Raw genomic sequence first — 57,671 nt, forward strand, 5'->3', positions numbered from 1 at the left:
GGACGCGGATGCGCGGCAAAGGCAGCAGGCCGCGCCAGCCCGAGCGGTCCTGGGGCCAGAACCAATAGACGGACAGGTCCTGCATGGCCACGGGCCGATGCAGCAAGTCGCTGAGCCGCCGATCCAGCGGATCGCGTATCAGATTCCAGTTGAAGGCCCAGATGACGGCCACGCACAGCACCAGGGCAACCAGCGGGGCCGCCACCACCCATAATCCGATTTTTGCGTATCTGCGCATCCTCGCTTCCATGCGTCGCGGACGGCTAAGGCCATCCGATCCCTTGAATGCTACGTGCGATGGGCAATGATCGTCCGCTTACAAGGTAACACAATGTGAAGCCATCGCCGCTGCAGGCGGCCTACGCTGGCCGGAATTCGGGGCGCCGTCCGGCTGCCCGGTCCGTGAAATGCGCGCTGGCCTGCGCGCGGGCGGCCCAGGAGGTAAAATGGCGGGCTCCCCGCCGCGCAGGCGGGCCGGGCCTGCGCCCGGCGCCACGCCTCGAACCCGCACGGATATGTCGATCCGGGCGGCGATCGGCCATCGAAACACATACCGGAATTTGCAAACCATGGAAGCAGAACGTCAAAATCAACTGGCCGCCCGCCTGCAAGACTACCAAGACAGGCAGTTGGCGCTACGGAGGTATCTTTGACTTCGATGCCAAATCGGAGCGCCTGCAAGTCGTCAACGCCGAACTGGAAAGCGCCAGCGTGTGGGACAACCCCACGCATGCCCAAGAGCTGGGGCGCGAAAAAAAGAACCTGGACACGGTCGTCGAGACCTTGTCCGAGCTGGGCACCGGCCTGAGCGACGCGCAGGAACTGTTCGAGCTGGCCGACGGCGACGACGCCACGCTCGAAGCCCTGGAACACGATTGCGACGGCTACCAGCAGCGGCTCGAAGCCCTGGAATTCCGCCGCATGTTCTCCAATCCGGCCGATCCGCTGAACTGCTTCCTGGACATCCAGGCCGGCGCCGGCGGCACCGAGGCCCAGGACTGGGCCTCCATGCTGCTGCGCCAGTACCTGAAATACTGTGAACGCAAGGACTTCAAGGCCGAAGTGCTGGAAGAATCCGAAGGCGAAGTGGCCGGCATCAAGTCGGCCACCATCAAGATCGAGGGCGAATACGCCTTCGGCTTCCTGCGCACCGAAACCGGGGTGCACAGGCTGGTGCGCAAGAGCCCCTTCGACTCCGCCAACGGGCGGCACACTTCGTTTGCCAGCGTCTTCGTCTATCCCGAGGTCGACGACTCCATCGAGATCGAGATTAACCCGGCCGACCTGCGCATCGACACTTATCGCGCCAGCGGCGCCGGCGGCCAGCACATCAACAAGACCGACTCGGCGGTGCGCATCACGCACATGCCCACCGGCATTGTGGTGCAGTGCCAGAACGACCGCTCGCAGCACCGCAACCGGGCCGAGGCGATGCAAATGCTCAAGTCGCGCCTGTACGAACGCGAACTGCGCGAGCGCATGGCCGAACAGCAGAAGATGGAAGACGCCAAGACCGACGTGGCCTGGGGCCACCAGATACGCTCGTATGTGCTGGACCAGAGCCGCATCAAGGACCTGCGCACCAACGTGGAAATCTCCAATACCCAGAAAGTGCTGGACGGCGACCTCGATCCGTTCATCGAGGCCAGCCTGAAACAAGGCGTCTGAGCCCGGCGCCGCCCGCGCGGCGGCGCCCGATACCCCGGGCAGCCCCACCAGGGGCCGGCCCGTAACCCGCATCCAGGAGCACACGCTGTGAGCCTCTCTACTTACGCTATCGTCACCGGCGCATCGCGCGGCCTCGGCCTTGCGCTGGCCCAGGGCCTGCTGCAGGCCGGCGCCCGGGTCCTGACCCTGTCGCGCGGCCACAATGCCGAGCTCCAGGCCCAGGCCGAGCAAGCCGGCTGGTCCCTGCAGCAAATCCAGGTCGACCTGGCGGACGCGGCAGCCGCCCAGCGCTGCGCCGCGCAACTGGCCGACAGCCTGCCACGCGACGCGCAGCGCTACCTGCTCATCAATAATGCCGGCACCGTCGACCCCGTGCGCGCCGCCGCGGGCCTGGACGACGCCGCGGCGATCGGCGCGGCCTTCGGCCTGAACGTGGGCAGCGTCATGCTATTGAGCGCCGCATTCCTGCGCGCCACCAGCGGCCTGGAAGCCGAACGCCGCGTGGTGAATATTTCGTCGGGCGCGGGCCGCAATCCGGTCCCCGGCTGGGCGGTGTATTGCGCCGCCAAGGCCGCAGTGGACCGCTACACCCAGGTTGCCGCGGCCGAAAACCCGGACGTCCGCTTCGCTTCCCTGGCGCCGGGCGTGATCGACACCGCCATGCAAGTCCATATACGCGACAGCGACCCCACCGATTTCCCGGGGCTGGCGCGCTTTGTCGACATGCATTCCAGCGGCCAGCTGGCCGCGCCGGCAGCGGTCGCCGCAAAAATCCTGCGCTATGTGGGCCGCGACGATTTCGGCACGACAATCATCGACGACATACGCAATTACGACTGACACCTTCCCTTCCATGACCGACTCCACACCTTCGACCTCCGCTTCCGACGAGAACCACCTGATCGCCGAACGGCGCGCCAAACTGGCGCGGCTGCGCGACCGCGGCCCGGCCTATCCCAACGATTTCAAGCCCGACAGCAACGCGGCCGAGCTGCGCGAGGCCTACGCCGAACTCGACAAAGAGGCGCTGGACGCCGCCGACAGGCACGTCGCGGTGGCCGGGCGCATGATGCTCAAGCGCGTCATGGGCAAGGCCAGCTTCGCCACGCTGCAGGACGCTACCGGGCGCATCCAGATCTACCTGGAACGCGGCGCGCTGGGCGAGGATGCCTACGCCGAATTCAAGACCTGGGACATCGGCGACATCATCGCCGTGCAGGGCAAGGTGTTCAAGACCAACAAGGGCGAGCTGTCGATACACGCCGACAGCGCCCGCCTGCTCGCCAAGTCGCTGCGGCCGCTGCCGGACAAGTTCCACGGCGTGGCCGACCAGGAACTGCGCTACCGCCAGCGCTACGTCGACCTCATCATGACCGAGGAGACGCGGCGCACGTTCACCGCGCGCAGCAAGGCCGTGGGCAGCATCCGCCAGTTCATGCTGGAGCACGGCTTCCTGGAAGTCGAGACGCCCATGCTGCACCCGATACCGGGCGGCGCGAGCGCCAAGCCCTTCGAGACGCACCACAACGCGCTGGACATGGACATGTACCTGCGCATCGCCCCCGAGCTGTACCTGAAGCGCCTGGTCGTCGGCGGCTTCGAGCGGGTCTTCGAGATCAATCGCAATTTCCGCAATGAAGGCGTGAGCCCGCGCCACAATCCGGAATTCACGATGATGGAGTTCTACGCGGCCTATACCGACTACCGCTGGCTGATGGACTATACCGAGGAACTGATCCGTGCCGCGGCCATTGCGGCCTGCGGCACCGCCGTACTCACCTACCAGGGCCGCGAACTGGACCTGAGCCGCCCCTTCGACCGCCTGACCATCGAAGAGGCCATACTCAAGTACGCGCCCACCTACCGGGCCGAGCAGTTGCGCGACGAGGCGTTCCTGCGTGCGGAACTCGGCAAGCTCGGCGCCGACATCCAGGGGCCGGTGCTGGCGCGCGCCGGCCTGGGCGCGCTGCAGCTTGCCTTGTTCGAGGAAACTGCAGAAGCGCTGCTGTGGAACCCCACCTACATCATCGACTACCCCGTGGAAGTCTCGCCGCTGGCGCGCGCCTCCGATGCGCAGGCCGGCATCACGGAACGCTTCGAGCTGTTCGCCACCGGGCGCGAAATCGCCAACGGCTTCTCGGAACTGAACGATCCCGAGGACCAGGCCGCGCGCTTCCAGGCGCAGGTGCAGGCCAAGGACGCCGGCGACGAAGAGGCCATGTACTACGACGCCGACTACATCCGGGCGCTGGAATACGGCATGCCTCCCACGGGCGGCTGCGGCATCGGCATCGACCGCCTGGTGATGATGCTGACCGACAGCCCCAGCATCCGCGACGTCATCCTGTTTCCTCACCTGCGGCGCGAAGACTAGGGCCCGCCTCGAAGAGACCGCCCCGGCGCGGCCGCCGCCCTGCCGAGGCTTGCGACTCAGGCCAGCAATTCCACGGCCCGCGCCCACTTGTGGGCGACGGCCGGCGAGGTCGCGCAAGTGGCCGTGGCGGTAACCACCCGCACGGCCCGCTCCAGCAACTGGATGTCGGCCTCGTGCTGGCGCGCCACATGCGGGTCTTCGAAGAAGATGACGCGCTGGCAGCGGCCCTCGAGCACCAGCTCGGCGATCTGGGCATCGCCGCCCAGCGGCCCGCTCAGATAGGGCCGCACCCAGGGCCGTTCACGCGGCCAGCCGCGCGCCCAGGCCATAGCATTGAGCCGGCCGCTGGTGGTGCCGGTGCCGACACGCGAGGCAAAGCGCGACAGCAGCTCGAAATGGCTGTCGGCGAAATCCACCATCTGGTCCTTGAGAGCGTCGTGCGCGATCAGCGCCACGGTCTGCGCGGAAAAATCGAAAACCCCGCGCGCGGCGGCGCTCGGCCCCAGGCCGGCATGCAGCCGCTCGACCTCGACCCATTCCACCGCGCCGGCCAGCGTCGAAATAAAGGGCTTGCCGTGCGTGACGCACTGGCGCTTGAGCGCCAGCGCCTCGGGGAAAATCGAGGACGGGTCGACCGGGTCGATGAGATAGATGGCCCCGTCCAGCGCCGGCTCGCCGTCGGGCCGCTGCGGGATGTGCGCCACCAGCTTCATCAGGCCGCCGTCGCGCCCATAGGGATAGCGCAGCAGGCCGCGATAGCCGGCCAGCAGGCCAGAATGCTCGATCGCGTGATAGGTACGGCCGACCGCGCGCAATTCCATGCCCAGTTCGCGTACGCCGGGCCCCGAGCGTTCGAGCCACTTGAACAGCGCGGCGTCGGGGGATTCGTGATGCAGGCGGTTGGCGGCCAGGCCGAAGCGCAGGCGGGGAAAGGTCATGGCGATGGGTCCGTATGGGTCGGGGACCGCGGGCGGAAAGCCGCGGGCCGGAACAGACAGCGACTATACCGGAGCCGCCAGCGCCAAGCCAGGGCCGCAGATGCCGGGCACAGAGGCCCGGCGCCTGGGCCTGGTGTGTGGCCTCAGAAGTTCGAGGAAGTATCCGCTATCCGCATTACACCGTGAAAGACTCGCCGCAGCCGCAGGTCGCCTTTTCGTTGGGATTGGAAAACTTGAAACTTTCGTTCAGGCCGTCGCGCGCATAGTCGAGCTGCGTGCCGTCGAGATAAGTCAGGCTCTGGGGATCGACATACACCTTGATGCCGTGGGACTCGAACACGATATCGTCGGCCTGCGGCTGGTCGACATATTCCAGCTTGTAGGCCATGCCCGAGCAGCCCGAGGTGCGCACGCCCAGCCTCAGGCCGACGCCCGAGCCGCGTTTCTCGAGGTAGCGCCCGATATGATCGGCCGCGTTTTGTGTCAACGTGATTGCCATGGAATGCTACTCCTGGTGTTTCTCTCTGTAGTTGCGTACCGCCGCCTTGATGGCGTCTTCGGCCAGGATCGAACAGTGTACCTTGACCGGAGGCAGCGCCAGTTCTTCGGCGATCTGCGTGCTGCGTATGCCGAGCGCCTCGTCCAGCGTCTTGCCCTTGAGCCATACGGTCACCAGCGAACTGGAAGCGATGGCCGAACCGCAGCCATAGGTCTTGAAGCGGGCATCCTCTATGATACCCGAGGCGTCAACCTTGATCTGCAGCTTCATGACATCGCCGCCGGCGGGCGTGCCGACCATGGCGGTACCCACGCTGCGGTCGGACTTGTCGAAGGCGCCGACATTGCGCGGGTTCTCGTAGTGATCGAGCACTTTGTCGCTATAAGCCATGCGTGCCCCCGATCAGCGCTCGGCCCATTGGACCGTATTCAAATCTATGCCTTCCTGGGCCATTTCCCACAAGGGCGACATGTCGCGCAGCTTGCCCACGCGCTGGGTAATGAGTTCGACGGCGTAGTCGATTTCCTGCCGCGTGGTGAAACGCCCCAGGGTGAAGCGTATCGAGCTGTGCGCCAGTTCGTCGCTGCGGCCCAGCGCCCGCAGCACGTAGGAAGGCTCGAGGCTCGCCGAGGTACAGGCCGAGCCGCTGGACACCGCCAGCTCTTTGATGGACATGATCAGCGACTCGCCCTCGACATAATTGACGCTGATGTTCAGGTTGTGCGGCACGCGCCGGCGCATGTCGCCATTGAGATAGACTTCGGGAATGCGCGACAGCCCCGCCCACAGGCGGTCGCGCAAGTCGCGCACGCGTTCGTTTTCGGCGGCCATTTCCTCGCGCGCCAGGCGGTAGGCTTCGCCCATGCCCACGATCTGGTGGGTCGGCAGCGTGCCCGACCGAAAGCCGCGTTCATGGCCGCCGCCGTGCATCTGCGCCTCGATGCGCACGCGCGGCTTGCGCCGTATGTACAGGGCGCCTATGCCCTTGGGACCGTAGGTCTTGTGGGCCGAGAACGACATCAAGTCGACCTTCAGTTGCTGCAGGTCTATATCGACCTTGCCCGTGGCCTGGGCCGCGTCCACATGGAAGACTATGCCCTTGTCGCGGCAGATTTCGCCGAGCGTGGCGATGTCCTGCACCACGCCGATCTCGTTGTTGACGAACATGACCGAGGCCAGGATGGTGTCGGGCCGCAGCGCCGCCGTGAAGGCGTCGAGATCGAGCAGGCCGTCTTCGCGCACGTCGAGATAGGTGAGCTCGAAGCCCTGGCGCTCGAGTTCGCGGCAGGTATCCAGGACGGCCTTGTGTTCGGTGCGCACCGTGACGATGTGCTTGCCGCGCCCGGAATGGAAGCCGGCGGCGCCCTTCAGCGCCAGGTTGTCGGACTCGGTGGCGCCTGAAGTCCAGATGATCTCGCGCGGGTCGGCATTGACCAGGGCGGCCACTTCGGCGCGGGCCTGTTCCACGGCCTCTTCGGCGTCCCAGCCGTAGGCGTGGCTGCTGGAGGCGGGATTGCCGTAGCGCTCGTACAGCCAGGGCACCATTTTCTCGACCACGCGCGGATCTACCGGAGTGGTGGCGGAATAATCGAGATAAATGGGACGCGAGGGTTTCGACATCAATGCAGCTCCTGGCATTGTTTACGCCGGCGCTTTCAGGCCGGCACCGACGATATAGGCACCCGGTTCAGGCGGATCTCGGCCTGGGCCTGCGAGGCCTCCTGCAATAGCCGCATGCGCTGCTGGTCGACCAGGTCTTGCAGGGAAACAGAATCGAGATAATCGATCATTTTACGATTTAGCGTGGACCACAGTTCGTGGGTCATGCATTTGCCCGAACTGCCGATGCGCCCCACGGTGCAGTCTTCTTTGCCGCCACAGCTGGTGGCGTCCAGCGGTTCGTCGACCGCGAAAATAATGTCGGCCACCGTGATGTTGCGCGCCAGCCTGGCCAGCGAATAGCCGCCGCCCGGGCCGCGCACGCTTTCGACCAGTTCGTGGCGGCGCAGCTTGCCGAACAGTTGCTCGAGGTAGGACAGCGATATGTTTTCGCGCTGGCTGATGGCGGCCAGCGTCACCGGGCCGCTCTGCTGGCGCAAAGCCAGATCTATCATTGCCGTTACCGCAAAACGCCCTTTAGTCGTCAAACGCATGATGGTTTCCTTGATCTAGCCCGAAGTTTGCCCGCCTTGTGCGGCTGCAAAAAAGATATATCCGAGTAATTGACTCAAGTATAGCAAATTCCCGACTAAATTGCTGGGGATTTATTCGCCGAGGCTTCCTCGAAACAGCGATTGGACCAGCGTTTGCGAGGCCTGTTCCGGCGGCTGTGCCGCCAGTACGCCCCAAGGGCTCCGGGTTCACCCCTGTCGATCTCCTGGCGCCGCAGCAATGCTGCGTCCCGCTAGAGCAGTTACGGCGCGCTCATCCCATCAGCCGTCACTTTCCGGACGGGCTGCCCTCGAGAGGCTGCCCTTCCCGGCCGCCGTCTACGGCGCACTGGCGATGACGTGTCATCAGGGAAGTACCACCAAGAGTGGTGCCATCAAAGGAAGTGCCCTCAAGGAGTTGCCATCAAAGAAGCGCCGTCAAAGAAGCGCCACCAACAAAAAACCGCGCCGTAGCGCGGTTTTTTGTCGTAGAGGCAAGCCTGCTTCAGGCTGCCTGGTATTGGGTGGCGCGCTTGCGGACCAGTTCGAGCACGCCCTGACAGGCGTCTTCGAGGTAGTCGAGTACTTTGTTGAAGCCTTCGGGGCCGCCGTAGTAGGGGTCGGGAACCGTGGCTTCTTCGAATTCGTTGGCGAAGCGCATGAGCAGCATGAGCTTGTGCTGGTAGACCTTGGGGCACTGCTGCTGCAGGGCCGACAGGTTTTCCCAGTCCATGGCCAGGATAAGATCGAATTCGCGGAAGTCTTCGGGGGTCACCAGGCGGGCGGTGCTGCCGGAGATTTCGTAACCGCGCTTGCGGGCCGCAGCCTGCGCGCGTGCATCGGGGGGTTCGCCGATATGGAAGCTATGGGTGCCGGCCGAGTCCACGCCAACCACATCGGCCAGGCCCGCTTCGGCGACCATGTGGCGGAACACGCCTTCTGCGCTCGGCGAGCGGCAGATATTACCCATGCAAACGAAAAGTACCTTAGTCATCATAGGTGAAAGTGTGAGGGAAAACCCCAGATAAGGCAAGGATTTTTTGCAATGTCACATACACCTGCATGGTCATTGTTGACAAACTGAAAAACTTAATGACATTAAGGTGTTATCAGGCCTTTCAGGCAAAATGACAGCCCTCTTCAGCCCCCTTTCCAGGGGCTGGCCGCAAAGCGGTTGCGGCGGTGCAGCAAAAGGCCTTGCGAGGCCACCGGCAAACGCGCGCCTAACACCGCACTGAACATATCGGAGCCCCCGCGCGGGACACGCATCCGGCGCCGCGGCCTAAAAGCACTGCTCTGCTTTATCGATACGCATGTTGGTATTTGACAACAAATACATACAGAAAGCGGAATATTGCAATATAAGCCAGGCCACACCGGCGGACGAGCCGCCCCGAACCCGGCATCCGCCCCCGAGAGGCCTCGTTGCGTGGGCTGCGATCCGCAAATCGCTCTGCGCGGGGCCGCCCAGGGAGGCCCTCTCGCACTGCCCTGCTCTTCGGCACGCCTCGGGTCGGCAGCCCGACTGGACGGCCCGGCCCGGACTCTTCCCATGTGGGACACCTCGCGCAAACCGCCCGGCCACGGGCCGCCGCGTGGGTCGCTCTACACGGGCCGCCCTGTGCGGGTCGCCCTACGTGGGCCGCTAATTCATCAATGCCTGTTCTTTGAGGCGGTTCAGGGCATCGCGGGCGGTGGCCGCCTGTTCGAATTCCAGGTTGCGGGCGTGGTCCATCATGAGCTTTTCCAGGCGGCGGATTTCCTTGGCCAGGGATTTCTCGTCGCGCAGGACCTCGGCGGGAATGTCGTCCAGGGCGCTGGCGGGCGCGGGAGCGGCCATCACGCCGTCTATCAGTTCGCGCACCGCCTTGCTCACGCCACGCGCCGTGATGCCGTGCTGCTCGTTGAATTCGAGCTGCTTGTGGCGCCGCCTGGCGGTTTCGTCCAGGGCGCGCCGCATGGAATCGGTGACTCGGTCGGCATACAGGATGGCCCGGCCGTTGAGATTGCGCGCAGCCCGCCCTATGGTCTGGATCAGGCTGCGCTCGGAACGCAGGAAACCTTCTTTGTCGGCGTCCAGGATGGCCACCAGCGACACTTCGGGGATATCCAGGCCCTCGCGCAGCAGGTTGATGCCCACCAGCACGTCGAACACCCCGAGGCGCAGGTCGCGGATGATCTCCACCCGCTCGACCGTGTCGATGTCCGAGTGCAGGTAGCGCACCTTGATACCGCTCTCGGCCAGATAATCGGTGAGGTCTTCGGCCATGCGCTTGGTCAGGGTGGTGACCAGCACCCGCTCGCCGGCCTGCACGCGCAGCTTGATCTCGCCCAGCAGGTCGTCGACCTGGGTGAGCGCGGGGCGCACCTCGACTTCGGGGTCGACCAGGCCGGTGGGCCTGACCACCTGCTCGACGACATTGTCGGCATGATCGTGCTCGTAGGCGGCGGGGGTGGCCGAAACGAAGATGCACTGGCGCATGCGCCGCTCGAACTCTTCCAATTTGAGGGGACGGTTGTCCAGCGCGGAAGGCAGGCGAAACCCGTACTGCACCAGGGTTTCCTTGCGCGAGCGGTCGCCGCGGTACATGCCGCCGAGCTGGCCCATGGTCACGTGGCTTTCGTCGATGAACATCAGCGCGTCGGCCGGCAGGTAGTCGATGAGCGTAGGCGGCGGCTCGCCCGGCGCCGCTCCCGACAAATGCCGCGAGTAATTTTCGATGCCTTTGCAGAAGCCCAGTTCCTGCAGCATTTCCAGGTCGAAGCGGGTGCGCTGCTCGAGCCGCTGCGCCTCGACCAGCTTGCCATCAGCGGTGAGGTGGTCCAGGCGCTCGCGCAATTCCAGCTTGATGGTGTCGATGGCGCGCAGCACGGTCTCGCGCGGCGTGACGTAATGGGAACTCGGGAATACCGTGAAGCGCAGCACCTTCTGGCGGATCTTGCCGGTAAGCGGGTCGAACATTTCCAGCGACTCGATCTCGTCGTCGAACAACGTGATGCGCAGCGCCAGCTCGGCATGTTCCGCGGGGAACACGTCTATGGTCTCGCCGCGCGCCCGGAAATGGCCGCGCGAGAATTCCACGTCGTTGCGCTCGTACTGCATGGCCACGAGCCGCGCCAGCAGTTCCTGGCGCGCGATCGTGTCGCCGGTGCGCAGGGTCAGCACCATGGCGTGGTAGTCGCCAGGGTTGCCAATACCGTAGATGCACGACACCGTCCCCACGATCACCGTGTCGCGGCGTTCCAACAGGCTCTTGGTGGCCGACAGGCGCATCTGCTCGATGTGTTCATTGATGGACGAATCCTTCTCGATGAACAGGTCGCGCGTGGGCACGTAGGCCTCGGGCTGGTAATAGTCGTAATACGAGACGAAATACTCGACAGCATTCTTGGGAAAGAATTCGCGCATCTCGGCGTAGAGCTGGGCGGCCAGCGTCTTGTTGGGCGCGAGAATTATGGCCGGGCGGCCCGTGCGCGCAATGACGTTGGCCATGGTGTAGGTCTTGCCCGAACCCGTCACCCCGAGCAGTGTCTGGAACATGAGACCGTCGGCGATCCCCTCGGTAAGCGCATCGATCGCCGACGGCTGATCGCCGGCCGGCGGATACGGCTGGTAGAGCTGGAAGGGACTGCCGGGAAACTCGACGAAACCAGGAGCTTTCATGGCTGGACACACCTAGGGTAAACCCCTTATTATCACACTATTGCCCGTCAATTCACCACTTCTCATCCTTCCCCCCAAAACATGGACTCTCTCTTCGCCTCCGTCGAGCTCGCGCCGCGCGACCCCATACTCGGCCTCAATGAACAATATGGAGCCGACAAGCGCGGTAACAAGGTCAATCTCGGCGTGGGCGTCTATTACGACGACCAAGGCCGCATTCCCCTGCTCGAAGCCGTGCGCCGCGCCGAAATCAAGCGCGTCGAGGCCGCCGCAGCCCGCGGCTACCTGCCCATCGACGGCATCGCCGGCTACAACAAGGGCGCGCAAACCCTGCTGCTCGGGCAAGACTCGCCCCTGGTGGCCGAAGGCCGCGTGCTTACCGCCCAGGCCCTGGGCGGTACCGGCGCCCTGAAGATCGGCGCCGACTTCCTCAAGCAACTGCTGCCCGATTCCAAGGTCGCCATCAGCGACCCCAGCTGGGAAAACCACCGCGCGTTGTTCGAGCGCGCCGGCTTCGAAGTCGTGGCCTATCCTTATTACGACGCGGCTACGCACGGCGTGAACATCGAGGGCATGCTGGCCTTCCTGCGCCAGTTGCCGGCGCGCACCATCGTCGTCCTGCATGCCTGCTGCCACAACCCCACGGGCGTGGACCCCAGCTTCGAGCAATGGAAGCAGATCGCCCAGGTGTTCCAGGAAAAGCAACTGGTGCCCTTCATGGACATCGCCTACCAGGGCTTCGGCGCCGGGCTGGAAGAAGACGCCGCCGTGGTGCGCCTGTTCGCCGGCCTGGGGCTCGACATGCTGATCAGCTCGTCGTTCTCCAAGTCGTTCTCGCTGTATGGCGAGCGCGTCGGCGCGCTCACCATGATCTCGGGCGACCGCGACGAATCGACGCGCGTGCTCAGCCAGCTCAAGCGCGTGATCCGCACCAACTACTCCAACCCGCCCACCCATGGCGGCACCGTGGTTTCGATGGTGCTGAACACGCCCGAGCTCTACCAGCTCTGGACGCAGGAACTCGCCACCATGCGCGACCGCATCCGCGCCATGCGCGACCAACTCGTCGACAAGCTCAAGGCCCACGGCGTGAAGCAAGACTTCGAATTCGTGCGCAAGCAGCGCGGCATGTTCTCGTACTCGGGCCTCAGTGCGGCCCAGGTCGACCGCCTACGCGAAGAACACGGCGTATACGCGATAGCCAGCGGCCGCATCTGCGTTGCAGCCCTGAACAGCGGCAATATCGACTACGTCGCCGAAGCCATCGCCAAGGTGCTTTGATCGCAAGCCTTGCCGACCCATACGGGCCGGCGCAGGTAATCATGGGGCGGGCCGGAAACGGCCCGCCCTTTGCATTTGCCACGGCCGATGCCACCGCCATGGCATTTTCTTGCGGCTCGGGCGCATGCCGTTTTCGAAGCACTGCGGCCCAGCATGCTGCAAAACTCCGTACGCATTTGCGCCAAACTGGCTTCAGCCCGCGCAATACTTGATTTTTGGCTCGCGATGCGACAGAATTCGGACTGTATAAAAATACAGGCATATGCCGGGGCAACCATGGCCGTCAAGCTCACCGCGCGTCAGCAGCAAATCCTCGATCTCATCCGCAGCGAAATCGTGCGCACGGGCTTTCCGCCCACCCGGGCCGAAATCGCCCAGGCGCTGGGTTTCAAGTCCGCCAATGCCGCCGAAGACCACCTGCGCGCCCTGGCCCGCAAAGGCGCCATCGAGCTCACCGCCGGCGCCTCGCGCGGCATCCGCCTCAAAGACACGGCGAACCCCGCCGGCGCAGCGGGCGCATCCCTGCCGTCCAGCCTGTCTTCTTCTGCATCCGCCGTGGCCGCGACCCTTTCCGAAGGCCTGGCGCAGTTGCTGCTGCCCATCGTCGGCCGCGTCGCCGCCGGCAGCCCGATACTTGCCACCGAACACATAGAACGCGAAATCGGCGTAGAGCCTGCGCTGTTCGACCAGGCGCCCGACTACCTGCTGCGGGTGCGCGGCTCCAGCATGCGCGACGCCGGCATACTCGACGGCGATCTGCTGGCCGTACGCAAGACCCTCGAAGCGCGCAACGGCCAGATCGTCGTGGCCCGCATCGGCGACGACGTCACCGTCAAGCGCCTCGCGCGCAGCGGCGGCCGCATCCAGTTGCTGCCCGAGAATCCCGATTTCAAGCCCATCGTCGTGGGCCCCGAAGACGACTTCTCGCTCGAAGGCATAGCGGTGGGCCTGATACGCACCACGCCGCTGCACTGACTTCGCCGCGCCCCGGGCATCGTCCTCAGGGCTGCGGCCCTATGCCCGTGGCCTGGGCCGCAGACTCCACCCGCCACACGAGCCCTTCCATCTTTCTGCGGCTCATATGCTTCGAAGTCAGGCGGGAATCGACCCGGCTCACGATCACCGACTGCAGCGACGGCACGACGACCGCATACTGGCCCAGGTGCCCGTCCGCCCAGAAGGCCGGCCGCAATAGTTTTGCCCCCCGAGGGCGCTCGCCGCTGGCGGGAACGCTGGTCCACCACATGTATCCATAGCCCCCGGTCGCATTGTTCGAGTCGGGGCGCGTCGATTCGGCCACCCATGCCGCCGGCACGACCTGCCTGCCGCGCCAGCGGCCGTCGTGCAGGTACAGAAGCGCGAAACGGGCAAGGTCCCGGGTACTCATCCTGATCGGATACGCGGGGTAGCGGGTCGAGGGCTCGCCGCTCAAATAGCGCCCGTCCGACGGAAGATAGTCCTGCATGCCGATGGGATCCGCGATTTCCGTCTTCAGCGCCTCGAAAATACGCTTGCCGGTGGCCCTTTCGTAGATGGCGCCGACCGTATTGAAGTCCCAGTTGTTGTAATACCAGAACGTGCCCGGCGCATGGCTGTAGCGCGGCGGCTTGGACGCCTTCATACCGGCCGTCTCATAGACGCTGGCGTGATAGACGCCCGAACGGGCCTCCAGCAACATGCACAAGGTCGCCTCCTTTTCGGCCGGCGACAGCGACGGGGGCTCGTCATCGATGCCAAGTTGCCCCAGGGTGTCGTCCAGGCGCAGGAGGCCCCGCGCGACGGCGATTCCGACCAGGGCGCTCATGAAGCTCTTGCGGACCGAATAAAGATTGGACTTTCTCGAAATATCGCCCCACTGAGCGACGACCCAGCCATTGCGGACGATCATGCCGGCGGTCGAGCCTTCTTGTTTTGCGTACGCAAGCGCGCTTTCGATACCAGTCTGCGAGAACCCCTGCGTCGCCGGGTCAGCACGGGCCCATGCGGCGGTAGGGAACACGGATGTCGCGCCTTGCCCTTGGAACTGCGATGCCGCGGCCGCAGGCGGCGGCTCCGCCGCACACGCGGCCAGCATCGAGGCCGGGGCAATGAAAAGGGCCATGGCAGCGGTGAGGCGCAGGAGATAATTCACGAATCGCCCTCGCTGGCCTTGTGGCGCGGCTCAGTGCGAGGCAGGTGGCTGTATGTCGGCCGCAAGCCGAGCCAGATAGGCCTCGTCCTCGCGCGACAACAGGCCTTGCTCGCGCGCACGACCGATCAGGTCGGGGCGCCGCTGCCAGCTCAGGCGCAGCGATTGCCGGCGGCGCCACAGGGCAATATGGGCGTGATGGCCGGACAGCAGCTCGGGCGGCACGGCCGCGCCCTCGTAGACTTCCGGACGGGTGTAGTGCGGGCTGTCGAGCAGCCCGCTCAAGGCGGGGTTGAAAGAATCCTGCACCGCCGATTCGGCGTCGTTCAGGGCGCCGGGCAGCAGGCGCACCGCCGCGTCGACGATCGCCAGCGCCGGGATCTCGCCGCCCGAGAGCACGAAGTCGCCCATCGATACTTCTTCGGTAACGCAGCGGTCGATGAAGCGCTGGTCCACGCCTTCGTAGCGGCCGCAAACCAGGGTCGCCCCGCCCTCTTGCAGCAGGCGCTGCGCCATGGCCTGGTCGAAGCGCTTGCCGGTCGGGCTCATCAGCATGACGGCCCCAGGCGTCCCGCGCTGCGCCTGCGCGTCTCGCACCGCCTGTTCCAGCGGGCCGGCCATCATCACCATGCCGGGACCGCCGCCATAGGGGCGATCATCCACCGTGCGGTGCACGTCCCGCGCGTATTCGCGCGGGTTCCACAACACCAGCTCCCACAAGCCCTGCTTGTGCGCACGGCCCGTGACGCCCAGGTCGCGCACCGCCTGGAATATGTCGGGAAACAGCGTCACGATGTCAAAGCGCATGGCCCTGCCCCGGATGGATGAATAGAAAAATGATAAAAGGCCGGCTGCGTCAGAAATCGAGCGGCCAATCGCTGTCGATGCGCTTGGCGGCCAGATCCACCGCCCCGATGTGCGCCGCCACGAACGGCACCAATACCTCGAGAGGCCGCCCCTTGGCATCCAGCACGGGCACCGGCGCGCCCTGCGCGTCCAGCCCGGCGCGTTCCACGCGCAGCAAGGCGTGCGCACCGTTGTCGGCGACGTCCTGCACCACGCCGATCAGCGCGCTGGCGCCGTCTTCGGCGACACCGTACAGGCTGCAGCCGATCAGGTCGATCCAGTAGTACTCATCGTCTTCGGGCGCGGGGAACTCGCTGCGCGGCACCCATACCGTATGCCCCTTGAAGGACTCGGCAGCATTGCGGTCGGGAGACAAATCCAGTTGCGCGACAATGGCGGCGCCCTGCGGGCGGCTGGCCTGCACGCGCGCGTGGCGCGCATACGGCAAAGCGCCCGCACCCCCATGGACGGGAACGGGCGCTTTCAACCACCATGACGCGGTGTCGAGCAATACATCGGCCTGGGCCGAATGCGGCTGCACCTTCACCCAGCCCCGGATGCCGTACGCCGCGACAATGCGCCCGAGCTCTATCAGGTCGGGCGGCACGGTGGCGCTATGGCGGTCTTCAGGCATGGGCCGGGCACCGGCAGGCGCCGCAAGCGCTATGCCTGCGAGCGGCGCGAGCCATGCTCAGGCAGCGGCCTTGGCGGAGAATTCCTTGACCAGGCGAGCAACGGCCGGCGAAACCTGGGCGCCTTGGCCGGCCCAGTATTCGACACGGTCAAGCGCGAGACGCAGGTTTTCCTGGCCTTCGCCGCCGACGGGGTTGTAAAAGCCCACGCGCTCGATGAAGCGGCCATCGCGACGGTTACGCGAATCGGCTGCCACGACATTGTAAAACGGACGCTTCTTCGAGCCGCCACGGGCAAGACGAATCACAACCATGGGTAATCCTTTGAAAATTATGCGAAAAACGTGAGATTCTAGCACTTCGAGGGCAGATGAGCAAACATCCGGCCGGCAAAAAAGCGCGCGAGTCGAGAAAAACACAACAGCCGGGCAAGGCCTGCGGCCGCGCGGGCACGGCAACCCATTCTTGCCGCGGCGGTACGCAGCCCGGCGCAAACAAAGCGCGGCACCGCGAACGGCAGGCGCAGTATGTGGCGCCGCAACGCGCGGACCCGGCGGCAGAACAACCGTCTCAGCGGCGCGCCAGGAAATGCACCGAGGTCTCTCCCGACTCGATCTGGCGCAACAGCGGATTGCCGGTCTGCCTGGCAAAGGCCTGGAAATCGCGGACTGCGTGCGGGTCGGTGGTGATCACCTTGAGCACTTGCCCGGTGGTCAATTGCGCCAGGGCCTTCTTGGCGCGCAGGATCGGCAAGGGGCATTTCAGCCCCGTGGCGTCCACCTCGAGATCGGCCGCCGGCGCGGCATTGGTATCGCTAGTGTCGTTCATGATTGCAGGTCGACGCCGCCAGGCCGTCCCGGGCATCCGGCCGGACCCCGGGGCCGCGCAGATGGCGGCTGTAAAGAATAGCGTGGCGCCGCTTCATGTCAGTATCAGGCCAGGCGCTCGCGCACCCAGGGCTCGACGCCCGACATCGCCGCAGGCAGCGCGGCCACATCGGTGCCGCCGCCCATGGCCATGTCCGGCCGCCCGCCGCCCTTGCCGCCCAGGCGCGCGGCGACGCTGCCCACCAGCTCGCCGGCCTTGACCTTGGAAACCAGGTCCGCGGTCACGCCCGCTACCAGGCTGATCTTGCCCTCGGCCTCGGTGGCCAACAGGATCACGCCGGACTTCACGCGCCCTTTCAGGTCGTCGACGATGCCGCGCAAGGCCTTGGGATCGGTGCCCTTCAATTGCGCCACCAGCAGCCTGGCGCCGCCCAGCTCGACGGCCTGGTCCAGCAGGTCGGAACTGGCCAGCGCAGCCAGCTTGCTCTTGGCCTGCTCCAGGTCGTGCTCGGTCGTCTTGAGCTGGCCTTGCAGTTGGCCGATACGTTCGGTCAGCTCGGCCGGCTGCGATTTCAGCATGCCCGCGGCGCGCTGCAAGGTGGCCGAGGTCTGCTGCGCCCAGGCCAGAGCGTTGTCGCCCGTGATCGCCTCGACGCGGCGCACGCCCGCGGCCACGCCGCCCTCGGACAGAATCTTGAACATGCCGATATCGCCCGTGCGCTGCACGTGCGTGCCGCCGCACAGTTCGCGCGAGAAGCCGATATCCAGCACACGCACCGTATCGCCGTACTTTTCGCCGAACAGCGCCATGGCGCCGCCCTTGACCGCGTCGTCGTAGGCCATGATCTGCGTGCCGACCGGCTCGTTCTTCAGCACCTCGGCATTGACGATGCGCTCGACCTCGGCGATCTGCTCGGCCGACATGGGCGCGTCGTGCGCGAAGTCGAAGCGGGTCTTGTCGGGGTCGACCAGCGAGCCACGCTGCTGCACGTGACCGCCCAGCACCTGGCGCAAGGCCTTGTGCATGAGGTGCGTGGCGGAGTGATTGCGCATGGTGCGGGCGCGGCGCTGGCCGTCGACCTGCGCATCCAGCGTGTCGCCCACGGACAGCGTGCCGCTGGCCAGCCGGCCGTGATGGCCGAAGACCCCGCTCTGGATTTTCTGCGTATCGGCCACATCGAAGCGGGCCTGCTCGCCTTCCAGGACGCCGGTGTCGCCCACCTGGCCGCCCGATTCCGCATAGAAAGGCGTGGCGTCCAGCACCACGACAGCCTGCTGCCCGGCCTGCACAGAGTCGACCTCTGAGCCTTCCACATACAGCGCGGTGACCTTGCCCTGGCCGGCCAGATGCTCATAGCCGTCGAAGCGGGTCTGTGCGCCGTGGTAGCTAAGGCCTTCGGCGGCCTTGAACTTGCCGGCCGCGCGCGCCTGGTCGCGCTGGCGCGTCATCGCCTGGTCGAAACCTTCGAGATCGACCTCGACCTCGCGCTCGCGGCAGATGTCGGCCGTCAGGTCGACCGGGAAACCATAAGTGTCGTACAAGGTGAACAGCGTGTGGCCGTCCAGCGTGCCCTGCGCGGGCACATCGGCCAGCGCGGCATCGAGAATGCGCATGCCGTTTTCCAGCGTCTCGCTGAAGCGCTCTTCTTCCTGGCGCAACACCTGCTCGACGCGCTCCTGCTTGGCGGCCAGCTCGGGATAGGCTTGGCCCATCTGCTGCACCAGGTCGCCCACCAGCTTGTGGAAGAAAGGCTGCGTCTGGCCCAGCTTGTAGCCATGGCGCAGCGCGCGGCGCACGATGCGGCGCAAGACATAGCCGCGCCCTTCATTGCTGGGAATCACGCCATCGACCACCAGGAAACTGCAGGCGCGTATATGGTCGGCGATTACCTTGAGCGAATTGTTCTGCAGATCGGCCGTGCCTGTTTCACGCGCAGCCGCCTTGATGAGCGCCTGGAACAGGTCGATCTCGTAATTGGAATGCATATGCTGCAGCACCGCGGCGATGCGTTCCAGGCCCATGCCGGTATCGACACAGGGCTTGGGCAGGCGCGGCATATTCCCCGCGGCGTCGCGCTCGAACTGCATGAACACCAGGTTCCAGATCTCGATGTAGCGGTCGCCGTCTTCTTCGGGAGAGCCCGGGGGCCCGCCCCAGATCTCGGGGCCGTGGTCGTAGAAAATCTCGGAGCATGGCCCGCAAGGGCCCGTGTCGGCCATCTGCCAGAAATTGTCCGACGCGTAGCGGGCGCCCTTGTTGTCGCCGATGCGCACAATGCGCTCGGGCGGCACGCCGATTTCCTTGGCCCAGATGTCGTAGGCCTCGTCGTCTTCCTGGTAGACCGTCACCCACAGCTTCTCGGCCGGCAGCTTGTATACCGCAGTCAGCAATTCCCAGGCATAGCGTATGGCATCCTGCTTGAAATAATCGCCGAAGCTGAAATTACCCAGCATTTCGAAGAAAGTGTGGTGCCGCGCGGTATAGCCTACGTTTTCCAGGTCGTTGTGCTTGCCCCCGGCGCGCACGCAGCGCTGCGAGGTAGTGGCCCGCTTGTAGGGGCGCGTCTCCTTGCCAGTGAACACGTCCTTGAACTGCACCATGCCCGCGTTGGTGAACAACAGGGTCGGGTCATTGGCCGGCACCAGCGGCGAGGACGGCACGATCTGGTGGCCCTTGGATTCGAAGAACGATAGGAACTTCTGGCGGATTTCGGAGGTTTTCATTACAGAAAAACGCTGGCTTGATGGGTAATCGTCGATTATAGAGGGTGTGACAAAAAAAAAGCCAAGGCCACGCCCAAAGCACCCCACACCCCGACGAACCAGGCCCACACCACCCACCAGCCTATAGAACAAGTGGAGAGAATGGGACATCTCCCGCAGGCGAGCGGGTCACCGAGCCGAAGGGAAATACCCCATTCCAGGCCGCACTTGAAGAACCCGCACCCCGCCGAACCAAAACCCACAACCCCCGCCCGTCCGCAGAGCCAGCGGAGAGAACGGGGTGCCTCCTGGAGGCGAGTGGGTCATCGAGCCGGAAGGAGGTACCCCGTTCTAGGCCGCGCCTAAAGAACCCGACAGCTCGACGAACCAAACACATCACATGAGCAAACGCCCTACTCGATGCACAAATAACCCGTAGTGCGACCATCCGGCGCAGGCTGGTTGCCGCTATCTGAAATCTGCACCACAGTGAAACCATTGGGACACGAACAAGCATCGGTCAAGGGATTCGCGGTCGACGCCCCGCTCGAATTGCGGCAGCCATACAGACTATTGATGGAAAAACCGCCGCCCGCCCCGCCGATGCGGCGCCACGAGCCCGACCGGCACATCAGCAGCCCGCCATAATATTCGCGCGCCACCGCCCCCGTCTGCGCGCAAACCGCGCCGGCATTTTCCTGTGCCTCGATCGTCACATAATCCCGCACCTTCAGCGAACCACGCGTCTCCAAATTGCCCGCCACACTCGCCCTGCCCTGGAAATCGGGATCGCGCGCATCCCCCACCCGCAGATAAGCCAGGTGCGCGAGATTGGCTGCAGTCACCGCCATGGCCAGCGTGCCGGCCGGCAAGGCCGGCATATCCGCGGCCGGCGGATTGTCGTAGCCGAAGGCCGGGCCCAATATCTGCGCCGCGTTGCGGGCCTGCACCGCCCCGCCCCAACCCTGGGCGCCCAGCAGCCAGTGCGCCAGCATGTGCTCGTCCACCGCGCCTCGGCGCAACAAAGGACGGCCGCTATAGACCAGGGCCTCGATGCGGCAGTCGCCCGCATCGGGACAAGCGGCGCCGCTGCGCAATATGCGCAACGACACCGGCATGCCCAGCGGCCCCAACTCGGGAAAACCGCGCGACAGCAGACCGTCGGCCCGCAGCTCCGCCAGGCTGGGCGCGGACCAGTCAACATAGCCGCGCCCGGCAAGCGCCTGCGGGTCCGCGGCGCCGGCCAGCTCGCGGTCGTAGCGCTCTATATACGCCTGCGCCGCCTGGCGCACCGTCAGCATCCAACCGGCCAGGCTCCTGGCCGCCGCCGCGTCCAAAGCCAGGGCCAGCGCATGTGCGCCCCAGACCGCCAGCAACACTGCCAGTGCAGCAGCCAGCATCAACTCCAGCAGTACATAGCCGCGCTGGCAACTGCCGGCCGGCCCGCGCGACGTGCTCCTGGCGCGAGTCCCACGCGCAACGCGGGCCGCGAAGGCTTGCGATACAACGAACATGCCGCGCGGCGCCCGCGGCCCCAAAGACATGCCTGGCCGGGCTGGCCGCATCATCCGGCCACGAACACGAAAGTATTGACGTCCCCCTTGGCGCAATGCGATTGCGCTGCCATGGCGCTATAGGCAACGGTATCGTCCTTGATCGTCACGGCCGCCTGTCCTCCCGCGGCCACGCTCATGTTTTCCGAAACGCGCTGCATCACCGAGGCGATGGCAGGGCAAGCGGCATGGCTGACATTGCTGAGCGTGATGGAAAAGGCGGCACCCGCCTCCACCGGCTCGACCGTGACCTGGCCGTCGCTGCCCAGGCCATGCATCACCTTGACGTTGGCGTCCTCGCCGCTGACCGACAGCACGCCCGAATCGCGCAGCAGGCTGGCAAGATTCGAGGTCTGTATAGCCTCATAGGGCAAGGCCGTGCCCGGCGCAGCATTGACCCGGGCTTGCGCGATGAAGCGCGCCAGCTCCTCGCCCACCCTGGGCACCTTGTTCTCCACCACGTAACTGCCTATGGCCGGTATGCCGATGATGGCCAGCAGCAGCACGATGGCGGTGACGATGGAAACCTCGACCAGAGAAAAGCCGCGCTGGCCGTCATAGCAGCGCCACGCGCCGCGGCCCTGTCCATGGTCTTTTCCGTTTCCCTGTCCATGGTCCTGTCCGTTTCCCTGCCCATGGTCCTGCCCCTGCTCCCGTCTCTGTTCCTGTCCGCGTTCTTGGTCCCGTTCCTGCTCCTGGCTCCGCAGCCAGGAAGAATCGACTGCGCCGGCGGCCATGCCGGCTGCCTGCGGTGTCGTGGAAATATTGCGAGTGGACATGGGCTGTCTCCTTGGTGTTGGTCGTCCGGGATTTTCCGGGCGGTGGATGGTTGTCGTGGGTATGAACACAAATGCACAAATGAATTAAGGGCCGTAGGCGGTGAACTATGGGCTGCGGGCTGGACTCGCCAGATCGAACCGGGGTACTCAGGCAAACAGGCTGTCCAAGAAAAAACGCAAGGAATACGCCGCAGACGAAACACGCGGCAACGCCCACGCAAGCGACACGCGCTACTGGCTCGCATAGAAAAACGTCAAGGCGCGGCGCAGCTCGTCGATGACTGCGTAATGCCACAGGCCCAGACCCAGCAGGCCGGCCACGCAGGCCAGCAGCAAGGACCAGCGCAGCATGGCGGCCTGGTGCGCCACCGAGACCAGGATGCGAGTAAGCAGGCGTTCGCGGGCCGCCAGCAGCCCGGGCTCCAGCCCTCGCGCCAATGCCATGTCGGCGAGAAACCAGTACAGTTCGCGATCCAGCAGACCGGTGTCCAGTGTGGCGGCCCCGGTCACGCCGGCGTCGATGCGGCCCAGCATGGCGTCGATATGCCACTCGGCCCAAGGCGCGGCGCAGGCCTTTTGCATCCCGAGCGCGGCGGCCAGACGCATCGATCCGGCCCCAGGCCGCTCGAGGATGGCGCCCAGCACGGCAAGAAAGCGGACGGCGTGGAAATGCCGGTAGAGGCGCCACGGCCCATGGCGATCCAGCACTGCTCGCAAAGCGCCGGTGAGATTCGGCAGCGACCACAACAACAAGCCCAGGCTCGCGGCCAGCCCCGCTACCGCCATCGGCCAATATGCCTGTACCCACGCCGAGAACTCGAACAGACGGCGCGTCAGTATGCCCAGATACTCGTCGGGAACCGCCTGGAAGGTCTGGCGCAGGCGCGGCGCGGTATAGGCCGGTACCGCCAGCACCAGGCCCGACAGCAACAACAGTGCCACCAGCGCCGGCCAGAGCGCCGCAAACAGTAGTTCTCGGGCCCGGCCCACCAATCGCGCCACCTGGCCCAAATCGTGCAGGGTGCGCGCCAGCGCCTCGTTGCCTTGCGACTGGGCGGCCGCGATCAGCCCCAGTTCCATCGCCGGCAGGCTTCCTCCCCAAGTCCGCAGCAAGCTGCCGCCGCTGTCCTGGTAGGTTTGCGCCCAGCGCCGCGCCAGCCGGCCGCGCAAAGTGGCAGAGCCATAGCGCGCGGCATCGGCAAGAAATATGCCGTGCAGAGTGCGCCGCCCCTGCTCGCCCTGCATCAGGGCCGCCAGATATTCGTAATAGTCGGCACGCCGGCTGCCGAACAGCAGGCCGTCGAACGCCTGGGCCAGGCGCGAGACGGCATCGTGCAGCATCCCCGCGGCCCGCACGCGTTTGGCCGGACTGCCGCCCGGGGCGTTCGGGATCGTGGGGCGGGAAGCCCTGGCGCCCGCGGGTTTCATGCCACCACCCTCAGGCTCGCACCGTCGCGCAGTTGCAGCAGACGTTCGCAGGTTTCGAAGGACTGGAACCGGGCCTCGATCTCGCGCGGATCTATCTCGCCCGCCAGAGCTTTGCATACGGCGCTGTCCATGGCGCTATGCCAGGAGCCTGTGTCCATGCCGGGCGCAGGGCGGTGTCCGGCATGCCCGTGCAGGAAACCGTCGCCTGGCGCCGCCGAGCCGCGGCGCACATAATCGAAAAAGCCCGGCGCCAATTGCGGCTCGAGGTATTCGGCCGCCACCGTGCGGCCATTGCAGCCGTCGAGTTCCGGCACCTGCGGGTTGCGGCAGCGGGAACAGCCCTGCGGGTTGCGTATGCGCAGCGCGGCCGGGTCGCAGCCGTACAGGCGCCGCAAACGCTCGAGCCATGAACGCCAGGCCGCGCCGTCGCGCTGCCGGCCGTCCAGCCCCGGCGCACCAGCCAGCAGCCGGCTCGCGGGCCATGCGCAGTGCTCGCACAAACGGGGCAGCAAAGCCTGATACACCACCAGCTTGAGTATGCCCGGCGTGGCCAGGAAGTCGCGCGGTATGCCTATGGCCTCCGAGGCCAGACGTTCGCAGGCCAGCCAGGCCGAGGGTGCGTGCGTGGTGGTGTACAGGCTCGCGCCGGAGCCCGCCAGGTCGACGAAAGCGCGGCCGGACTCGCGATCGCGGATTTCCCCAAGCAGCACGTCGTTCATGGCCGCGCGCTTCAGGGCCCGGAGCTTGGCGGCATACACGCTCGCGCCGCCTTGCGCGCCCGCATCGCGCGCCACGGTATTCTGTATGGCCCCTGGGATGAGGTATTCGACCGGGTCCTCGATGGTGATGATCTTGCGGTGCGCGGGGATGCCCGCCACGAGACATGCCAGCGTGGTGGACTTGCCCGAGCCTACCGTGCCGGCGAAGACGATGGCGCCGCCTTCGGAATGCATGGCGCGTTCTATGGCCGCTACCTGCTCGGGCAGATAGCCCAGGCTTTCCAGGCCATGGCCAAGCGCGAGATTGTCGCGTTCCAACAGACGCAGGCAGACGCTGGGGCCCCTGTCGGCCGCCAGCGAAGCCCAGCGCAGCACGATCGGCCGGCCGTCGACATGCCGGCACAAACGCCCCTGCTGTTCGATCTGCGGATCGAACACCACGCCGTTGCCGCCTTCGATCTCCATCCACGCCACGGCCAGCATGTCGGCCAAGGTACGCGTAGGCAGGCGGCGAAAGCGCTCCGGTTCGACATAGCGCCCGGCGATCGTGAACTTGACTTCCGATTCGGGCCGGTTCCAATGCACATTCAGATGGATGTCGCTGGCGCCGTGGCGCGCACCCCACTCGACCACTTCCTGGAAGACCTCGACCAGGGCGCTGCGGGCCCGCTCCGCACCAGCCATGCCCTGGCGCCACCCCGCCCGGTCCTTGCGCGGATCGAACTGGCCGCGCGCCACCGACAGCAGCAGCGAGGCATCCAGCGCATAGCGCTGCGGCGTGGCCAATGCATAGCCCTGCGCCTGGACACGCCTGGCCAGTTCGTCGGCCAGGTCGCTGCCCACGTGTTCGGGCAAGGCGAAGATCGCCACGCAGCCATCGTCGAGTTGAACCGGACACATGCGGCCGGCCAGGGCCTGGACACGCAGTTCCGCGGCCAAGGGGCGCATTCCTCCCGTAATGGCGGCGCGCAGTGCATCGGGGCCGCGTATGTCCAGTGCGCTGGACGCATCGAAACGCGGGACCGGAGCCTGCGGGCGCGTTCGGGCTTGAGCGAGGTGTCCTGGGCGCGCGAACATCTCAGCCTCCCGCCCATTGCGAAGGATGCAGGCACAGCGTGTGCGCCTCGCCGCGGCGTTCCAAGTGCACGCAAGATCCGGTGATGCCATGCAGGCGATATGCCTGCGCGTCGGCCTTGGCCCCCAGGGGCAGTGGCTGGCCGCGCAGATATACGAGCGGGCGCGATCCGACCCGTACTTCGGCCAGCAGCTTCTTGCCCACGCCATAGATGGCGAGCAGCTTGAGCCCTTCCCTGCCCGGCCCCGCACCGGCAGGCGCCGAGTCGGAATAGCGGTGATTACGCGCGCGGCCGCGCGCCAGTTCCAGCGCCTCGACAGTTTCCAGGTGCATCAGTTCGCGCACCGACATTTGCTCGGCCGCAAGCGTTCCGCCATCGGGCCCGAGACCGGGCGCCGCGCCCTGCGCCTGCGGCGTGCCCGGCCCGGATGCGCCCTGCCTCGCATCCGGCGGCCGATCATGCGGGCGGCCCTGCGATGAGCCGACCGGAGCTTGCGGCGGCCGAGCCTGCAGCGCCGCTTGCCCCTGCATGGGCCGGGAGCGATCCAGCGCCTGCGCCGGACGCGGCAGCCCCGCCAGGAGCCCGGCTACCGGCAAGACTCCCCATGCCCAGCGGCGCAACGCCCGCAAGACTCTCGGGCGCGGACGGGGCTTCATCCTGTGGATACTGGATTTCATATAGATCTCCCATCAAGGACAAGTGCAGGCTGCTGCTTTTCAAGGCCGGCCGCGCGGCGTCGCGCAGCGACAACGACACCTTGCGCCATGCCATGGCCTGTGTGTATGGCAGCAAGAGGCTGGCCGAGCGCAGCGGGCCATGGATTTCCACGGACCGCAACATGTAGGCCGGCAGGCTCGCGGGCCGGGGCAGAGGCCGCCCTTGCGCATCGCGCGGCGCCGCGGCCTCGAGCTTGCGGCCCTTGCCCAGGCGCAGGCTTGCGAACGCAGGCAGGATCGCCTGCAACGCGCTGATCAAGTGGCGTTCGTTATGGGCGTGGCTGCTCAGGACATGTTCGTCGAGCGGCAGGCCCCGATATGCAAGCTGCCAATGGACGCCGGCCTGTTCCATGGACGGGAAGTCCAGGCGCCAATGTCGCGGCGCGGCGGCCAGCAGCCCGGCATTGCTGGCATGCGCATCGCGGCGCTCATAGCGCGCCGTGCACAGCCACGCGCCGGGCCGCGCCTCGCAAGCAGCATGCGACAATCGCCACCCCGCCAGGCTTACCGGCAAGGCATAGAATTCCGCCAATACCGACCGGGTGCCGGCCACCCCATGCAAGACGTGCTTGCGCTGCGCCTTGCGCAATGCTGCGCGCCAGGCCTGCTCGGCGTCGACGCCGGCAGCCGCCTGCGCCGGCCGGGACGGACGCAAGGCCTGCCAGGCACGCGGCAGCAGCATGGCCAGCAGCGCTGCCAACACCAGCCACTGCAGGCGGCGCGGCAACAGGCGCTGCCAGCGCGCCGCCACCGGCACGAGCCGCGTCTGTACCGTGGCGGCCGCTTCTATCTGCGCCAGGCCAGGCGCCTCGTATCCCGCTGCGCCGGGCAAGACCGCGAGGCGGGGATAGGCTTGCCTCAGTTCGGCCAGGATGTGCGCCGCGTCCTCGGACGATTCGAACAATCTGTCGGTGCGCATCACCACCGCGCCGTCATGCACGGCCACCAGCCAGTGGCGCCGCGGCGCGAGTTCCAGCAACAGCGCGAACGTGCCGACGCCGAACAGCAGCGCCAAGCCCTGGGCGGCCGAATGGATGGGCCGCGGCCCCGTCGCGGCCCTTGCGGACAGCCGCGCCATGCCGGCCGCGGCGGCGCCGTCCCCGGCCACCACCACATGCGTCGCCTTGACACGCCGCGCCCTGCGCTGCGCCTCGCTCACTGCCCTGCCGGGAATGAGCGGCTGCCACTCCAGGCCGAAGGCCAGGGACACCGAGGCGCCGGGGATTATCAGTACGCCGTCCAAGGTTCGCCCCCTTCAATAGCCTTCTTCGACCTGGGCGGTGATCAGCACCACCGTTGTCAGGCGCTGGCTGGAAGCGCGGTCGCTGCCGCCCAGCAACATGGGCAGCCCCGGGTTGAGCCGGCGGGCCTCGGTTTGCTCCTGCTTGCGGTCGAATCCCGAGACCAGCAGGGGCTGGCCGGGCAGCAGCATGAGCTGCTGCACGGTGCCGTTGCCGTCAATGGTGATCTGCTGCAATTGCAGCGGATTGCTCTTGTCGCCGAAGGTGACGGATTTCAGCGGCTGGGCCACGGTATTGTCGTAGGCCAGCGACAGCAGGATGCGCCCGTCGTCCTGCGCATCCGGCACCAGCGTGAGCAGCGAGCCCACCGTGACGTCCTTCTGGCTGACCGACACGGAAGGCAGCGCCATGCCGGCCTCGGTGCCCAGCGCCGTGGTCTGGACCCGATCTATGTACGAAAACGTGGTCCTGACCGCGTGGGTAATCGGCCTGCGGTTCAAAGTCAACGCGGGTACGCTGCTGCGGCGTAGTACCGTGCCGACCTGGCCCAGGGCCTTGATGATGGCCTCCGAACCCTTGAAGGACCCGGTGTTCAGGCCTACGCCCAGGCTGCCGCCGTCCACCAGGCCCTGGCCCGGCATGGTCAGGGCCGCGGCGGCCCGTGCGCTGGAAAACACCAGATTCCAGTCCAGCCCGGCTTGCGCATCGTCCTGCAAAGCCAAGGTGATTTCCTCGAAGACCAGGCGCACCCGCCGCGTGAGCGAACGGTTTTCATGCTCCAGATAGACGGCGATGCGGCGCAAGACCTCCGGCGTGTCGGTGACCACCACCGAGGCGCTCGCGCCGGACTCGGCGACCACCGTGCCGGCGCGCGACAGGAAGGGCTCGAGCCGGGCGCGCACCACCGCCAGCAGGTCTTGCTTGCCGCCCGACAGACTGGTGCGCGAGGTGCTGGCAAAGCCTTCGCTGTTGGCATCGCCGCCCAGGCCGAGCGACGCTTCGGCGCGCGCATCCAGAGTCAGTGCGCGCACGTCGAAGACTCGGGTTTCCGTGCGGTAGAACTCGATGCGGCCATGCGCGTAGCGCCAGGCCACCCCGATCTGCGCGGCGATGCGGTCGAGTATCTGCGCCAGCGGCTGCCGTCCCGCGGACAGCACGATGCGCTGCGGCGCGGCCGCTGCTTCGGCACCGGCGCTGCCGGCCAGCCGCGGCGCGAAGCGTTGCGCGGGCAGCAGGCATTCGGGACTGACGTATACGGGTATGGATGTCGCTGCGGTAATGCGCTGCGCCATGGCGGGCAGGTCTTGCGCGTCCTCGGCATACAGCATGGTCGTGCTGACATTGGCACGCAGCGCCAGCGGCAGGCTCAGTTCGCGCGCCAGCGGCGTGGCGCGGCCCGCAAGCCACGGCCGGCCCACGTCCTGGGCGCGGCGGCGCGCCGCCGGGTCGCCGAGCCCGCGGCGGAACGTGTCGTGGCGCGCTTGCAGAGTGGTTTGCGCGCCGGCCGACTCCTGGCCCAGGCGCCGCATTTTTTCCGCCAGGACACAAGAGCCCAGCAGCGCGCAGGCCGCCACGCAGGCCAGGCAGCGCAGCGCGCGTGCGCAGGACCGTGGCCCTTCGGCCCGGGCTGCTGCGCCGCCATGCCGGCTCGTAGTCATGACACCCTCGCGGGGTCGGCGCTGCGGTCGCAGGCCTGCGCATAGGGCACGATGCGCAGCACCTTGTTCGAATAAAAACAGGGCTGCAGGGGTTTTTCGGAAAGCTCGGTGGAGGCGACCAGGTCTTGCACGGAACGCTTGAAGCCGGAATCGAAACGGGCCGAGCCGGTGATGGGAATATCGGCGTCCACCGCCCAGTGCTCGGGCTCGAACGTCCAGCCGGCCGCGCGCGCCCAGCGCGACAGGGCCTGTCTGAGATTGCCGTCTTGCGGCCCAACCTGGTAGCGGGCGCTGAGACTACCGTCTTGCGGCCCGGCCTGGTAGCGGACGGCAACGGGGCCGGCCAGCGCCACCGGAGCGGGGCTCGCTGCCGGCTTGGCTCTCTGGCCGGCGGCGGCCGCAAGGGCCGGAGTCCGGCTGGAAGCATAGGCCGTGTCGCGCAACGTTATCGCGCCCTGCCCGATCGGCGCTGCGCCCCGCCCGGCCGGCATGGCGGCAGGCTTGTGCAATACCGAGAGTGCGGCGGCCGATTCCGCAACACCAGCCGCCCGACTGGCTGCCGGAGGCTTTACGGAAAGACCGGCGGCCAAGCCAACCCACCTGGGCTCCGCCGCCAATGCCGCCGTCCGGCCGGCGGCCGATGCCGATGCCGATGCCGGCATTGGCGATACCGGTGATGGCGGCGATACCCGCGATGGCAGCGATACCGGCGATGTCGGCGATGTCGGCACAGCCGACGGCCTGGCGGGCAGGTTTGGGCCCGGCCCGGTGGACGATGTCCGTATCGGCGATGCGACAGCCTGCCCCGAAGCCGGAGGCCGCGCGGCGGCGGACTGGGCGGGCGCCGAAGCCGGTGACTCGCCACGCGCGGCACGCTCGACCAGGCTGCGCAGGCCGCCGCCGCGCAGCACCAGCCGGGGCCAGACGCCGTCGAGCACCACGTAAGGACCCGCAAGACGATAGTCCAAGGGCTGGTCGCCGCGCTCGCCACCGCGAAATATGGCTGGAACGGCTTGGCCCGGCGCAAACTGCAGCCAGGTCTGGCGCCCATCGTCGAATACCTGCAGAGGCGCTACGGCCCGGTCGCCGGACAGGCGCCAGCGGAAATCGTATTGCCGTTCGCCGGACGCGAGGCCCGGCCCCGAGCGGCCCGGCAGCCAGCCCCAGTCCGGCATGGAGGTACACGCGCACAACAAGCCGGCAAGTCCGGCGGCAAGCAGGATTCTGGGCATGGCCGCATCCGGTGGAAACCACGCAATATCGCGTGGCCTCATCTTGCTGCAGGCTCGGGCGGCAGCGCCACGCCGGAATCTACGCAAGGATGTTTTTGTCGGATGCAAGCCAGGCCGCGCGGCAATGCGCCATCCCGCATGCGCAGGCCGCGACGCGCGTCCGTACCCATGGATGAAAAAGCCCCGGCGGCCATTGCCGGCCGCCGGGGCTAATACGTATTCGAACTACTTACTCTACTTACTCGAACTACCTACTCGCACTTGCTCGAGCCGCTACCTGAATCGCTAAAGCAGTTGTCCCAACCGCTATCTGCAACTACCCGCAGCACCCAAGGCGCCGCCCGCAACGGCAAGCGACTCAGGCCCGCGGACCACGCCTCAGCGCGGAGAGCGCGACAGCCGGTTGGCCTCGGCGCCAGCCGAGCCGAGCGCGGTGACCGCCGGATCCTGGCCATTGAGCGCGCGCTCCAGGTGGGCGCGGAACATGGCCTTGATCTGCGGGTAATTGGCCACCTTGAAGCCACGCTCGGTGTCTTTGGGCCGGCGCGCGTAGTCCGCCACCAGGGACTGCCAGTTGCCGAGATTCTTGTAATAGCCCTGCGGGGTTGCCGAATAGGCCTGGGCGGTCACCGGCAGGAAGCCGGTGTTCTGGTACCAGGTCGCGGCGTTGTCCGGCTGTGCCAGCCAATTCAGCAATTCGGCGGTGGCCTTGTTCTCGGCGACCGGGTGCTTGTCTACGGCCCACAAGGCCGAGCCGCCCACGAAGGGATCGCCCGGCTGGGAAGTGGCTTCGGGGTAATACGGCAGGCCCGAAACGCCGAAATCCAGGCCGCGCGCATCGCGGAACATGCCGATATTGCTGGAACTGGACATCAGCACCGCACATTCGCGGTCGGCGAAGCGCTGTGTCGGATTACCCCTGAGCTGGGGTTTGACCAACAGTTCGTTGCGCGCCCAGGTGACCATCATGGACAAATGGCGAATGTACAGCAGGTCCAGCGGGAAGCTGGGCGCGCCGGCCGAGGTTTCCACCCGGACTTTCTTGCCGTGGGAATAATGGTATTTGGCCTTGGGCGAGGACTTGACGGCCAGGCCGTTGTCGTCGGTCAGGTATAGCTGGTTATTGACCGCGGCCAGGTTCTCCAGATGGATCGAGACGGGCTCGTCGCTGGTAAGCGGGCACTTGCGCGAACCGTGATTGGCCAGTTGCACCAGTTGCCCTTGCAGGCCGATCCAGGTGCGTTGCGGCGTGGCCGGGTTCAGCCCCGCGGTCTTGAAGGCGCCAATGTTGTAGTACATGACGGGAATATCGACCATGTACGGAAAGGCCAGCAGGCGGCCGCGGGAATCGCGCATGAAGGCATGCTCGGGCGCCAGGAACCACTTGACGTTCTTGATGGGGTATTTGGCCAGCAACTGGTACAGGGGCAGGATGTAGCTGCGCTGGGCCAGTTCGTCCGGCGCATGGTTGTCGTCCAGTTGCACCAGGTTGGGCGTATTCTTGCCGTGGGCCGCGGCGGCCAGCGCGGACTCGAGCGCGGCGCTGCTGTCGTAGGACTTGAGCGCGACATGCACGCCGTCCTGCTTGCGGTTGAATTGCCCGACCAGTTTTTCGAACACCTGGCGGTTGTGGGGGTTGAGGCTGTACCAGACCTCGATATTGGTGGCGGCTTGGGCGCCGACCGCGCAGGACATGGCGGCCGCGCCCAGCAAGGCTGCGGCCAGGCGGGAAGCCGTGCCGGAAAACGTATATTTCTTCATAGAGTCGTTTAACCCAGGAAAGGAAACTCGGGCTCGGGGCGTTTGCCGGATATCAGGTCGGCCAGGGCACGCCCCGACCCCACACCCATGGTCCATCCGAGCGTGCCGTGCCCGGTGTTCAGGTAAAGGTTGGAAATGCGTGTTCTGCCTATCAGCGGGACGTTGGAGGGAGTAGTCGGACGCAGGCCCGACCAGAACCGAACATTATCAAAATCGAGGGCGCTTGGAAACAGACGGCGAGCCAGTGTAACCATATTATCGCAACGGATTGTATTCAGCTCGCGCCCGTAGCCGGAGAGCTCGGCGGTGCCGGCCATGCGTATTTGGTTACCGATGCGGGAATACACCATTTTGTTCTCGCTGTCGGTCAGGCTGACCCTGGGCGCCGCCTCGTGGTCCACGATGTCGAAGGTGGCCGAATAGCCCTTGGCCGGGTACACGCCGCAGGCCACCCCCAGCGGGGCCAGCAGTCGCGGGGTGTAGCTGCCCAGCGCCGCCACGTAGGCGTCGGCTTTGAGGACGCGATACTGGCCCTGGGGGTCGATCAGTTCCGCCGCCCGGACGCGGCCGTTCTCGGCCAGCAGCCGGGTGACCTGGGTCGAGAACAGGAATTCCACGCCTTCCAGCTTGGCGCGGCGCGCCAGTTCCGTGGTGAACAGATAGACATCGCCCGTCTCGTCCTCGGCCGTGTAGTCGCCGCCGGCGATCTGCTCGTGCGAGCCGGCCAGGGCGGGCTCGATGCGCAGTATCTCGTCGCGATCGACGATGCGGCGGTCCACGCCGAAGTCGCGCATCAGGTCGGCAGCCTGCTGCGAGGCCTCGATCAGGCGCGGGTCGCGATAGAAGTTCAGGATGCCGCATTCCAGGTGCTTGTAGTCGATGTCGAGATCGGCGCGCATGGCCTGCAGGGTGCGGCGGCTGTATTCGGACAAGCGCACCATGGCCCGTATATTGGGTTCCAGGCGCGCCGGCAGGCATTCGCGCAGGAAGGCCAGGCCCCAGCGCCATTGGCGCCAGTCCAGTTGCGGCCGGAACACCAGCGGCGCGTCTTTCTGGAACATCCATTTCAGCACCTTGAGCGGCGCGTGCGGATTGGCCCAGGGCTCGGCGAAGGACACCGCGATCTGGCAGCCGTTGGCGCGGCTGGTTTCCTGCGCCGGACCGGCCTGGCGGTCGACCACGACCACCTCGTGGCCGGCCTGGCGCAGCCACCATGCCGTGGCCGTGCCGATAATGCCGCTGCCCAATACCGCTACTTTCATGCATGCCTCCCGCGCTCGCCGCCGACGCGCCCGCAGCGCAGAAGTCTAGCCGCGTGGCCGGCGTGCCATTTGCGGCAAGATTAAACCAGATCGGCTTCCGATGTGAATGCGTCGGCGTAGAACTCTTCGGCGGGCAGGCCATTGAGCTGCGTGAAGTCCTTGCGGGCGCTGTCGACCATGATGGGCGCACCGCAGGCATAGACCTGATGGCCGGACAGATCGGGGATGTCCTGCAACACCGCCTGGTGCACGAAACCGCTGCGGCCGGCCCAGCCGTCCTCGGGCAGCGCGTCGGACACCACCGGTACGTAGCTGAAGCCCGGCAGCGTGCGCGCCCATTCCTCGGCCCGGGCATGCATGTACAGGTCCTTGGGCCGGCGCCCGCCCCAGTACAGCACCGCCGGGCGCTGCACGCCCTGCTGCGCCATGCGCTCGATGATGGCCTTGATGGGCGCGAAGCCCGTGCCGCTGGCCAGGAACACGATGGGCTTGTCGCTGTCCTCGCGCAGGAAAAAGGAGCCGAACGGCCCTTCCACGCGCTGGATCTCGCGCAGCTTCATCTGCGTGGCCCCGGCGCCGAACACATGGTCGGTGAAGACGCCGCCCGGCATGTGGCGGATATGCAGCTCGACCCGGTTGTCGTCCGAGGGCGGCGAGGCCATGGAATAGCTGCGCCGGCGGCCGTCCTTGAGTATGAATTCCAGGTACTGGCCGGCGTAATAGCGAAACGGATCGGCCGTGGGCAATTGCAATTGCACGATCATGACGTCGTCGGCGGCCTTGTCCATTTCCATGACACGCGACGGCATCTTGCGGATCTGGATGTCGCTCGCCATGCGGATCTCGCGCGCCTCGATGACCAGGTCCGTGGTCGGCCGGGCCTGGCAGAACAGCGTGTAGCCGGCCGCGAGATCTTCGGGCGGCAGGATCTGGGCGGGATGCGGCCCGGCCTCGTAGCTGCCCTGCACCACCCTGCCCTTGCAGGTGGAACACGCGCCGCTGTGGCAACTGTAGGGCAGAACGATGCCCGCGGCCAGGGCGGCATCGAGCACGGTCTGGCCGGGCTCGACGGTGAATTCATGCTGGCTGGGTTGAACGGTGACCTTGAAGCTCATGAGGTTTGCGTAAAACTGGTAGTTACGGAAAAGGCGTGAATCAGGCGCATTGTATGCCCTGCGCCCCAGGGCTCGCCCCGCCGGCTACGAGGCGGCCGGGGCGTCGGGCTGCACGAGCTCGGGCTGCTTGACCTTGACGGCCAGCAGCCGTCCCTTGCGCGCGCGCTTGCCGATGTAGTCGGCGAACTCGTCCGGGCCCAGCACCACCAATGTCTCTTTGGCGCGGTACACGCCTCGCGCCCCCAGGCCACGCGGCCCCACCGCCAGCCATTGCGCAAGCGCATCGGCAGCGTCCAGGCCCATGAGTATGGTGCCGCGCCCGCCGCCCGAAAGCTGCTTGACTTCGGCCAGCTCTATCAACAACAGCTTGCCCTTCTTGCTGTACAGCGCCAGGTACTGGTCGTCAGGCCCGATGGCCACGGGCCGCAGCAGCACATCGCCCTTGGAAAGCGTCACGAACTGCTTGCCCGCGCGCTGGCGCGATACCATGTCGCCCAGCGTCGTGGCGAAGCCGTAGCCGGCGCTGGTGCCCAATATATAGCGGCCGGCGTCGGCACCCGCGATCATGTGCACGATGCGCGCGCCGGGCTCCATGTCGACCATGGCCGTGACCGGCTGGCCGTCGCCGCGCGCCGAAGGCAGGCTGGCCACGGGCACCGTGTACACGCGTCCGCTGGAAGACAGGGCGATCAGGTTGTCGGTGCTGCGGCATTCCAGGGAGCCGTACAGCGCGTCGCCGGTCTTGAACGAGAACTGGGCAGCGTCGTGACCGTGGCCCTGGCGCGAACGCAGCCAGCCTTTCTGCGACACGATCACCGTGACCGGCTCGTCGACCACGCGGGTTTCCATCACCGCGCGCTCGGCCGTCTCGATCAGGGTGCGGCGCTCGTCGCCATACTGCTTGGCGTCGGCCTCGATTTCCTTGATCATCAGGCGCTTGAGCGAGGCGGGGCTGTCCAGCAGTTCCTGCAGGCGGCCGCGCTCTTCTTCTTTTTCGGCCAGCTCTTTCTCGATGCGTATGCCCTCGAGCCTGGCCAGTTGGCGCAGGCGCATTTCCAGGATGTCATCGGCCTGGCGCTCGCTCAGGTCGAAGCGCTGCATCAGCGCCGCGCGCGGCTCGTCGGACTCGCGTATGGTCCGGATGACCTCGTCGACGTTCAGGTACACCACCATGCGCCCCTGCAGCACATGGATGCGGTCTATCACCTTGTCCAGGCGGTAGCGGGTGCGGCGCGTGACCGTGGCGGTACGGAATTCCAGCCATTGCTCTAGCACCTGCCGCAAGCCGCGCTGGCCGGGCCGGCCGTCGTTGCCTATGCACACCAGGTTAATGGAGACGCTGGATTCCATGCTGGTCTGGGTCAGCAGCATGTTGACGAACTCGTCGCGGTCGACCTTGCTGGTCTTGGGCTCGAACACCAGCCGCACCGCGGCCTGCTTGCCCGATTCGTCGCGCACCGTGTCCAGCAGCGCCAGCACCAGCGCCTTGGTCTGCTGCTGCTCGACGCTCAGGCTCTTCTTGCCCGCCCTGACCTTGGGATTGCTGAGGTCTTCGATCTCTTCGAGGATCTTCTGCGCCGAGGTGCCGGGCGGCAGCTCGTTGACCACCAGTTGCCACTGGCCGCGCGCCAGTTCCTCGAACTGCCAGCGCGCCCGCGCCTTGATAGTGCCGCGCCCGCTGCCGTATATCTGCGCGATATCTTCGGGCGCCGAAATGATCTGGCCGCCGCCTGCGAAATCGGGGCCAGGCACCAGCGCATAGAGGTCCTCGTCGCCCAGCTTGGGATTCTTCAGCAAGGACACGCAGGCCTGCGCGACCTCGCGCAGATTATGCGAAGGAATCTCGGTGGCCATGCCCACGGCGATGCCCGAGGCGCCATTGAGCAGCATCACCGGCAGCCGGGCCGGCAACAGCACCGGCTCGTTCTGGCTGCCGTCGTAGTTGGGGGCGAAATCGACAGTGCCCTCGTCGAGCTCGTCGAGCAGCACACGGGCGAACTGCGTCAGGCGCGCCTCGGTATAGCGCATGGCGGCGGCGTTGTCGCCGTCGCGCGAGCCGAAATTGCCGTGGCCGTCCACCAGCGGATAGCGCAGGGTAAAGTCCTGCGCCATGCGCACCATGGCGTCGTAGGCCGCCTGGTCGCCGTGCGGATGGTACTTGCCCAGCACGTCGCCGACCACGCGGGCCGACTTGACCGGCTTGGCGCCCGGCCCCAGCCCCATGTCCTGCATGGCGTACAGGATGCGGCGCTGCACCGGCTTCTGGCCGTCAGCGATCTCGGGCAGCGCGCGCCCGCGCACCACCGAGATCGCATAATCGAGATAGGCCTGCTCGGCGTAGTTGGCGAGCAGGATGTGTTCCCCGTTCTGGTCCTGGTCGAACAGGCCCGATTGTGTACTGTCCATATATCTGTTTCTATTGCCGTCTGCTGTTGTTTACTGGTCTGTCGTCTGTCGCCTTGCCGCCGGCGCGGCGCGCCGGCCGGGCTTATCTCTATCTATAGATCTATACGTCGACATCGGCCAGGTTGCCCTTTTCTTCCAGCCAGGAACGCCGCTGCGCCGATTCGCCCTTGCCCATCAGCATGTCGAACATGTCCAGCGTGGCCTGCACGCCGAGTTCGCCATAGCCCACGGGCAGCAGGCGGCGCGTGTCGGGGTTCATGGTGGTTTCCCAGAGCTGCTCGGGGCTCATTTCGCCCAGTCCCTTGAAGCGGCTGATGCTCCAACTGCCTTCGCGCACCCCCTCCTTGCGCAGCTTGTCCTCGGTGGCGTCGAGCTCGCCCTGATCCAGGCAATAGAGCTTGCGCGCCGGCCGCTTGCCGGCCGCCGGCACGTCCACGCGAAACAGGGGCGGACGCGCCACGTAGACGTTGCCGGCCTCGACCAGCCTGGGGAAATGGCGCAAGAACAAGGTCAGCAGCAGCACCTGGATGTGCGAGCCGTCGACATCGGCGTCAGACAGGATGCAGACCTTGCCGTAGCGCAGCCCCGACAGATCGGCCTGGTCGCCCATGCCGTGCGGGTCCACGCCGATGGCCACCGCGATGTCGTGGATCTCGTTATTGGCGAACAGGCGGTCGCGGTCGACCTCCCAGGAATTGAGCACCTTGCCGCGCAGGGGCAGCACGGCCTGGAATTCCTTGTCGCGCCCCATCTTGGCCGAGCCGCCGGCCGAATCGCCTTCGACCAGGAATACCTCGGTACGGGCGACATCGCTGGATTCGCAATCGGTAAGCTTGCCCGGCAGCACCGCCACGCCCGAACTCTTGCGCTTCTCGACCTTCTGGGCCGAGCGGGCGCGCGCCTGGGCCTGGCGTATGGCGCTGTCGGCGAGCTTCTTGCCGTACTCGACGTTGGCGTGCAGCCACAGGTCGAGCGCGTTGCGCACGAAGCCGCCCACCAGGCGCACCACGTCGCGGCTGTTCAGGCGTTCCTTGATCTGGCCCTGGAACTGCGGGTCGAGCACCTTGGCCGAGAGCACGAAGCTGGCGCGCGCGAACACGTCTTCGGGCAGCAGTTTCACGCCCTTGGGAATCAGGCCGTGCAATTCGGCAAACGACTTGACTGCCCCGTACAGCCCTTCGCGCAGCCCGGCCTCGTGGGTGCCGCCGGCCGTGGTGGGAATCAGGTTCACGTAGGATTCGCGCACCACCGTGCCTTCCGCAGTCCAGGCCACGACCCACTGCGCGCCCTCGCCCTCGGCAAAGCTTTCATGGTCGGCCGGCGCGTATTGCTGCCCTTCGAAGGGCGGCACGATGGTCTCGGCGCCTTGCAGCGCCTCGTCCAGGTAGCCGCGCAGGCCGCGTTCGTAGTGCCATTCGCGGGTCTCGCCGTTTTTTTCGCTGACCAGCGTCACCTTGATGCCGCTCAGCAGCACGGCCTTGCTGCGCAGCACGTGCACCAGCTCGCCCATGGGAATGGCGGCGCTGTCGAAATAGCGCGGATCGGGCCAGACCCGCACCCGGGTGCCGGTCTTGCGGCGGCCCACGGGTTCCTGCTCGGCCAGGGGCTCGGTGACTTCGCCGCCGGCGAACACGATGCGGTGCGCCGCGCCGTCGCGCCACACGGTGACTTCCAGCCGCTTGGACAGCGCGTTGGTCACCGATACGCCCACGCCGTGCAGGCCGCCCGAAAACGCATAGGCGCCGCCGTCCTTCTTGTCGAACTTGCCCCCGGCATGCAGCCGGGTGAACACCAGTTCCACCACCGGGGCGTGTTCTTCGGGGTGCAATCCCACGGGGATGCCGCGGCCGTCGTCTTCGACCGAGACGCTGCCGTCGGTATGCAGGGTGACGCGGATCTGCGTGCCGAAACCGGCCAGGGCCTCGTCGGCCGCGTTGTCGATCACCTCCTGCAGGATGTGCATGGGGCTTTCGGTGCGGGTATACATGCCCGGGCGCTGGCGCACCGGCTCCAGCCCCTTCAGGACGCGGATCGATGCTTCGTCGTAGCGTGATGTAGCCATTTATCTCCGTCGTACGGCAGGACAAAACCCCTATTTTAAGGACGAAGCGCCGCGGAGCGCTTCGGCTCCGTCTATCGGGCCGATTGAAACATTCAATATCAAGGAGGCCGGCACGGGTATGCGCACGGGGGCCGACAATGGTATGCTTGTGGACATTCGGCAACAATTACACAGACAGCCGCGGCGTAATTCATTGTGTTGCGCCGGCCACTTCCCGTATAGTTTTCCCATATCCCGGGCCTCTATTCTCATTCTTCCCATCATGAGCGAATCCATCAAACACGTGAGCGACGCCAGCTTCGATGCGGACGTCCTCAAGTCCGACCTTCCCGTACTCGTCGATTATTGGGCCGCATGGTGCGGCCCTTGCAAGATGATCGCGCCGCTGCTCGAGACCGCCGCGCAGGAATACCAGGGCCGCGTCACCATCGCCAAGCTGGACGTCGACGCCAACCCCGAGACGGCTGCCAAGTTCGGCATCCGCGGCATTCCCACGCTGATGCTGTTCAAGGACGGCAAGGCCGCCGCGACCAAGGTCGGCGCCCTGTCCAAGTCCCAGCTCAACGCCTTCCTAGACGAATCCCTGTAGTACACTTGCCCCTTTTTTCGCGCGAGCCCATTCTGGGCTCGCCACCATTACCCGCTTTCAACCTCCCCCCTCTTCTCCTCTCATGCACCTCAACGAACTCAAAGCGCAGCACGTTTCGCAACTGCTGGAAATGGCTGCGGCCCTGGAAATCGACAACGCGAGCCGCCTGCGCAAACAGGAACTGATGTTCGCCATCATGAAGCGCCGCGCCAAACAGGGCGAGCAGATCTTCGGCGATGGCGTGCTCGAGGTACTGCCCGACGGCTTCGGTTTCCTGCGTTCGCCCGAGACTTCCTACCTGGCCAGCACCGACGACATCTACATCTCGCCCTCGCAGATCCGCCGCTTCAACCTGCATACGGGCGACTCGATCGAAGGCGAGGTGCGCACTCCCAAGGACGGCGAACGCTATTTCGCGCTGGTCAAGGTCGACAAGGTCAACGGCATGCAGCCCGAGGCGATCAAGCATCGCATCATGTTCGAGAACCTGACGCCGCTGCACCCCAACCAGCCCATGGTGCTGGAACGCGACATCAAGAGCGAAGAGAACGTAACCGGCCGCATCCTCGACATCTTCGCGCCCATAGGCAAGGGCCAGCGCGCCCTCATCGTGGCCAGCCCCAAGTCGGGCAAGACCGTCATCACCCAGCACATCGCCCATGCCATCACGACCAACTACCCCGATGCGGTGTTGATCGTGCTGCTGGTGGACGAGCGCCCCGAAGAAGTGACCGAAATGCAGCGCACCGTGCGCGGCGAAGTGGTAGCCTCAACCTTCGACGAACCGGCCACGCGCCACGTGCAAGTGGCCGAGATGGTCATCGAAAAGGCCAAGCGCCTGGTCGAACTGAAGAAAGACGTAGTGATCCTGCTGGACTCCATCACCCGCCTGGCGCGCGCCTACAACACCGTGGTGCCGGCCTCGGGCAAGGTGCTCACGGGTGGCGTGGACGCCAACGCCCTGCAGCGCCCCAAGCGCTTCTTCGGCGCGGCGCGCAACCTCGAAGAAGGCGGCTCGCTGACCATCATCGGCACCGCGCTCATCGAGACCGGCAGCCGCATGGACGAAGTCATCTACGAAGAATTCAAGGGCACCGGCAATTCCGAGCTGCACCTCGAACGGCGCCTCGCGGAAAAACGCGTATATCCCGCCATCAACCTGAACAAGTCGGGCACGCGGCGCGAAGAACTGCTCATCAAGCCCGAACTGCTGCAAAAGATCTGGGTGCTGCGCAAGTTCATCCACGACATGGACGAAGTCGAAGCCATGGAATTCATACTCGACAAGATCCGCGCCACCAAGACCAATGCCGAATTCTTCGACATGATGAAAAAATAAATCGCGGGGCGGCGCACGCCGCTCCAGCCGATTCATTTTCCGGCCGAGCCCGGAACGCCGGTGCCAAGCGCACGCCGGCCTTTATTCAACCGGGCCCGCCGGCGGCCGGGCCCTCCCATCCAGGAGACCTACCCGATGACCCTGCCCATGCGTGGCCAATTCCTCGAATACCTGTTAGAACGCGACCCCAACCAGCCCGAATACATGCAGGCCGTTGGCGAAGTCACGCAAAGCCTGTGGCCCTTCCTCGAGCGCAATCCGCAATATGCGCGCCAGGGCCTGCTCTATCGCATCGTCGAACCCGAACGCGTGGTGCAGTTCCGCATCACCTGGGTCGACGACCAGGGCCGGGTACAGATCAACCGGGGCTTTCGCGTGCAGCACAACTCGGCCATCGGCCCCTACAAGGGCGGCATGCGTTTCCACCCCACGGTGAACCTGTCGATACTCAAGTTCCTGGCCTTCGAACAGACCTTCAAGAATGCGTTGACCACGCTGCCCATGGGCGGCGGCAAGGGCGGCTCCGACTTCGATCCCAAGGACAAGTCCGACGCCGAAGTGATGCGTTTCTGCCAGGCCCTGATGATCGAACTGCACCGCCACCTGGGCCCCGACACCGATGTGCCGGCCGGCGACATGGGCGTGGGCGCGCGCGAAGTGGGCTTCATGGCCGGCATGATGAAAAAGCTGTCGAACTCCTCGGCCGCGGTATTCACCGGCAAGGGCCTGGCCTATGGCGGCAGCCTGCTGCGCCCCGAAGCCACGGGCTACGGCACGGTGTACTTCGTGCAAGAAATGCTGCAACGCAGCAACCTGTCGCTCGAAGGCATGAAAGTCGCCGTATCGGGTTCGGGCAATGTCGCGCAATATGCCATCGAGAAATGCCTGGAACTGGGCGCCAAGGTCGTCACGGTTTCCGATTCGCAAGGCGCGGCGGTGGACCCGGCCGGCTTCGATCGCGAAAAACTGGCCGCGCTGATCAGCCTGAAAAACGAAAAGCACGGCCGCGTGCAGGACTACGCCCAGCAATTCGGCCTGCAATATGAAGCCGGCAAACGTCCCTGGCACGTCCCTGTGGACATCGCCCTGCCCTGCGCCACCCAGAACGAGCTGGACCTGCAGGATGCCCGCACCTTGATCGCCAACGGCGTGCGCTGCGTGGCCGAAGGCGCCAATATGCCCACCAGCCAGGACGCCGCCGACGCCTTCGTCGCCGCGCGCGTCCTGTATGCCCCGGGCAAGGCGAGCAACGCCGGCGGGGTCGCGGTATCGGGCCTGGAAATGACCCAGAACGCACAGCGCCTGCGCTGGAGCCGCGAAGAAGTGGACCGCACCCTGCACACCATCATGTGCGACATCCACGAGAACTGCGTGCGCCACGGCCGCCAGGACGACGGCTACGTGAACTACGTGGACGGGGCCAACGTCGCTGGCTTCGTCAAAGTAGCCGACGCCATGCTGCAACAAGGGCTGTACTAAGAAAGTAGGCCCATGGCCGGCTCCCGGCGAGCCGGCCGGCCCAGGGCTTAGTCCGCGCCTGGCCTGGCGTTGTTCTTATACTCGCCAGTGCAGCATTTCTTTGAGTGTGAACAGGCTCTGATCCTCTAATGGCCTAATGGGCGGATTGCGCGGGTCGCGCGCCCGCCTGCGGCAGGGCTTGCGCCCCCTCTCCCGCAGCGCTCGTGCCCGGGACACTGCTATCTGAAGTTCCCTGGCCCGCCGGCGTTTTCTGGTCCGCCGGCCCCTTGCCCGCGCTTTCGGCGCCCTTGCCCGACTGCGCGGCGCCGGACTGGGAAATCTCGTCGATCCGCGGATCGTTCCAGTCGCCCGTCACGCGATATTGCACCGTCATGGCCTTGGAAAGCGGCGCGCGCAGCAGCCACTGCGTCAGGAAGGCGCCGATGCCGATGATGGGATTGACCGCGATGCCGGCCGCAATGGCCGCGCCGCTCACGTCCAGGTTCGGCACCACTACCGCCTGCAAATCCAGCTTCTCGGTGTTCAAGTCTGTAGTGCCGCCGATCACGATGGTGCCCGCGGGCCCGGTCACGCGATAATTGTCGGTGGACATGACGCCCTTGGCTATGGCGACCGTGCCGCGCAGATTGTCGAAGGGGAAACCGTCTTTGAGCAGGCTGCCGAAGCTGAAGTTCAGGGTCGCCAGGCGCCGTACGGATTGCAGCGAAAGCAGCTCCAGCAGGCGCGCCGACTTGGAATTGATATTGCTGAAGCGCCCTTTTTGCAGGCTGAATTCGAGCTTGCCGTTCAGGTCGGACTTGCGATATTCCCAGGGCAGGTTGAGCCATTGCAAGCGCCCCTTTATGGTGCCGTGGCCGCCGCTCATGGTGTTCTTGAACCCCATCTGGTCCATGTAGGCACCGATGTCGGTGGTGTCGATCTGCGCGTCCACGGTCAGGCCGCGGTCCGGCCCTTCGAGCCGCCAACTCCCCGAGCCCCGCAGTTTGGTCGACGCCCCGTCCAGGCTGAGCTTTTCCAGGCGCCAGAGCCTGCCGCGCGATTCGTTGACGCCGGTCAGCGACAGGCGCCCCATCTCGTGCCCGTAGAGGCTGAAATGTTCCGCCTGCAGGTTCACGCCCGGAATATCCAGGCGATCGTCCAGCTTGGCCGCGTCCTGCTCCTGGCTGCCCGCGTCATCGTCCTTGCCGCCGCCCAGCGTCAGGCGGGAGAACTTGGCATCGACCTGGCCGTCTATCCTGCCTTGCGCCTCGCGCCAGAATATCGTGCCGGCCGTGCCCGAGGACTGGATCTCGGCACGCCACTGCATGGGCGCCGGACGGCGCGCGCTGAAAGTGGCCTGCGTAAGATCCAGGCCGCGCAGGCGCAACAAGCCGGCGCGCAGGTCCAGTTGCTGCAATTCGGGCAGCACCGGCGGCCCCTTGCGCGCCGGGGTATGCGGCAGCAGCGTCGAGAATTCGTCCACGACCGTATCCCAGGCCCTGGCGTCGATCTGCGGATAGTCCGCCGCCACGGCCAGGCCCTGGGCCGGAACCTCGGGCTTGAGCCCGATGCCGACCGCCCCCGCGCGGAAGTAGGCCGGGATCTTGCGCCCCGGCACATGCAATAGCTGCAGCGACACATCGGCGCCCAGGCTGGCCGCCAGCCGCATTTCCTTGCCGCCGGGCACGGCTTCCCAGCTCACGCGCAAGGGCAGGCTGGCCGCGGCGGACTTGGCGAGCGGCGCGGGCAAGTCCAGGGCCAGACCCTGCAGCGTCGAGTCGGCCGTGATTTTCATGGGCTTGCCGCGCGAGGACTGGATCAGCGCCTCATAGGCGAATTTGCCGTGCAAGCGCTTCATGCCCACCAGGCCCACGTACTGCGTCAGGGCCGAGGCCGTGGCATGGCCGCGCAGCTTCAGCCCCGGCTGGCCGCCGCCCAGGCCGCCGGTCAGGTTCACGGACCCGCCCAGGAACTCGGCCTCCAGGCCGTCGGCCTGCATGCCCCGATCGGAAAAATCGAGTGCGCCCGTGACGCGCCGGAAATCCGGCATCTCGGGCATCAGCGACACGGAACCGCCGTCGAACAGGATCTGCCCCTGCACCGTCGTGTCTTCGCTGTGGCGCAAAGGAATGTCGAAACGGATGGGAACCTGCCAATTGCCCTGCGCGCGCGCCTGGTCGAAATCGCCGCCCAGCAGCCCGCCCAGCGGCGTGCTGCCCAGCAGCGACAGATAGGCCGGGGCCGGGGCGCGGCTGTTCCCGTCTATCTGCAGCACCGAGTTGTGCTCGAGGTTGGCGATGCGGGCCTTGAGCCCGCTGAGAGCTATCTGCTGACCGGCGACCGGGCGCATGGTCGCACTGTCGGCATTGAGCCGCAGGTCGACCCGGTGCAGGGTCACCGTGCCGCGCATGTCTTCCAGACGCGGCCAGCCCGGCTTCTTGCCTTGCGGCGGCAGGTAGTCGATGATGCCGTCGCGGTAGCGGCCCTCGATGCTGAAGTCGCCGCTGCCGGGATGGTCGCCGAAGGGAAAATATTCCATGTCGCCCTGCACGCGCACCGCGGCATTCAGGATCTGCCCGCCCACCAGGCCATGGGCCATCCATTGGCGCGCCTCGAGATTGACCGTGCTGGGCAGGTAGTCGTCGATGGCGTCTATGGACGCGCGCGCGAAAACCCCGCGGATGTCGGCGATGCCAGCCGGGCCGCTGCCGCCCTCGCGCCAACTGCCGTGCAGGCGGGCATCCATATCCTGGTTGACCACCCGAGATCCGGACACGGCGACGGCCAGGGCCGAATCGGCGCCGCGCATCAGGCTGCCGTCGACGGCGACCTGGTCGAAGGACAGCGGATGCACGAAGACCTCGCCCGCCTCCACGCGCAGGCCGGTCGTGTCGAAGTGGAATTCGATTTCGGGGCCGGCGGGCGCGAGGGTGGCGGCGACTGAGCCGGCTACAGTGGCAGGGCTGGCCGAGGAGCTCGCCGGCGTTGCTAGTGCTGGTGCCGCTGGTGACGCTTGCCCGATTTGAGCCGCAAGCGTTGCGGATGACGCAGGTGCATCTGGTGTCGCCTGTGTCGCCGGTGTCGCCGGTGTCGCTGGCGCCGCCGGTGCCGCCGCAGCCGTCTGGCCCGCGGCGGGCGCAACTTCCGTCTCGCCTTGCTGCGGAAAGATGCGCTCGAAGGCGTTCCAGGCCCCGGTCAGGAACAGGCGGCTGGCATCGCTTTGCACGCTGGCTTGCGGCCCCATGCTCCAACGGCCATGCTGCACGGCTATGTCCGCCACCAGGTGCGCGGGCTTGCTGTCGCGCACATCGAGCCAGGACTTCAGGGACACTTCTCCCGATTCCAGATTTTCGGGCAGGTCGAACCAGGGCTTCCAGCCCAGCGGACGCACCCGTCCCATGCCCGCATACACCTGGCCGTTCCAGGCCGGCGCCGCGTCCGCGCCATCGGTGGAAAAATCGCCGCGCACGTCCAGCGTGCCGCCCAGCGCCTCGGGCGGCGTGGCTACCAGCGAGAACTGGTGGCGCTGCGCCTGGTTGTGGATTTTCAAGGTGACATGCTGCAGCACCAGTTCGGGAGCGTGGCGCGTCTGGTCGTCCCAGCGCAAGGTTGCGTCGCGCAGCACGATCTGCTGCTGGACGGCAAGCCAGCGCAGGCCCGCGCCATCGCCGCCGGCCACCGGGCCGCCCGCATCGGACCCGAAAGAATAGCCGGGAATCTGCAGGCGCCCCGAGGCATCGCGCTGCACCGCGAGGTCCATGCCGGAGACTTCCAGCAGGACGAAGCGCAAGGATCCTTGCAGCAGGCTGCGCCAGCCCAGCACGGCGCGGATCCGCGGTACGTGCAGCGAGCTGTTGCGGGCGCCGTCGGTGAAGTCCACGCCCTCCAGTTGCAGCGAGGGGTTCAGGCCCTTCCATTCGGCAGCCACGTGCCGCAGCGTGACGCGCGCATCCAGCGCGGTCGACAATTGCCTTTCAATATAGGGGCGCCACGTGTCGATGTGGGGCAGGACCACGTACCGCAGCCCCAGCGCAGCCACGGCAAGCAGCAAATAGACAGCCAGCGCCACACGAACCAGAATGCGGACGAAACCCGAAATGTGACGCACGGAATGAATTAGCCAGAGGAGGAGGATTTGCAGTATCTTGGGAAGCCCTGTACAAATCGACCCGGCCGCGGCGCCTCGGGGCGCACCAGGCTCGGGCCATTTGTCCGGCACTTCTCATGCAAGTCTTATACCTGAAATCACCCCGATCGTCCTAGACTATTTGTAAACCCATGCCCACACACGACACCCTGGAGCCGGCGCTGCGCTGGTCGGGAGCACTGCGCCGCAAGACCTCCGCCCATGCCGATTTCGGCCTATGGCTGGCCCAGGCGCAGCGCCAGCCGGTAAGCGCCGGGCTGATCCATGACTGGTACGCGGAACTGGCCGGGTCCGCAGCCGTCGCCGACACCGCCGTGATACGGCGCGCGCTGCGGCAGTTGCGCGACCGGGTGTTCTACACCTTGCTGGTGCGCGACATAAACGGCGCGGCCCCGCTGGCCGAAGTCGTGGGCGCCATGTCAGCCCTGGCCGACCTGGCTGTAGGCCAGGCCTACCACTGCGTGGCCGCCGATCTTGCGCAGGTGCACGGCGTGCCGCTGGACCCCGCCACCGGCTTGCCGCAGGAAATGCTGATCCTGGGAATGGGCAAGCTGGGCGGCGAAGAACTGAATGTCTCGTCGGACATCGATCTCATCATGCTGTACGGCGAAGAAGGCGAAACCACCGGGCGCCGCAAGATCAGCCATCACGAGTTCTACGGCCGCCTGACCCAGCGCATGATGCCGATTCTTTCCGACCCGGACGCCAATGGGCAGGTGTTCCGTACCGACCTGCGCCTGCGGCCCGACGGCGACTCGGGGCCGCTCGCCTGGAGCCTGGACGCGCTCGAGAACTACCTGGTGACCCAAGGGCGCGAATGGGAACGCTACGCTTGGCTCAAGGCGCGGCCCATCGCCTGCAGCGCCTTCGAGGGCAGCGACCCGGCGCGCCAGGTCGCCCAGCTCGAGGCCCTGCGCACGCCCTTCGTCTACCGCAAATACTTCGACTTCGACGCCCTGGCGTCGCTGCGCGCGCTGCGCGAACGCATCCGCCAGGACTGGCAGCGCCGCGCCATGGCACGCAACGGCGTGGACACCACCCACAACATCAAGCTGGGCGACGGCGGCATACGGGAAATCGAATTCGTCGTGCAGCTCACCCAGCTCATACGCGGCGGGCGCATGCCCTCGCTGCAGCAGCGCAACTTGCTGGAAGCCCTGTGCCGCCAGAAGGACGCCGGCATAGTCTCGGCCGAGGATGCCCGGCGCCTGGAAGACGCCTATGTTTTCCTGCGACGCACCGAACACATGCTGCAGTATCGCGAGGACGAACAGACTCATCTGCTGCCCGCCGATCCACAACTGCGCGCCGGGCTGGCCGCGGCCATGGGCATGCAGGCGCAGGAATTCGAGGCCGCGCTGGACATGCACCGCGGCTTCGTGGCGCAACTGTTTCGCAACGCGTTCCGCATCGCCGGCATGGGCGATGACGAAAGCAGCGCGAAATGCCAGGCTGCCGGCGCCGGCGACCTGGGCACGCATATCCGCAGCGAACTGGGCGCGCCCAGCGACACTCTGGACCAGCGCCTCGAATCGCTGCTCGAAAGCCACCGCATACGCAGCCTGCCGGAAACCAGCCGGCGCCGCCTCGAGGCGCTGTTGCCGGCCGTCATCAGCGCGGCTGCGCGCACCGCAAACCCCGAGCAGACGGCAGTGCGGCTGTTCGACCTGATCGAGCAAGTGGCCCAGCGCAGCGCCTACCTGGCACTGCTGGCGGAATATCCCGAGACACTGGCGCGGCTGGCGCGGCTGGTGGCCGCCAGCCCCTGGGCATCCCAATACCTGGGCCATTATCCGCTGCTGCTGGACAGCCTGATCGAATGGCGCTCGCTGCTGGCGCCGCCCGATTTCGGCCAGATCTCGCAGCAGATGCGCACCGACCTGGACGCCTGCGTGCTGCCCAATGGCCGGCCCGACATCGAGCAGCAGATGAACCTGATGCGCGACGTGCAGCGCCAGGTCAGCTTCCAGTTGCTCGCGCAAGACCTGGAAGGCGTGCTCAGCGTCGAAAAACTCGCCGACCAGCTCTCGGCGCTGGCCGACATGTTGCTGGCCGAGGCCGTGCACCGCGTGTGGCCCCTGGTGCAGCCGCGCGGCACTGCGCCCGAAACGCTGGCGCCGCCGAAATTCGCAGTCATCGCCTACGGCAAGCTGGGCGGCAAGGAAATCGGCTACGCCTCCGACCTCGACCTGGTCTTCGTCTACGAAGACGCCCGCGAAGACGCCATCGAGATCTACACCAGGCTGGGGCAGCGCATGACGACCTGGCTGGCGACCATGACTTCCTCGGGGCGCCTGTACGAGGTGGACTTGCGCCTGCGGCCCGACGGCGAGGCCGGCCTGCTGGCCGTGTCGCTGGACGCTTTTGCCCAATACCAGTTCGAGCATGCCTGGGTATGGGAACACCAGGCCCTGACACGCGCCCGCTACGCCGTGGGCGACGCCGAGGTGGGCCGCCGCTTCGAGCAGATCCGCCGCGAAGTGCTGCTGCTGCCGCGCGATCCGCAAGTCCTGAAGCAGGAAGTACGGGCCATGCGCGACAAGATCAGCGCCGGACACCCCAATCATTCGGACGAATTCGACGTGAAACACGACCGCGGCGGCATGGTCGACGTGGAATTCGTCACCCAGTACCTGGTGCTGTCCCAGGCATGCAAGCATCCCGAACTGCTGGACAACCTGGGCAATATCGCGCTGCTGCGCCTGGCCTCGCAGGCCGGCCTGGTCGACGCTGGGCTGGCCGCGGGCGCGGCCGATGCCTACCGCGCGTTTCGCAAGCTCCAGCACGAGCTGCGCCTGCAGGGCGCCGAAAAGGCGCGCGTGCCGGCCAGCCGCCTGAGCACCGAACGCGAGACCGTGCTCAGGCTCTGGCGGGCGGTGATCGGCGATTGAATCGGCGATTGAAGGCGGTGTCCGCATGGCCGGGGCCGCGCGGGCACACCGGGGCTGCACCGAGCCAGCGCCGCCGGCCGGCCGGCATGGTTCGGCAAGCCGCGGCCGGTGTGCCGGCCACCTGCGTGTCGGCCACCAGCGTGTTACCCACCGGCGCGCCGGCCAATAGCCGGCGCCGGCGGCGTGGCGTTAAAATGCGGCGCATAAGCCCGCATATCGATACGCCCGCGCGAGCGCGACACCGCGCCACGGGCCGCGGCGTCCGCCCGCGGACGCCGGCCATCCAGGACCCCGGCCATGAACTCCACCCAACGCCCCAAGCTCGAACTTCCTCCCGGCCACAGCAAGGTGCTGCTGCATTCCTGCTGCGCGCCCTGCTCGGGCGAAGTCATGGAAGCCATACTCGCCTCGGGCATCGACTATTCGATCTATTTCTACAACCCCAACATCCACCCCGATCGCGAATACGAGATCCGCAAGAACGAGAACATACGTTTCGCGGAACAGCACGGCATCGAATTCATCGACGCCGACTACGACCGCGACAACTGGTTCGAACGGGTCAAGGGCCTGGAAAACGAGCCCGAACGGGGCCGGCGCTGCACGGTGTGCTTCGACATGCGTTTCGAGCGCACCGCCCTGTACGCCCACGAACACGGTTTCGACACCATCACCAGCTCGCTCGGCATCTCGCGCTGGAAGGACATGAACCAGATCAACGGTAGCGGCGAACGCGCCGCGGCGCGCTACCCCGAGCTGGTCTACTGGACCTACAACTGGCGCAAGGGCGGCGGCTCGGCGCGCATGATAGAAATCAGCAAGCGCGAAAACTTCTACCAGCAGGAATACTGCGGTTGCGTCTATTCGCTGCGCGACACCAACCGCCATCGCCGCGCCCAGGGCCGCGACCGCATACACATCGGCGTCAAGTACTACGGCATGGACGACGACGACCAAGATGCCACGCCGCCGGATAGCGGCGCATAAAACCTGGGGCCAGCACTGGCCCCTCTCGGGGCGCCCTGTCAACCCATAGGTAAAGAGCAGGCGAGCCTTCGAATAAAAAAAAGCGAGGCCGGATATACTCCAGCCCCGCTTTTTCCTGCACGACACGCGGCGCACCGCGCCGCGCTACTGGCACCTTTTACTGCAAGGTGCGCGAGAACACGAACTTGTCGTTCTTCCAGTCCACGGGCACCACATCGCGAGGCCCGAACTTGCCTTCCAGGATCAGCTTGGCCACCGGGTTCTCGATGTACTGCTGGATGGCGCGCTTCAAGGGCCGGGCGCCGAACACCGGGTCGAAGCCGCTGCGCGCCAGTTGCGCCACGGCGATGTCCGAAACCTCGAGCCGCATGTCCTGAGCCGCCAGGCGCTGGGCCAGCAGCCGCAGTTGTATGCGGGCAATCGCCTCGATGTGCTTGGCATCCAGGCCGTGGAACACCACTACCTCGTCGATACGGTTGAGGAACTCCGGCCGGAACGCGGTCTTGAGCTCGTCCCAGATGACTTCCTTGACGACGTCGTAAGGCTGCCCCGCCATGCTCTGGATGTGCTGCGAACCGAGGTTCGAAGTCATCACGATGACAGTATTGCGGAAGTCCACCGTGCGGCCCTGGCCGTCGGTCAGGCGGCCGTCGTCCAGCACCTGCAGCAGCACGTTGAAGACATCCGGGTGCGCCTTCTCGACTTCGTCGAGCAGGATGACGCTGTAGGGCTTGCGCCGCACCGCCTCGGTCAGGTAGCCGCCCTCTTCGTAGCCGACATAGCCCGGAGGCGCACCGATCAAGCGGGCCACCGAGTGCTTCTCCATGAATTCGCTCATGTCGACGCGGATCAGGTGATCGTCGGAATCGAACAGGAAGCTCGCCAGCGCCTTGGTCAGCTCGGTCTTGCCTACGCCCGTGGGCCCCAGGAACAGGAACGAACCGTAGGGCTTGGAGGGGTCAGACAAGCCGGCGCGCGAACGCCGTATGGCATCGGACACCAGCTTCACCGCCTCGTCCTGGCCCACCACGCGCTGGTGCAGGAAGTCTTCCATGCCCAGCAGCTTGGCGCGCTCGCCCTGCATCATCTTGGACACGGGGATGCCGGTGGCGCGCGAAACGACCTCGGCGATTTCCTCGGCGCCGACCTGGGTGCGCAGCAGTTGGGGATTGTTCCCCTCGATCTTCTGCTCGCCCGATTCCGCGGCCTTGAGCCTACCTTCGAGTTCGGGCAGCTTGCCGTATTGCAATTCGGCAAGCTTGTCGAACTGGCCCTTGCGCTGCAGTTCGGCCATTTCGGAGCGGGTGCGCTCGATCTCTTCCTTGATCGCCTGCGTGCCCTGCACGGCGGCCTTCTCGGCCTTCCAGATCTCTTCGTAGTCGTTGTACTCGCGCTGCAGCTTTTCGAGCTCGTCCTCGATCGCCTTGAGGCGGCGCAAGGAGGCTTCGTCGGTTTCCTTCTTGACCGCCTCGCGCTCGATCTTGAGCTGGATGATGCGGCGGTCGAGCTTGTCCATGACCTCGGGCTTGGAGTCGATCTCCATGCGGATGCGCGCCGCGGCTTCGTCGATCAGGTCGATTGCCTTGTCGGGCAGGAAGCGGTCGCTGATGTAGCGGTTGGAGAGCTCGGCCGCAGCCACGATGGCCGGATCGGTGATCTCGACGCCGTGGTGCAGTTCATAGCGTTCCTGCAGGCCGCGCAGGATGGCGATGGTCGATTCCACGTCGGGCTCGTTGACCAGCACTTTCTGGAAGCGGCGCTCGAGCGCGGCATCCTTTTCGATGTACTTGCGGTATTCGTCCAGCGTGGTCGCGCCTATGCAATGCAGCTCGCCGCGCGACAGCGCCGGCTTGAGCATATTGCCGGCGTCCATCGCGCCCTCGGCCTTGCCCGCGCCCACCATGGTGTGCAGCTCGTCGATGAAGACGATGGTGCCGCCGGCGTCCTGGGAAAGTTCCTTGAGCACTGCCTTGAGCCGCTCTTCGAATTCGCCGCGGAACTTGGCGCCGGCCAGCAGCGCAGCCAGGTCCAGAGACAGCAGGCGCTTGCCCTTGAGGGTCTCGGGGACTTCGTTGTTGACGATGCGCTGCGCCAGGCCTTCGACGATGGCGGTCTTGCCCACGCCGGGCTCGCCGATCAGCACCGGATTGTTCTTGGTGCGGCGCTGCAGGATCTGGATGGTGCGGCGGATTTCGTCGTCGCGGCCGATGACCGGATCGAGCTTGCCCTGGCGAGCGCGTTCGGTCATGTCCAGGGTGTACTTGGACAGGGCTTCGCGATTGGATTCGCCTTCGGAATCGGACACCGCATCGCCGCCGCGCACGGCGTCGATCGCGGTTTCGAGCGCTTTGCGCTGCAAGCCGGCTTCGCGCAGGATGCGGCCGGCCTCGCCCTTGTCGTCGGCCAGGGCGAGCAGGAACAACTCGCTGGCGATATAGGAATCGCCGCGGCGCGCCGCTTCTTTGTCGGTGCGCGTGAACAGGCTTTGCAGATCGCGGCTGACCTGGATGTTGTCTTCCGAGCCCTGCACTTGCGGCAGGGCCTCGATGGCCGTGTTCAGGGCCGGCACGACCCGGTTGACGGACACGCCGGCGCGCGCCAGCAGGCTGCCGGCGCCGCTGTCGCCATCGGCAAGCATGGCCGCCAGCACGTGCACCGGCTCTATATAGGGGTTGTCATGGCGCGCAGCCAGGCTTTGGGCCTCGGCAACGGCCTGCTGGAACTTGGTGGTGAGTTTGTCGAATCGCATGATTGTTTCGTGTCGATAGAGTGGGAGCCAGGGAAGCTCTGAACCGGTGACTCGAATCTGATGCGCCCGCTGGAGTATGGGCTGGCCACGCGGGGCTTGTTCAGGGCTACGTTATTGCTCGAATGATGACAATGTGCGGCCGATCCGGTTTTTTTCAAGACGCCGGCCCGCCGCCCGCCGCGGCTGCCCCTTCCGGACGACGGGGCGTCCATGCCTGCTACGCGCATTTACTTTACTCTTTTACCTCTTTTGCTGCGCCGTGCCTATGCTGCGGTCTACACAGCGTTTAAACTCCACTCAGCAGCCCATTTTCGCTCAACCGGAGGTACTGTCATGCGTGGGGTAATCAAGAAATGGGGTAACAGCGCCGCGGTGCGCCTGCCTTCGTCCATGATGAAAACGCTCAAGCTCGACCTCGAGGACGTCATCGACATCAACGTCGAGCACGGCGCCATCGTCATCGCGCCGGTGCGCGCGGAAGAATACATACTCAGCCAGTTGCTGGGCGCGATCAAGCCCAGGAACCTGCATGCGGAAGTCGATTTCGGCGCGGCATAGAATACGAGAAAGCCATCATGAGCAAGCGCTACACCCCCAATGCCGGCGATGTCATTTGGCTACACTTCGACGTGCCGCGCGGCGCCGGCGTCCCCGACCACAAGCCGGCGGTCGTACTCAGTCCCCTGTCCTACAACAAGAAAACCGGCCTGGTCGTCTGTTGCCCCGTAGTCGCACAGGCCAAGGGCTACCCCTTCGAGGTCGCTCTGGCCAAGACCGAAGGCGGCGTCGCCCTGGCCGACCAGGTCAAGAGCCTGAACTGGACCTCCAGCAAGATCAGCCACCAGGGCCGCATCGACTCCTCTGAACTGGCCGAGATCCGCGCCAAGCTCCACGCCCTGATCTTCAAGGACTGAACCTTCAGGGCCGAGGCCGGCGCGGCGCCCGCCGAACCGGCCATGCCTTTGCCCGACGCCCGCGCGCCGCGCCGAAGTACGCGTTTCCGGTGCAGCCCGGCGACGCCCGGCGCTGCGTCCCCCGCCGATGCCTGCTCTTGGGCATCCCCGATACCGCACGTGCCTCGACGGGCGCCGTTTTCATGCGGGCCGCCCGTCATTGCTGCCCGCCGTTCCCGCCTGCCGTTCCTGCCTGCCGTTCCTGCCCGCCGCTCCTGCCCACCGGTTCCGCTCTCCGGTTCCGCCGCCATCCCTGCCCGCCATCCTCCTTTCAGCCTGGACGCCTCGCGCGGCGCCAAGCCGGCGCCCACGGCGGCCGGCTGCGCGCCCGAGGGCCCGCGGCCTGCACCCCGGACTTTCCCTTCAATCATGCCTTCCAGAATGTAAATTTCAGTAAATTCAGTGAAAACAACTGCAAATTCAGCCAACTAGCGTATATGTCATATATGTCAAGAGCCATACAATCGTTTCAAAGCATGAGCAACTTTCCAACACAAATGGTCACAGCATGGACAAATTCAAACAGCTTGAAAGTTTTGTGGCCGTCACCCAGCTAGGCAGCTTGTCGGCCGCGGCGCGGGCCGAGGGCATCGCCCCTGCCATGATGGGCAGGCGCCTGGACGCGCTGGAAGCCCGCCTCGGAACCCGGCTGCTGCTGCGCTCGACGCGTCGCCTGCTGCTGACCGACGCCGGCCAGGCCCTGCTGGAAGAAGCGCAGCGCATACTGCGCGATCTGTACGACACCGAGACGCGCATCACGCAAGGCAGCCTCACCCCCGCGGGGCATTTGCGCATCTGCGCTCCGCGCATTTTCGGCCGCGTCTGTGTGGCCCCGCTGGTGCCGCAGTTCAACCAGCAGCACCCGCAGATCACCGTATCGCTGGACTTGAGCGACCGGCAAGTGGACGTCACCGCCGAACGCTACGACTGCGCCATACGCCTGGACAACCCGGAAAGCTCGGGGGCCCAGGGCCTGGCGATTGCCCAGAGCCGCCGCATCGTCGTCGGTTCCCCCTCGTATCTTCAGGCGCACGGCACGCCGCGCAGCCTGGACGATCTGCAAAAACATAATTGCCTGTCCGTGGCCGAGCGCGGGCGCGACACCACCTGGATGTTTCGGCACAAGGGGCGGGCGCGTGAAGTACAGATCGCCTCCGACATGGCCTCCAACGACGAAGCCGTGCTGCTGGGCTGGGCCCTGGCCGGCTGCGGGCTGTTGCGGTGCTATGACTGGGAGGCCAGGGACGCGCTCAAGCAAGAGCGGCTCGTGAGCGTCCTGGACAACTATGCGCCGCCCGCCCACCAGATTCGCGCCGTCACGCCCGAGCAGAAATACCTGCCCCCGCGCCTGCAGGCTTTCCTCGATTTGCTGCAAAAGCACTGCACGCAACAGGACGCCTGACAGACGGTCCGGACGGCTGCAGCCGCCCCAGGCAGCGCGGGGCCGGACGATATAATTGCAGTATTCCTTCCGCCCTCCGGATCCGCCGGCCTCGCATGCACAAACGCATTACCGTTACATCCGACCGCTGCTCCACCTGCATGCTCGGCGACTTGTGCCTGCCATTGGGCATGTCGCAGCGCGACCGCCAGGTGCTGGACCAGATCATCAAGGAACGCATCCGCCTGCCCAAGGGCGGCTCGCTGTTCCAGGCGGGCGACGCGGTGACGGCCGTCTACGGCATACGCTCGGGCTCGATCAAGACCCAGCTCGAAGACGCCTCTGGCCAGGTGCAGATCACGGGTTTTTTGCTGCCCGGCGAAATCGTGGGGCTGGACGGGCTGCTGCAATTGCGCCAGGTCTCGCACGCGGTGGCACTGGAAACCACAGAAGTCTGCGTCATCCGCCTGGACGAAATGGACGGTCTCGCCCCGCATTTGCCCTCGTTGCAACAGCAGTTCAGGCGCCTGCTCAGCAAGGAAATAGGCAGGTCCCAGCAAATGACCGCGACCCTGGCGCTGCTGCGCTCCGACCAGCGCGTGGCGGCCTTCCTGCTGAATATATCGCAGCGGCTGGCGGCCCTGGGATACTCCGCCGAAGCCTTCGTGCTGCGCATGAGCCGCGCGGAAATCGGCAACTACCTGGGCCTGACGCTGGAAACCGTAAGCCGCTGGCTGTCGCGCTTCGCACGCGACGGCCTGATACGCCTGCAGCAACGCGAAGTCACCTTGCTGCAGCCGCAGGCGCTGCAGCAACTGGCGGGCACGGCCTGCGACTGAAGGCCAAGCGGCCTCGCCGCCCATGAACGAAAGGCCGGCAGCCATGGCTGCCGGCCTTTCGCCGCTTTCCGGCCTTATCGGGCGGCCGGAACCTGCATCAGGCGACCTTCAGGCCCGGCTCCTTGGCGGCTTCGAACTGGGCCTCTTCGGTCGACCCGGTCAGGGCCGTAGTCGAAGACTGGCCGCCCTCGATGGTCTGGGTCACCGCATCGAAGTAGCCCGTTCCCACCTCGCGCTGGTGCTTGACGGCGGTAAAGCCCAGCTCGGCCGCGGCGAACTCCTTCTGCTGCAAATCGACGAAGGCGCTCATCTGGCGGCGCGCATAGCCATGCGCCAGTTCGAACATGCCGTAGTTCAAAGCGTGGAAGCCGGCCAGCGTGATGAACTGGAACTTGTAGCCCATGGCGCCCAGTTCTCGCTGGAACTTCGCCACCGTGGCGTCGTCCAGGTTCTTCTTCCAGTTGAACGAGGGCGAGCAGTTGTAGGCCAGCATCTTGCCCGGGAACTGGCGATGGATCTCCTCGGCGAACTTGCGCGCGTATTCCAGATTGGGCGTGGACGTTTCGCACCACAGCAGGTCGGCATAAGGCGCGTAGGCCAGGCCGCGCGAAATCGCCTGGTCGATGCCGGCCTTGGTGCGGAAGAAGCCTTCCACCGTGCGCTCGCCGGTAATGAAGGGCCGGTCGTTCTCGTCCACGTCGCTGGTCACCAGATCGGCAGCATCGGCATCGGTACGCGCCAGCAGCAGCGTCGGCACGTTCGACACGTCGGCCGCGAGCCGCGCCGATACCAGTTTGGACACCGCCTCGCGCGTGGGCACCAGCACCTTGCCGCCCATGTGGCCGCACTTCTTCACCGAGGCCAGTTGGTCTTCGAAGTGCACACCCGCGGCGCCGGCATCGATCATCGCCTTCATCAGTTCGAAGGCATTGAGCACCCCGCCAAAACCGGCTTCGGCGTCGGCCACGATGGGCGCCAGGTAATCCACGTAGTCTTCCTCGCCCGGATTCTTGCCTTCCATCCACTGGATCTGGTCGCAGCGAGTCAGCGAATTATTGATACGGCGCACCACCTGCGGCACCGAATTGGCGGGATACAGCGACTGGTCGGGGTACATCTCGCCCGCGCCATTGGCATCGCCCGCCACCTGCCAGCCCGACAGGTATATGGCCTTCAGCCCGGCCTTCACCTGCTGCATCGCCTGATTGCCCGTGAGCGCGCCCAGCGTGTTGACGAAGGGCTCGGAATGCAGCAGCGACCAGAGTTTCTCCGCGCCGCGGCGGGCCAGCGTGTGCTCGACCACCACCGAGCCGCGCAGCCGTATTACTTCCTCGGCGCCGTAGCCGCGCTTGATGCCCTGCCAGCGGGCGTCCTCGGCCCAGCGCTTCTGCAGATTGCGGATTTCGGTTTCACGTGTGCTCATGGTGCTGCTCCTGAAGAGTGAAAGAAAGGTAGAAAAACCGGTGGAGACCATGGAGAAATTCTACGTTCCTGCTGCAGGGCAAACAGCACATATATCTTATATAAGATGAATTATTTTTTATCTATAAATCAATATATTGAAAATTTTATTTTGTAATATGAAACGATTTTTCCCGCTATGAAAAATGAATTGCTGTC

At 65.9% G+C, this 57,671-nt stretch carries 44 protein-coding genes and 2 pseudogenes (1 of these 46 only partly in view); 15 read left to right on the forward strand and 31 right to left on the reverse strand.

Annotated elements, in window-relative coordinates; translation table 11 throughout:
• Positions 1-238, reverse strand: partial view of an AsmA family protein gene (locus KVP10_RS02745; RefSeq protein ID WP_217962907.1) — the 5' end (the start) only. 1,847 nt of this gene lie to the left of the window's left edge; the window shows 238 of its 2,085 coding nt (coding positions 1-238); the start codon lies at positions 236-238; its stop codon lies beyond the left edge, outside the window.
• Positions 239-569: 331 nt separating this feature from the next.
• Between KVP10_RS02745 and prfB the strand changes: the two genes are divergently transcribed.
• The 3 genes from prfB to lysS all read left to right on the forward strand — a co-directional run bounded on the left by prfB (position 570) and on the right by lysS (position 4,042).
• Positions 570-1,668, forward strand: a protein-coding gene (prfB, locus tag KVP10_RS02750; protein WP_217962908.1) for a peptide chain release factor 2 whose coding sequence is annotated in 2 segments (ribosomal slippage) — positions 570-650 and positions 652-1,668 — 1,098 coding nt in all. Because the reading frame shifts where the segments join, the coding sequence is not laid out codon by codon here.
• Positions 1,669-1,755: 87 nt separating this feature from the next.
• The gene (locus KVP10_RS02755; RefSeq protein ID WP_217962909.1) at positions 1,756-2,508 is read left to right on the forward strand and encodes an SDR family NAD(P)-dependent oxidoreductase; all 753 of its coding nucleotides are present in this window, start codon (positions 1,756-1,758) and stop codon (positions 2,506-2,508) included.
• Positions 2,509-2,521: 13 nt separating this feature from the next.
• The gene (gene lysS, locus KVP10_RS02760) at positions 2,522-4,042 is read left to right on the forward strand and encodes a lysine--tRNA ligase (RefSeq protein ID WP_217962910.1); all 1,521 of its coding nucleotides are present in this window, start codon (positions 2,522-2,524) and stop codon (positions 4,040-4,042) included.
• Between the two features lie 56 nt (positions 4,043-4,098).
• On the opposite strand, the gene KVP10_RS02765 is transcribed toward lysS, so the two are convergent.
• The 7 genes from KVP10_RS02765 to uvrB all read right to left on the reverse strand — a co-directional run bounded on the left by KVP10_RS02765 (position 4,099) and on the right by uvrB (position 11,293).
• Positions 4,099-4,980, reverse strand: a complete 882-nt coding sequence (locus KVP10_RS02765; RefSeq protein ID WP_217962911.1) for a methylglyoxal synthase — start codon at positions 4,978-4,980, stop codon at positions 4,099-4,101.
• A 175-nt stretch (positions 4,981-5,155) separates the two neighbouring features.
• Positions 5,156-5,479: an iron-sulfur cluster assembly protein IscA gene (gene iscA / locus KVP10_RS02770; RefSeq protein WP_217962912.1), complete on the reverse strand. Its 324-nt coding sequence runs from the start codon at positions 5,477-5,479 to the stop codon at positions 5,156-5,158.
• Between the two features lie 6 nt (positions 5,480-5,485).
• Complete coding sequence (gene iscU, locus KVP10_RS02775; protein ID WP_217962913.1) at positions 5,486-5,869, reverse strand: Fe-S cluster assembly scaffold IscU; 384 nt, start codon at positions 5,867-5,869, stop codon at positions 5,486-5,488.
• A gap of 12 nt (positions 5,870-5,881) precedes the next feature.
• Positions 5,882-7,099 (reverse strand): IscS subfamily cysteine desulfurase, encoded by a 1,218-nt coding sequence (locus KVP10_RS02780; RefSeq protein WP_217962914.1) that lies wholly within the window; start codon positions 7,097-7,099, stop codon positions 5,882-5,884.
• A 35-nt stretch (positions 7,100-7,134) separates the two neighbouring features.
• A complete protein-coding gene (locus KVP10_RS02785) occupies positions 7,135-7,632 on the reverse strand; it encodes a Fe-S cluster assembly transcription factor (protein ID WP_217962915.1) in 498 nt (165 codons plus the stop codon).
• A 502-nt stretch (positions 7,633-8,134) separates the two neighbouring features.
• Positions 8,135-8,626, reverse strand: coding sequence for a low molecular weight protein-tyrosine-phosphatase (locus KVP10_RS02790; protein ID WP_217962916.1), 492 nt, complete (start codon positions 8,624-8,626; stop codon positions 8,135-8,137).
• A gap of 648 nt (positions 8,627-9,274) precedes the next feature.
• Positions 9,275-11,293, reverse strand: a complete 2,019-nt coding sequence (gene uvrB / locus KVP10_RS02795; protein ID WP_217962917.1) for an excinuclease ABC subunit UvrB — start codon at positions 11,291-11,293, stop codon at positions 9,275-9,277.
• An 81-nt stretch (positions 11,294-11,374) separates the two neighbouring features.
• Here uvrB and KVP10_RS02800 point away from each other — a divergent pair, with 81 nt between their 5' ends.
• Positions 11,375-12,574 carry an amino acid aminotransferase gene (locus KVP10_RS02800; RefSeq protein WP_217962918.1) on the forward strand — a complete coding sequence of 400 codons (1,200 nt, stop codon included), beginning with the start codon at positions 11,375-11,377 and terminating at the stop codon, positions 12,572-12,574.
• A 276-nt stretch (positions 12,575-12,850) separates the two neighbouring features.
• Complete coding sequence (lexA, locus tag KVP10_RS02805) at positions 12,851-13,549, forward strand: transcriptional repressor LexA (protein WP_217962919.1); 699 nt, start codon at positions 12,851-12,853, stop codon at positions 13,547-13,549.
• A 25-nt stretch (positions 13,550-13,574) separates the two neighbouring features.
• Here the strand turns inward: lexA and KVP10_RS02810 are convergent, their stop codons facing one another.
• The 14 genes and pseudogenes from KVP10_RS02810 to KVP10_RS02875 all read right to left on the reverse strand — a co-directional run bounded on the left by KVP10_RS02810 (position 13,575) and on the right by KVP10_RS02875 (position 29,323).
• Positions 13,575-14,705, reverse strand: coding sequence for a serine hydrolase domain-containing protein (locus tag KVP10_RS02810; protein ID WP_217962920.1), 1,131 nt, complete (start codon positions 14,703-14,705; stop codon positions 13,575-13,577).
• A 30-nt stretch (positions 14,706-14,735) separates the two neighbouring features.
• Positions 14,736-15,509: a tRNA (guanosine(37)-N1)-methyltransferase TrmD gene (trmD, locus tag KVP10_RS02815; protein ID WP_217962921.1), complete on the reverse strand. Its 774-nt coding sequence runs from the start codon at positions 15,507-15,509 to the stop codon at positions 14,736-14,738.
• A gap of 49 nt (positions 15,510-15,558) precedes the next feature.
• Positions 15,559-16,182 (reverse strand): ribosome maturation factor RimM, encoded by a 624-nt coding sequence (gene rimM, locus KVP10_RS02820; protein ID WP_217962922.1) that lies wholly within the window; start codon positions 16,180-16,182, stop codon positions 15,559-15,561.
• A gap of 57 nt (positions 16,183-16,239) precedes the next feature.
• Positions 16,240-16,494 (reverse strand): 30S ribosomal protein S16, encoded by a 255-nt coding sequence (gene rpsP / locus KVP10_RS02825; protein ID WP_088601872.1) that lies wholly within the window; start codon positions 16,492-16,494, stop codon positions 16,240-16,242.
• A 256-nt stretch (positions 16,495-16,750) separates the two neighbouring features.
• A complete protein-coding gene (locus KVP10_RS02830) occupies positions 16,751-17,008 on the reverse strand; it encodes a sulfurtransferase TusA family protein (RefSeq protein ID WP_217962923.1) in 258 nt (85 codons plus the stop codon).
• Between the two features lie 104 nt (positions 17,009-17,112).
• Positions 17,113-19,731 (reverse strand): alanine--tRNA ligase, encoded by a 2,619-nt coding sequence (gene alaS, locus KVP10_RS02835; protein WP_217962924.1) that lies wholly within the window; start codon positions 19,729-19,731, stop codon positions 17,113-17,115.
• A gap of 392 nt (positions 19,732-20,123) precedes the next feature.
• On the reverse strand, positions 20,124-21,224 hold the full coding sequence (locus KVP10_RS02840) for a hypothetical protein (protein ID WP_217962925.1): 1,101 nt from the start codon (positions 21,222-21,224) through the stop codon (positions 20,124-20,126).
• A 50-nt stretch (positions 21,225-21,274) separates the two neighbouring features.
• Positions 21,275-21,814 (reverse strand): annotated as a pseudogene (locus KVP10_RS02845) (type 4 pilus major pilin); the annotation flags it as partial.
• Positions 21,815-22,273: 459 nt separating this feature from the next.
• Positions 22,274-23,470 (reverse strand): general secretion pathway protein, encoded by a 1,197-nt coding sequence (locus KVP10_RS02850; protein WP_246600253.1) that lies wholly within the window; start codon positions 23,468-23,470, stop codon positions 22,274-22,276.
• Positions 23,467-25,266, reverse strand: a complete 1,800-nt coding sequence (locus KVP10_RS02855; RefSeq protein ID WP_217962926.1) for a GspE/PulE family protein — start codon at positions 25,264-25,266, stop codon at positions 23,467-23,469. Before KVP10_RS02855 ends, KVP10_RS02850 begins: the two co-directional genes overlap by 4 nt.
• A 1-nt stretch (position 25,267) precedes the next feature.
• The gene (locus KVP10_RS02860) at positions 25,268-25,615 is read right to left on the reverse strand and encodes a hypothetical protein (protein WP_217962927.1); all 348 of its coding nucleotides are present in this window, start codon (positions 25,613-25,615) and stop codon (positions 25,268-25,270) included.
• A 106-nt stretch (positions 25,616-25,721) separates the two neighbouring features.
• Positions 25,722-27,224: a type 4b pilus protein PilO2 gene (locus KVP10_RS02865; protein WP_217962928.1), complete on the reverse strand. Its 1,503-nt coding sequence runs from the start codon at positions 27,222-27,224 to the stop codon at positions 25,722-25,724.
• Positions 27,225-27,236: 12 nt separating this feature from the next.
• On the reverse strand, positions 27,237-28,880 hold the full coding sequence (locus KVP10_RS02870; protein WP_246600255.1) for a hypothetical protein: 1,644 nt from the start codon (positions 28,878-28,880) through the stop codon (positions 27,237-27,239).
• The gene (locus KVP10_RS02875; RefSeq protein ID WP_246600301.1) at positions 28,877-29,323 is read right to left on the reverse strand and encodes a toxin co-regulated pilus biosynthesis Q family protein; all 447 of its coding nucleotides are present in this window, start codon (positions 29,321-29,323) and stop codon (positions 28,877-28,879) included. Before KVP10_RS02875 ends, KVP10_RS02870 begins: the two co-directional genes overlap by 4 nt.
• A 46-nt stretch (positions 29,324-29,369) precedes the next feature.
• On the opposite strand from KVP10_RS02875, the gene KVP10_RS21200 reads away from it, so the two are divergent.
• Positions 29,370-29,825, forward strand: coding sequence for a hypothetical protein (locus tag KVP10_RS21200; RefSeq protein WP_246600310.1), 456 nt, complete (start codon positions 29,370-29,372; stop codon positions 29,823-29,825).
• 11 nt (positions 29,826-29,836) lie between these two features.
• Here the strand turns inward: KVP10_RS21200 and KVP10_RS02880 are convergent.
• From KVP10_RS02880 to KVP10_RS02905, 6 genes and pseudogenes are all read right to left on the reverse strand, one after another.
• Positions 29,837-30,154, reverse strand: a pseudogene (locus tag KVP10_RS02880) (TrbG/VirB9 family P-type conjugative transfer protein); the annotation flags it as partial.
• Between the two features lie 336 nt (positions 30,155-30,490).
• Positions 30,491-31,873: an extracellular solute-binding protein gene (locus KVP10_RS02885; RefSeq protein ID WP_217962929.1), complete on the reverse strand. Its 1,383-nt coding sequence runs from the start codon at positions 31,871-31,873 to the stop codon at positions 30,491-30,493.
• 8 nt (positions 31,874-31,881) lie between these two features.
• Positions 31,882-33,135 (reverse strand): D-amino acid dehydrogenase, encoded by a 1,254-nt coding sequence (locus tag KVP10_RS02890; RefSeq protein WP_217962930.1) that lies wholly within the window; start codon positions 33,133-33,135, stop codon positions 31,882-31,884.
• Positions 33,136-33,215: 80 nt separating this feature from the next.
• Positions 33,216-34,250 carry a CDP-6-deoxy-delta-3,4-glucoseen reductase gene (locus tag KVP10_RS02895; protein WP_217962931.1) on the reverse strand — a complete coding sequence of 345 codons (1,035 nt, stop codon included), beginning with the start codon at positions 34,248-34,250 and terminating at the stop codon, positions 33,216-33,218.
• A gap of 84 nt (positions 34,251-34,334) precedes the next feature.
• Positions 34,335-36,656, reverse strand: a complete 2,322-nt coding sequence (gene parC / locus KVP10_RS02900; protein WP_217962932.1) for a DNA topoisomerase IV subunit A — start codon at positions 36,654-36,656, stop codon at positions 34,335-34,337.
• A 100-nt stretch (positions 36,657-36,756) separates the two neighbouring features.
• Positions 36,757-38,718, reverse strand: a complete 1,962-nt coding sequence (locus tag KVP10_RS02905; RefSeq protein ID WP_217962933.1) for a DNA topoisomerase IV subunit B — start codon at positions 38,716-38,718, stop codon at positions 36,757-36,759.
• Positions 38,719-38,980: 262 nt separating this feature from the next.
• Between KVP10_RS02905 and trxA the strand changes: the two genes are divergently transcribed.
• The 3 genes from trxA to gdhA all read left to right on the forward strand — a co-directional run bounded on the left by trxA (position 38,981) and on the right by gdhA (position 42,125).
• Entirely contained in the window at positions 38,981-39,307 is a 327-nt protein-coding gene (gene trxA, locus KVP10_RS02910) for a thioredoxin TrxA (protein ID WP_217962934.1), read from the forward strand.
• Between the two features lie 82 nt (positions 39,308-39,389).
• The gene (gene rho / locus KVP10_RS02915; protein WP_217962935.1) at positions 39,390-40,646 is read left to right on the forward strand and encodes a transcription termination factor Rho; all 1,257 of its coding nucleotides are present in this window, start codon (positions 39,390-39,392) and stop codon (positions 40,644-40,646) included.
• Positions 40,647-40,781: 135 nt separating this feature from the next.
• The gene (gene gdhA, locus KVP10_RS02920) at positions 40,782-42,125 is read left to right on the forward strand and encodes an NADP-specific glutamate dehydrogenase (RefSeq protein WP_217962936.1); all 1,344 of its coding nucleotides are present in this window, start codon (positions 40,782-40,784) and stop codon (positions 42,123-42,125) included.
• Between the two features lie 133 nt (positions 42,126-42,258).
• Here gdhA and KVP10_RS02925 read toward each other — a convergent pair whose 3' ends face one another.
• Positions 42,259-46,212, reverse strand: a complete 3,954-nt coding sequence (locus KVP10_RS02925) for a YhdP family protein (RefSeq protein ID WP_217962937.1) — start codon at positions 46,210-46,212, stop codon at positions 42,259-42,261.
• A 170-nt stretch (positions 46,213-46,382) separates the two neighbouring features.
• Between KVP10_RS02925 and glnE the strand changes: the two genes are divergently transcribed.
• Both glnE and KVP10_RS02935 read left to right on the forward strand, forming a co-directional pair.
• Positions 46,383-49,142, forward strand: a complete 2,760-nt coding sequence (gene glnE / locus KVP10_RS02930; protein WP_217962938.1) for a bifunctional [glutamate--ammonia ligase]-adenylyl-L-tyrosine phosphorylase/[glutamate--ammonia-ligase] adenylyltransferase — start codon at positions 46,383-46,385, stop codon at positions 49,140-49,142.
• Between the two features lie 297 nt (positions 49,143-49,439).
• Entirely contained in the window at positions 49,440-50,129 is a 690-nt protein-coding gene (locus KVP10_RS02935; RefSeq protein ID WP_217962939.1) for an epoxyqueuosine reductase QueH, read from the forward strand.
• A gap of 157 nt (positions 50,130-50,286) precedes the next feature.
• On the opposite strand, the gene clpB is transcribed toward KVP10_RS02935, so the two are convergent.
• Positions 50,287-52,878 carry an ATP-dependent chaperone ClpB gene (gene clpB / locus KVP10_RS02940; RefSeq protein ID WP_217962940.1) on the reverse strand — a complete coding sequence of 864 codons (2,592 nt, stop codon included), beginning with the start codon at positions 52,876-52,878 and terminating at the stop codon, positions 50,287-50,289.
• Positions 52,879-53,211: 333 nt separating this feature from the next.
• Between clpB and KVP10_RS02945 the strand changes: the two genes are divergently transcribed.
• From KVP10_RS02945 to KVP10_RS02960, 4 genes are all read left to right on the forward strand, one after another.
• Entirely contained in the window at positions 53,212-53,436 is a 225-nt protein-coding gene (locus KVP10_RS02945) for an AbrB/MazE/SpoVT family DNA-binding domain-containing protein (RefSeq protein WP_217962941.1), read from the forward strand.
• A 17-nt stretch (positions 53,437-53,453) separates the two neighbouring features.
• On the forward strand, positions 53,454-53,792 hold the full coding sequence (gene mazF, locus KVP10_RS02950; RefSeq protein WP_217962942.1) for an endoribonuclease MazF: 339 nt from the start codon (positions 53,454-53,456) through the stop codon (positions 53,790-53,792).
• A 547-nt stretch (positions 53,793-54,339) separates the two neighbouring features.
• The gene (locus KVP10_RS02955; protein WP_217962943.1) at positions 54,340-55,233 is read left to right on the forward strand and encodes a LysR family transcriptional regulator; all 894 of its coding nucleotides are present in this window, start codon (positions 54,340-54,342) and stop codon (positions 55,231-55,233) included.
• Positions 55,234-55,328: 95 nt separating this feature from the next.
• A complete protein-coding gene (locus KVP10_RS02960; protein WP_217962944.1) occupies positions 55,329-56,051 on the forward strand; it encodes a helix-turn-helix domain-containing protein in 723 nt (240 codons plus the stop codon).
• Between the two features lie 97 nt (positions 56,052-56,148).
• Here KVP10_RS02960 and aceA read toward each other — a convergent pair whose 3' ends face one another.
• Entirely contained in the window at positions 56,149-57,474 is a 1,326-nt protein-coding gene (gene aceA / locus KVP10_RS02965) for an isocitrate lyase (protein ID WP_217962945.1), read from the reverse strand.
• Positions 57,475-57,671: the final 197 nt, after the last annotated feature.

The organism is Candidimonas humi (assembly GCF_019166065.1).
GTDB classification, from domain to species: domain Bacteria; phylum Pseudomonadota; class Gammaproteobacteria; order Burkholderiales; family Burkholderiaceae_B; genus Candidimonas; species Candidimonas humi.

Bases quoted from the DNA above. Each gene is read 5' to 3' on its own strand.
- KVP10_RS02800 (WP_217962918.1), top strand. From the start codon at position 11,375: ATGGACTCTCTCTTCGCCTCCGTCGAGCTCGCGCCGCGCGACCCCATA.
- rpsP (WP_088601872.1), bottom strand. From the start codon at position 16,494: ATGGTTGTGATTCGTCTTGCCCGTGGCGGCTCGAAGAAGCGTCCGTTT.
- glnE (WP_217962938.1), top strand. From the start codon at position 46,383: ATGCCCACACACGACACCCTGGAGCCGGCGCTGCGCTGGTCGGGAGCA.
- KVP10_RS02935 (WP_217962939.1), top strand. From the start codon at position 49,440: ATGAACTCCACCCAACGCCCCAAGCTCGAACTTCCTCCCGGCCACAGC.
- lexA (WP_217962919.1), top strand. From the start codon at position 12,851: ATGGCCGTCAAGCTCACCGCGCGTCAGCAGCAAATCCTCGATCTCATC.
- iscU (WP_217962913.1), bottom strand. From the start codon at position 5,869: ATGGCTTATAGCGACAAAGTGCTCGATCACTACGAGAACCCGCGCAAT.
- KVP10_RS02890 (WP_217962930.1), bottom strand. From the start codon at position 33,135: ATGAAAGTAGCGGTATTGGGCAGCGGCATTATCGGCACGGCCACGGCA.
- rimM (WP_217962922.1), bottom strand. From the start codon at position 16,182: ATGCCTGAAGACCGCCATAGCGCCACCGTGCCGCCCGACCTGATAGAG.
- KVP10_RS02960 (WP_217962944.1), top strand. From the start codon at position 55,329: ATGCACAAACGCATTACCGTTACATCCGACCGCTGCTCCACCTGCATG.
- KVP10_RS02955 (WP_217962943.1), top strand. From the start codon at position 54,340: ATGGACAAATTCAAACAGCTTGAAAGTTTTGTGGCCGTCACCCAGCTA.
- KVP10_RS02905 (WP_217962933.1), bottom strand. From the start codon at position 38,718: ATGGCTACATCACGCTACGACGAAGCATCGATCCGCGTCCTGAAGGGG.
- KVP10_RS02855 (WP_217962926.1), bottom strand. From the start codon at position 25,266: ATGTTCGCGCGCCCAGGACACCTCGCTCAAGCCCGAACGCGCCCGCAG.
- KVP10_RS02945 (WP_217962941.1), top strand. From the start codon at position 53,212: ATGCGTGGGGTAATCAAGAAATGGGGTAACAGCGCCGCGGTGCGCCTG.
- KVP10_RS02895 (WP_217962931.1), bottom strand. From the start codon at position 34,250: ATGAGCTTCAAGGTCACCGTTCAACCCAGCCAGCATGAATTCACCGTC.
- KVP10_RS21200 (WP_246600310.1), top strand. From the start codon at position 29,370: ATGGCGGCAGGCTTGTGCAATACCGAGAGTGCGGCGGCCGATTCCGCA.
- KVP10_RS02850 (WP_246600253.1), bottom strand. From the start codon at position 23,470: ATGAAACCCGCGGGCGCCAGGGCTTCCCGCCCCACGATCCCGAACGCC.
- parC (WP_217962932.1), bottom strand. From the start codon at position 36,656: ATGGACAGTACACAATCGGGCCTGTTCGACCAGGACCAGAACGGGGAA.
- KVP10_RS02840 (WP_217962925.1), bottom strand. From the start codon at position 21,224: ATGTTCGTTGTATCGCAAGCCTTCGCGGCCCGCGTTGCGCGTGGGACT.
- rho (WP_217962935.1), top strand. From the start codon at position 39,390: ATGCACCTCAACGAACTCAAAGCGCAGCACGTTTCGCAACTGCTGGAA.
- alaS (WP_217962924.1), bottom strand. From the start codon at position 19,731: ATGAAAACCTCCGAAATCCGCCAGAAGTTCCTATCGTTCTTCGAATCC.
- KVP10_RS02870 (WP_246600255.1), bottom strand. From the start codon at position 28,880: ATGACTACGAGCCGGCATGGCGGCGCAGCAGCCCGGGCCGAAGGGCCA.
- clpB (WP_217962940.1), bottom strand. From the start codon at position 52,878: ATGCGATTCGACAAACTCACCACCAAGTTCCAGCAGGCCGTTGCCGAG.
- aceA (WP_217962945.1), bottom strand. From the start codon at position 57,474: ATGAGCACACGTGAAACCGAAATCCGCAATCTGCAGAAGCGCTGGGCC.
- KVP10_RS02790 (WP_217962916.1), bottom strand. From the start codon at position 8,626: ATGATGACTAAGGTACTTTTCGTTTGCATGGGTAATATCTGCCGCTCG.
- KVP10_RS02780 (WP_217962914.1), bottom strand. From the start codon at position 7,099: ATGTCGAAACCCTCGCGTCCCATTTATCTCGATTATTCCGCCACCACT.
- gdhA (WP_217962936.1), top strand. From the start codon at position 40,782: ATGACCCTGCCCATGCGTGGCCAATTCCTCGAATACCTGTTAGAACGC.
- KVP10_RS02830 (WP_217962923.1), bottom strand. From the start codon at position 17,008: ATGAACGACACTAGCGATACCAATGCCGCGCCGGCGGCCGATCTCGAG.
- uvrB (WP_217962917.1), bottom strand. From the start codon at position 11,293: ATGAAAGCTCCTGGTTTCGTCGAGTTTCCCGGCAGTCCCTTCCAGCTC.
- KVP10_RS02765 (WP_217962911.1), bottom strand. From the start codon at position 4,980: ATGACCTTTCCCCGCCTGCGCTTCGGCCTGGCCGCCAACCGCCTGCAT.
- KVP10_RS02785 (WP_217962915.1), bottom strand. From the start codon at position 7,632: ATGCGTTTGACGACTAAAGGGCGTTTTGCGGTAACGGCAATGATAGAT.
- iscA (WP_217962912.1), bottom strand. From the start codon at position 5,479: ATGGCAATCACGTTGACACAAAACGCGGCCGATCATATCGGGCGCTAC.
- trmD (WP_217962921.1), bottom strand. From the start codon at position 15,509: ATGCGCTTTGACATCGTGACGCTGTTTCCCGACATATTCCAGGCGGTG.
- KVP10_RS02885 (WP_217962929.1), bottom strand. From the start codon at position 31,873: ATGAAGAAATATACGTTTTCCGGCACGGCTTCCCGCCTGGCCGCAGCC.
- lysS (WP_217962910.1), top strand. From the start codon at position 2,522: ATGACCGACTCCACACCTTCGACCTCCGCTTCCGACGAGAACCACCTG.
- KVP10_RS02860 (WP_217962927.1), bottom strand. From the start codon at position 25,615: ATGTCGGTGCGCGAACTGATGCACCTGGAAACTGTCGAGGCGCTGGAA.
- trxA (WP_217962934.1), top strand. From the start codon at position 38,981: ATGAGCGAATCCATCAAACACGTGAGCGACGCCAGCTTCGATGCGGAC.
- mazF (WP_217962942.1), top strand. From the start codon at position 53,454: ATGAGCAAGCGCTACACCCCCAATGCCGGCGATGTCATTTGGCTACAC.